The sequence below is a fragment of the Pseudomonas sp. BF-RE-21 genome (assembly GCF_019947305.1).
Classification (GTDB): Bacteria; Pseudomonadota; Gammaproteobacteria; order Pseudomonadales; family Pseudomonadaceae; genus Aquipseudomonas; species Aquipseudomonas migulae.
Genome location: NZ_JAGYGF010000033.1, coordinates 1 through 57,671, shown reverse-complemented (window position 1 = coordinate 57,671; position 57,671 = coordinate 1). Strand labels below are relative to the sequence as shown.

The following is a 57,671-nucleotide window of genomic DNA, read 5'->3' as shown; positions in this document are numbered from 1 at the left end:
TTACTGGGCTATGACTTTCTCGGGCACGACGTGGTGTCGCGCTTGCTCAGTGGCGGCCTCTCGGTGTTGTGGATGTCGGTGGCGGCGGCCTCGATTGCGCTGTTGACCGGTAGCACCCTGGGTTTGCTGGCGGGATTTTCCCGGCGCCGGCTCGACCAGTTGATTACCTGGCTGGCGGACGTGTCGCTGGCCTTTCCCGACCTGATTCTGGTGCTGTTGATCGTCTCCATGCTCGGCCGCGCGCCGTGGTTGATCGTGTTGACCGTGGCCATCGCCTTCACGCCCGGGGTGATCCGCCTGGCCCGTGGCAGTGCGGTGGCGGTGGCGGGGCAGGAGTTCGTCGAGGCCGCGCAGATGATGGGCTACTCGCGGCGGCGGATTCTGTTCAGGGAGATCCTGCCGAACATCCTCACGCCGCTGCTGGTGCATTTCGGCAACATGCTGACCTGGGGCGTCGGCATGCTCTCGGGCCTGAGTTTTCTCGGCTACGGCGTGGCACCGCCGACCGCCGATTGGGGGCTGATGATCAATGAAAACCAGGCCGGTTTGCTGGTGCAGCCGTGGGCGGTGCTGGCCCCGGCGATCCTGATCGGCATTTTCGCCTATGGCACCAATATCCTCGCTGAAGGCATCGGCCGCAGCAGTTCACGGATCGGAGAAAAGCAGCCATGAATGCGATTGCCGGGATCGAGTCCCGTCCGCCGGTGACCACTGCCGGGGTGTTGCAGGTGCGGGATCTGCGGGTCGAGTTGGCGGGACAGATTGACGTGCTGTCCGGGGTTTCGTTCAGCCTTGAGGCGGGCGAGATTCTGGGGTTGGTCGGCGAGTCCGGCTCCGGCAAGACGACCCTGGCCACCGCGTTGCTCGCCCATGCCCGACGCGGGGCGCGGATTGTCGGCGGGCAGGTCGAGGTGTCCGGCCATTCGCTGCTGACCCTGGAGGGCGAAGCGTTGCGCCGGGCCCGTGGCAGCCTGATCGGCTACGTCGCGCAGGACCCGGCGACGGCGCTGAATCCGGCGCTGCGCATCGGCAGTCTGCTGCGCGAAACCCTCGGTGCGCATCAGATTGAACTGGATCGTGCGGCGCAACAGCAGCGCATCGTCGATACCTTGCGTGATGTTGGCTTGCCAGATGATGCAGCGTTTTTGCGGCGCTTCCCCCATCAGCTCTCCGGTGGGCAGCAGCAACGGGTGATGCTGGCGCTGGCGTTTGTCCTGCGTCCGCAGTTGATCGTCCTCGATGAACCGACCACGGCGCTGGACGTCACCACTCAGGCGCACATCCTCGCGACCTTGCGCCGCTTGTGCAAAAGCCTCGGCGTGGCGGCGGTGTATGTGTCCCACGACCTTGCGGTGATCAAGGACCTGGTCGACCGGGTGATGGTGATGTATGCCGGGCGCATTGTTGAAGTCGCTGACCGTGAAGCGTTGTTCACGCGGCCGGCTCATCCGTACACCCGAGGCCTGCTGGCGGCGATTCCCGATGTGGCGCAGCGCCGCGATTTGCAGGCGATCCCGGGGCATGCCCCGGCACCGGGGCAGCGACCGCACGGCTGTGCTTTCGCGCCTCGGTGTTCGCGTCGCGCCGCCGAGTGTTCGCAGGCTGAGCCGGCCTTGCACGACCTGTCTTCAGCGCAGCGAGTGGCGTGTCTCGATCCGCATCTTCAGGCCTTGCAGCTAGTTGCCCAGGCGCCGGTGTCGGCTGTCGATGTGCCGGTGGAGCGGGCGCCGTTGCTGGAGATCAAAGACTTGAACGTGGCCTACGATCGACAGGTGTTGTTCGACGTTTCTCTGCGGGTAGCGGCCGGTGAATGCCTGGCGCTGGTGGGCGAATCCGGTTCAGGCAAGACCAGCCTGGCCAGGGCCATCGCCGGGCTCGGGGAAAACGCCGAGGGCAACTTGCATTATGCGGGTGTGCCGCTGAACTTGTCGGCCCGCCGGCGTGACGGGCGGCAACGGCATCAGATTCAGTACATTTTTCAGAATCCGTACCGGGCGCTGAACCCGCGACAGACCGTTTACCAGACCCTGAGTGCGCCGCTGGAACACTTCTTCGGCATCAAGGGCAACGTTGCGCGCCAGCGCGTGGATGCGGTGCTCAAGCGGGTGTCGCTGCCGGCGTCGGTGGCCGATCTGTATCCGCACAGCCTGTCCGGCGGCGAGCGCCAGCGCGTGGCCATTGCCCGGGCGCTGGTGTGTGAGCCGAAACTGCTGATCTGCGATGAAATTACCTCGGCGCTGGACGTGTCGGTGCAGGCTTCGATCCTGGCGCTGTTGCGGCAATTGCAACTCGAAGGGCTGACCCTGCTGTTCGTCACCCACGACCTCGGCGTGGTTCGCGCGATTGCCGACCGGGTGTTGGTGTTGAAGCTGGGAAGGGTGGTGGAGCAGGGGGCGGTTGATGATGTGCTGGATCAGCCGCAGGCGGCGTATACGCGTACGTTGCTGGAGAATTCGCCGACGTTGGGCGCATAGTCTGCTCACCGGCGATTTGATGGCGAACGTTACGCAGCCATCGCTGGCAAGCCAGCTCCTACAGGGTTATGGGGTGTATGCCGAAATGCGGCTTGGCACAAACCTGTAGGAGCCGGCTTGCCGGCGATGGCGGTCAAACAGACACATTCAGAACTGAACTTTGACAACGACCATCCCACCTGCGCACTAGCCTTGTGTTTCTGCCAAAAAACACAGGAGGGCAATGGAATGCCCGATCTTCCCCATGCCAACCACCTGCGCGCCGGGCGTTATTCTCAAAGCGGCCAAATCTACCTGCTGACGGCCGTCGTCCAGCATCGCGAGCCCTTGTTCAGCGATTGGCGGACCGGACGGTTGTTGGTACGAGAATTTCAACATGCGCACGCGGGGGATCTGGTTGAATCTCTTACCTGGGTCATCATGCCCGACCATTTCCATTGGCTGGTCGAACTCAAACAGTGCACCTTGCCAACATTGATGCGGGGCACCAAATCCCGCAGTGCACGGATGATCAATGCTCACCTCGGACGCTCCGGGCGTTTGTGGCAAAAAAACTTTCACGACCGGGCGATTCGGCGTGAAGAGGATTTACTGGCGGTGGCGCGTTATGTCATCGCCAATCCGATACGTGCTGGCCTTGTCAGGCGTGTGCACGATTACCCGCTGTGGGATGCCAAATGGCTGTAGGCGCACATTTTTCTGGTGATCGTTAAACCGCCATCGCCAGCAAGCCGGCTCCTACAAAGGCATGGTGTGCATGTTGAAACGTGGCACGACACAACCCTGTAGGAGCCGGCTTGCCGGCGATGGCGTCGGTGGAAACTACGCCACCCGCGCCTTGCGCCGCCGTGCTTCCTCGCGCACCGCCGGGATGATCCAGCGGCCGTAATCGACGGTGTCGTACAACGGGTCATAACCACGATTGAGGAAGGTGGTCACGCCCAGGTCGACGTAATCGAGCAACGCCTGGGCCACGGTTTCCGGGGTGCCGACCAGGGCGGTGGTGTCGCCGTAGGCGCCGACGGCGGTGGCGGTGGGCATCCACAGGGCGCGGTCGTGGCGATCACCCTGTGCCGCAGCGGCGAGCAAGCGTTCGGAGCCGGTGCCCTTGATGCGTTTTTGCCAGGGGCTACCGGCGGCGAACTGTGGATTGGCCTTGATCTGTTCCAGAATCTGCTCCGCCCGCTGCCACGCCAATTCTTCAGTCGCCCCCAGAATCAAGCGCACGGACAGGCTCACCCGTGGCGCCTCTACGCCCGCCGCACTTGCCGCCGCGCGCAGTTTGCCGATCTGTTCGGCAACGCCGCTCAGCGGTTCGCCCCACAGCGCATACAGGTCCGCGTGTTTCACCGCGATCTGATAGGCAATGTCCGACGACCCGCCAAAGGAAATCGGAATGTGCGGCTGCTGCAATGGCTTGACCGGCGAGAAGGCGCCCTTGATGTTGAAATACTGCCCCTCGAAGTCGAACGGTTCTTCAGCCGTCCAGGTGCGCCGGACGATCTCCAGGTACTCATCGGTGCGCTTGTAGCGTTCGGTCTTGTCCAGCAGGAAGTCGCCTTCCTGGGGTTCGGCGGTGATGCCGGTAATCGCATGCAGGCGAATCCGCCCGCCGCCGGTGGTGTGATCGAGTGTCGCGAAGGCTCGGGCTGCGGCGGTGGGGGCGTTCAATGCCGGACGATGGGCGATCATGAAACCCAGGCGCTCGGTGTGCGCCGCCGCGTAGGCCGCAATCTGCAAACTGTCCGCGCTGCCCGGGCCGCTGGCGATCAGCACCCGGTCGAAGCCTGCGTGTTCATGGGCGCGGGCGTGGTGGCGGATAAAGTCCAGATCGAAATCCGCGCTGCGAATGCCACGGGTCTCGGACCACTGGCGGGGGAAAATCATGCCGACAAATTCAATGGACATGGAACACTCCTGATAGCGATAGGTGCGGCTGCGTTAAAACTGGTAATCCACCTGGGCCAGCAACGTACGGCCAGGCATGGGCTGCAAAAAGGTGTTGGTCGAACCGGCCAGGCCACTGACGAAGTTCAGCTCGTTGGTCAGGTTGAGCACCCGCAACGTGGTGCTCCATTGCGGCTGGCGGTAATACACCGCGAGGTCGAGGTTGTACTCGTCGGGGATTTTCACGGTCTTGCTCAGGTTCAAATACCAGCTGCTGGTCCACCAGCCGGACAGCTCGGCGCCGAAGCCCGAGTCGAAGCGATAGTCGACATAACCGCTGGCGGTGTACTCGGGAATCTGCACCGCGTCGAAGCGCCCGGACGGCCGCTGATTGAGGCTGTTGTTGTCGCCGAACACCGTGCCGTTGTCGGGCACAAACCCGGCCGAGGCGAAACCGGCCTGGGAGGCAAACTCGTTGTAGGCGCTGAGTTTCGACAGGTTGAGGCCGCTGCGCAGGTGATTGTCCGGCTGGTAGCGAAGGGTCGATTCCACGCCCTTGATCACCAGTCGGGCAATGTTGTTATTGCTGTCGGGCGATTGATCCCGCGCCTGCTTGAACGCGGCCAGGGTCATGAACAGTTCGTTGGGCACCGCTTCGACTTTCAGCCCGACTTCGTGCAACACGCTGAGGCTCTGGAAGGCCAGCGGGTTGAGCTGATTGGCACCGGCGCCGCTGCCCCAGCCGAGGCCGTTGGAGAAGAACCCGGTATTGACCGCCAATGAGCGATCGAAGGTGTAATACAGCGTGCTGTTTTCGGTCGGTTTGACGTACGGGCTGACCTGAAACGCGAACAGCCGATAATTGTCGCTGTCCTTGCGCGGATTGCCGCCGGCCAGCACGAACGGGTTCTCGATTTCAGCGTCGATCCAGCTGCGGCTGGCGCCAATGTTCAGACCGACGCTGTCACCGAATCGCAGGTTGTGCTGGCTGAACAGGGTCTTGGTGGTCCAGGTGCTTTCGGCGGTGTAGGGCGCCACCGACTCGGCGTATAAACCGTGGCCCGCCGGGTACATCGCCGGCAGATTCAGCCAGCCGTAGTAGTTGGAGAATTGCGCCACGCCGGGCTGGCCGATCCAGGCGCCATTGCCGCCGGCGGGGTTGGAGCCGGTCAGGCCCAGCAAAGTGCCGGGATTCTTGCCCGACGGGTCCTGGGTCAAGTCATAGGCGTTGATGGTCGAGCCGAAATTGTTGTTGGCGGCGATCGACTGGTTGAACTCGCGGCGGTAGATCACCCCGGTGTTGCTGTCATCGCGCAGGGTCAAGCCGCCGAGTTGCACCTCGTTGCGCGAGCGGAATTCGAAGCGGTTATCGAACAGATTGTCCTTGGACTGCACCTGGAAAGAACCGACCGCATCGGTCATGTCTTTGGAGCGCTGGTAGAAGGTGCTGTTGGCCAGGGTGATGGTTGGTGTCAGGTCGGCTTCGACCCGCAGCTGTGTGGTGAAGCGCCGCGAGCTGTTTTCATCCTCGTCGCGCTGGCCGGTTTGTGACGACAGGCTGGTCAGGCCATTGCCCGTCAACGTCGGGTCATACACCCAGCCGCGCAAACTGCCGGGGCTGCTTTGGGTGTTGGGCGAGGCCGTCTGGAAGCTGCCGTTGACCACGCTGTATTGACCTTGTGCGTTGCGCTGGCGTTTGACCCAGCCGAGGGTCGACGCATCGGCTGCGCCGGACGCCAGCACCGGTGACCACAGGGTGTTGCCGTTCTGGATGATCGGCGTGGCGCGCCCGGCGTAGTACTTGCCGCTGTCCACCAGTTCCTGGTTGGCGCGGTTCCAGCCGTGGGTGATGTTGTAGTCGTAGTAATTGTCGTAGCTGGCGTTCCAGTCGACCCGCACCGTGTCGTTGCGCCAGGCGAGGGCGCCGTAGAACGCGTCGAAGTTGTTGTCGACGTTGTCGTAGAAGTCTTCCTGGCGCTGCTTGGTGATGCTCAGGCGATAGGCGAGGTTGTCAGTCAGCGGCCCGGTGTTGTCGATGCTGAATTTACTGGAATCGCGGGATTCACCGTCCGGCACCCAGGCGCCCAGTTCGCCGCTGAGTTTGGTTTTGAATTCGTTGAAATTGGGTTTCTTGCTCAGGTAATTGACGTATCCGCCACTGCCCGACACCGAACCGTAGGTCACCGAAGACGGGCCGGCGACGATGTCGGCGCCTTCGTAGGCGTTGAAGTTGGCCGGGTGGCGCACGCCGTATGCGCGTTGCCCGTCCTGGAACACTTCGGAACCCTGGGCGCGGAACTGCGGGGCGAGGCCGGCGTTCTGGCCGCCTCCGCGGGTAATGCCGGGGGCGTATTTCACCAGATCATCGGCGCTGCGGATCGAGTCGCTGGCCAGTTGCTCGGCGTTGATCTGGGTGATGGATCGCGGCGTGTCGAGCACCTTGGTTTCGATGCCGCCGTAGACGGATGTGGGTGGCCGGGTGGGCAGCGCGTCATCGTCGGACTCGCTGGCACTCGCCTGGACGGTGACGGTTTGCAGTTGGGTGTCGGCGGCGAAGGTTAGTGTCGACAGGGTAGAAACCATGACCAACGCCAGGGCGTGGCCAGAAGCGGGACGAACGAAGCCGATAGAGGGCATGAACATGTGCCTCGATAGATAAATTTATGGAATTGCCTAAACACAATTCGACTGACACTCCACACGACTCTGTAGGAGCCAGCTTGCTGGCGATGGCGGCCGTTATGACGCTATCGCCAGCAAGCTGGCTCCTACAGGTCCGTGTGGCATCAGGTGGACCACGCCGCATGATTCGCCGGGGTGTCAGGCAGGCCGTTTCGTGTCAATCGCCAGCGCTGGTGCGGATCAGGCGGTGTCTTTCAACCAGAGCTTTTCAAACCGCCAGGTGCTGAACAGCGACTCTTCCGCCGCCGCGCCGCCTACGCGGTTGGCCACGCTGTCGAGCAGGTCGGCGTAGCCCCAGATCAGCATGCCGCCGCGTTCGTACTGGATCTGTTGAACCTGATGCACCAACGCTTTGCGTTTCTCCAGATCGGGCTGGGCCATGGCCGCCAGAAACAGCTCGCTGAACTGCGCATCCTTGAAGTGCGTCTTGTTGGCCACGGCAAACGGCGCGTCGGTGTGGATCGCACTGGCCAGGAACGGCGCGCCGATGCTGCCGCCGGTGCTCAAGGTCCAGTCGGTGCGCAGCGGTCCCTGGAACGTGGCCAGGTCCACTTGCTTGACCTTGAGCGTGACGCCAATGCGCTTGGCCTGTTCGGCCAGCACCAGCGCCGACGTCAGCCCCGGCCCCGGCGTGGTCACCAGTTCCAGCTCAAGGTTTTCGTAGCCGGCCTCCTTGAGCAATTGCGCCGCGCGCTGCGGATCGTGGGGACGCGGCCCGAGCGTGTGGTTGAAGGTCGGATCGCTCGGCGCATACAGGTCGTTGGCCACGCGGCCCTGACCGTTGAGCGCCCGGCGCACCAGTTCTTCGCGATCCGCCAGCAAGCGAAAGGCCTCGCGCACCCGTGGATCGTTGAACGGTGGCTTGTCGAGGTTCATGTCGAACGACAACCAGTTGCCGGTCACCGATTTCAACACCTTGAGCCGAGGGTCGTGCTGCAGCACTTCCAGCTGTTCGGTGGGCATCACGTTGGCCATGTCGATCTGCCCGGAACGCAGGGCCGCCAAGCGCGAAACCTGATCCTTGAAGTCGATGATTTCCAGTTCGTCGGCGTAGGGTTTGCCGTCCTTGTAGTAGTTCTCGAAGCGGGTGAACAGCGAGCGCTGGCCGGGGGTGAAGCTTTTCAGTTTGTAGGGGCCCGCGCCCACCGGATTGCTCACCGGGTGATAGTCCACCGGCACGATGCCACCGAAGTTGACCCAGGTTTCCGCCAGCGGCATATAGCTGCGGCCTTCACGGAAGTTCAGGCGCACGGTGCGCGAGTCAAGCTTGACCAGATTGTCGCGGTCCACCCAGTGCAACAGCGCGGCATAGGGCGAGGCCAGTTGCGGGTCAGTGAGGCGGCGGATCGAGAAGATCAGGTCATCGGCATCGATGGTCTTGCCATGGTGGAACTCCAGCCCGGGGCGCAGGCGTAACGTCCAGCTGCTGGCGTCGGCATTCGGCTCGGCGAACTCGGCGAGGGCCAGGCGCGGCTGCATCTGCTCGTCCCATTCCCACAGCTTGCTGTACAGCGCAAAGCCGCGAACGATGCCGCTGCCGATGGGTTTGTGCGCATCGAGGTTGCCGCTCTGGTTGCCGTCGAGAATCCCCAGGCGCAGGCGTCCGCCATAACGCGGCTGATCGTCGGCAGTGGCAATCGCCGCCACCGTTTTTTCGCCGCTCGGGCCACACCCGGCGAGCAGGCCGCCACCGAGCAGCAAACCGCCGCCGAGCAGTGCGCTGTGACCGAGAAAATCCCGGCGACTGAACAATGAATGATCCTCGCTCATGGCATCAGGCTCCGGCCGGGCCGTTGGCGGAACGCAGTTCCAGCGGCGCCGGCAGCGGGCGGCTCAGTTCGGCGCGCTCGCCGCGAAAGTGCGGCAGGATGTGCTCGCCCAAGCGATAGGCTTCTTCGAGATGCGGGTAACCGGCGAGGAAGAACAGGTCGATGCCGATGGCGTTGTACTCGCGAATCCGCGCCACGACATTTTCATAACTGCCCACCAGCGCACAGCCCGGCGGAATGCCGATGTAGCCGAAGCCGGTCCATACATTCGGGTGGATGAAAAAGTCATCGAAACTCTGGGTTTCCGTCTTCTGCGCGAACTCGTTTTCATAGCTGAGTTTGCGCGCAGTACGCAGCCCGGCATGCGCGGCCACGGCCTTGACCGCGCCCCTGGCGATGCCTTCATCGAAGAAGCGCCTGGCTTCGGTGCGGGCCAGTTCCTCGGTTTCGCGGGTGATGACGTCAATCGACAGACCGAAGCGAATGTCGCTGCGCCCGTACTTCAGCGCGCGCTCGCGAATGTCGGCGATCAGCGCGGCAATCTCGTTCGGGTGCTCGGCGCGCATCAGGTAGAAGTCAGCGTGTTTGGCAGCGAATTCCCGGGCGGGAATCGACGAGCCGGCGGTGCAGATCAGCGGCAGCTCGGCTTTCTTCAACGGCCCGCGCAGGCCACCACCCTCGGCTTTGTAGAACTTGCCCTCGTAGTGGAAATTCTCGTTGTGCCAGTATCCCTTGACCACGTCCATGAACTCGATGGCGCGCTCATAACGTTCATCGTGATCACTGAAATCGCCGACCTGGCGCTGAATTGCATCCGAACCACCGTTGATGATGTTCCACACCAGCCGGTTGCCGGTCGCCCGTTGATAGGTCGCGGCCTGCTGCACCGCTATCCACGGCGTGTAGTGATAGGGCTGGAACGCGGTGACGAATTTCAGCGTGCGGGTTTCCCGGGCCAGCAGCGAGCAGACCGTCCACGGCTCCTCGCCGGAGGGCGCGTTGACCATCAGCGCACCGCCGAAACCGTTGATCTCGGCAGCCTTGGCGATCTGCCCGAGGTAGTCGATGTAGGTGAAGTGATCGCCGACACTGAACCCCGAGACGGCGCCGGTGCTCGGGCCGCCACGGTGCCAGTCGCCACGGTTGCGCGGGTCGCCGGGGAGGAATTGGGTTTCGCCATGCAGGGGCAGGCGGGTGAAGAATTCAATACTCATGTCGAAGGCTCCGTCTTATTGCACGCTGGGGCTGCAGATCGGGGTGATGGGCTGGTCGTTGATGACCTTGTGCGCGAACGGCACCGAGTCCTTGAGCGAGGCGTTGACCGTTTCGCTGTGGCCCAGCCCTTTGTAGAGATGGCCTTCAACCACCGAGCCGGTCTTGCAGGCGTCCTGCATCAGCGCGACTTGCGTCGAGGCGGCCGGGGTTTTGTCTTCGGCGCCGGTGCCGATGAAGATCGGCTGGGCCAGTTTCAGCGTCGGGTAGGAGACCTGTTTTTGCCACGCGGCGAGCTGGTCGCCCTTGTAGTCTTTCTTGGCATTGGCCGGGGTCAGGCCGACACCGACCACATCGCTGACCAGCGCTGCCAGGCAACTGGTGCGCGCTTGTTCGAACAGCGGCAGGGCCTTGTCGGTGTAGAAATCCTTGGGGTTGATGCTCGGGTCGTATTGCTGGGCCGCGAGCAGGGTGTAGAAGCCGTAGGCGAGGGACGCATCGACTTTGTTGACGTCCTGTTCACCGACGTTTTTCGCGCCGACGGTGTAGATCACGCCGGTGCCGATGCTGCCTTTGACGCCGAGGTCCGGTGCATAGGTCGGTGCATACGCCGCCGAGGCGAAGGCGCCCGCGCCACCCTGGGACTGACCGACGATCAGCACTTTGTTGGCCAGCCCCGGAACACCCGCAACCACGGCTTTTGCCGCGTCGAGAATGCCGTAGGCGGCCATGCGATTGTTCAGCAGCGGGTGACCGCCGGGGACGCCGAGGCCCTGATAGTCGGTGGCGACGATGGCATAACCTTCATCCAGCCAGCGGCTGAGGTATTGCACGTCACGGTAGGAGCGACCTTGCCAGGACGGCGCGCACACATCGGCCACACCGACCGTGCCATGCCCCCAGCTGGCGACCGGCCAACCACCGGCGGGCACCTTGCCTTTGGGCAGGAACAACGTGCCGGAGACCACGATCGGCGTCTTGTTGTCGATGCCGTCGGTGGAGGTGTAGAGAATCCGCTGCGCACTGGCGGCGTTGGGCAGGCTCAGGGTTTTTTCCAGCGGCTCGCTGCGCAGCAGTTTGCCTGGCGTGGCCGGGATCAACTCTTGCCAGGTGTAGAACGCCGAGACGCGGCCATCGCCTTGTTGCGGGTCGGGTTTGGGGGCGTGGGCACCGGCGGCCATGGCACTCATGGACAGCGCCAGGACGCTCAGACCGAAAACGAATTGTTGCGGCAGTTTCATCTGGATTTCCCTATTCATGGATTGTTGCTGACCTGGCCGCGCAGGGCCGGCCAGTAGTCGGTGAGTTTCAGATCGATCAGCGCCTGGTTGGTGAAACCGGTGGCCAGCGAAGGGGTGATGTCGTAGGTGTCGCGGATCAGGTGATTGGCCAGCGCATAGGCGGTCAGCGCCTGATAGTGGGCCTTGAGTTGCTGGTCGCTTTTCGGCGCCCAGCGGTCTTTCCAGGCCACGGGATCGTTCTGGTCGTCGCGGCGCAGCACGCTTTCAGCGGTGCCGGCGCGGGAGGAGAGTTCGTAGTAGGCGTCCTGGTTTTGTTCCTGGGAGATCCACCAGGCGGCTTTGATCCAGGCGGTCGCCAGCAGTTGAGTAATGTCCGGGTGCTGCGCGACAAAACTGTCGGTGCCCCAGAGGTCGGAGACCAGACGCCAGTCGTTGGCGCCTTGCTTGGTCGACCAGATGATCTTGCCGACGCCTTTGTCTTCCAGCGCATAGGCTTCGCTGAGCAATACGGCCGCATCGACTTTGCCAGCGGACACCGCTGCGGCGCCAACTTGCGGATTGAGGTTGGCGATCTTGAAATCGTCGAGCTTCAGGCCCTTGCTGGCGAGGAAGTTGCTGAACGCGAACTCCCACGGACGACCGCGATGCAGGGCCAGGCGTTTACCCTTGAGGTCGTCGATGCTGTTGGCGCTGGAACCGGCGGGCACCACCAGATAGATGTTGTTGCCGCTGCCACCGGGCACGATCAGCTTGCCCGGCACACCGCCAGCCCCGGCAATCACGGAAGGCAGGTCGCCGCGCACGGCAAAGTCGATGCTGTTGTTGCTGAAGCCTTCGTTGATCTGCGGCCCGGCACCGGCGTGGGGCAGGGCGATCCAGTCGAGCTTCACACCGCGCTGCGCCAGCTGCTGTTCCAGCCAACCGTCCTCGATCACCCGCCCGGCGATCCCGCCGAATACCGGTTTGCCACCCTGCGTATACGCGACGATAGCGATCTTCACCGACGCCGGTGCCTGTCCGGCCAGCGCCGTGGCACTGAGCAGAAACCCGGTCAAGGCGACCAGGCTGTTGCGCCAGAAACGTTTCATTGAACTCTCCCTAAATGGCTATTGGCGAAACACGGTCTTTGTAGGAGCCGGCTTGCCGGCGATGGGGCCTTCAAGCCTGGCGGCGTTTCTGCGGACGCCATCGCCGGCAAGCCGGCTCCTACAGGGTTTTGCGGTGTCCGATGCTGCTGCGTTGTGAACACAGTCTTTGTAGGAGCCGGCTTGCTGGCGATGGGGCCTTCAAACCTTGCGGCGTTTCTGAGGACGCCATCGCCGGCAAGCCAGCTCCTACAAAGTTTTGCGCTGCACATGGGAGAGAGCAGATTGCATGCCACTGCGCGAAAAACGCGCTGCAGGCAGCGCAGGGCGTGGGTTTCAGGGCGAGGGGAGGGAGCGGTCGGGAGCGTGGGGTGTTGATGTGCAAGCAGGCCGGTGCGTGCCAATTGCTGCTCCAGCAGCAGGCTGGCAGCAGTTGTGTTGCATATGGTTTTTGGGAATATATAAATACTAATTAAGAATTTTTTAGTCTAAACAACTTCATGCACTATTGAGCACGCGCTTTTACTGCCAGGAATGCACCATGTCGCTGATCACTCATCCAAACGCTCGCGAATTGACCAAGTCGGTGCGAGCCACCGTCCTGGTGTTCAAGGACCCGCGCTCCCAGGAATTGCTCAGCCGCATCGAGCGCCTGGCGCCCAGTGAAGCCAACACATTGATCATTGGCGAGACCGGCACCGGCAAGGAACTGGTCGCTCGGCATATCCACAATTTGAGCCGCCGCGGACGCGAACCCTTCGTGGCGGTGAACTGCGGTGCGTTTGCCGAAACCCTGGTGGAAAGTGAGCTGTTCGGCCACGAAAAAGGCGCCTTCACCGGCGCCACGACCAACAAGGCCGGGTGGTTCGAAGCGGCCAATGGCGGCACGCTGTTTCTCGATGAAATCGGTGATCTGCCGTTGAACATGCAGGTCAAACTGCTGCGGGTCTTGCAGGAGCGCGAAGTGGTGCGCCTGGGCTCGCGCACGCCGATCCCGATCAACGTAAGGCTGGTGGCTGCAACCAACGTCAACCTTGCGGATGCGGTCGTCGCCGGGCATTTTCGCGAGGACCTGTTTTACCGTCTGCACGTCGCGACCATTCGCCTGCCGCCCTTGCGCGAACGACCGGGCGACATCCTGCCGCTGGCCGAGTTTTTCCTTGAAGAACATTGCCAGCGCCTGGGCTACAACCGTGCGTCATTGAGCGTCGAAGCCGAACGCAAGCTGCTGGAGCACAGCTGGCCAGGCAACATCCGCGAGCTGGAGAACTCCATTCACCACGCGTTGCTGGTGTGCCGCAATCAGCGGGTCGCCCCGGCGGATCTGCACCTGGTGGACATGCGTTCCTCCGGCATCCGCCAGGAACAGGCCAGCCAAACCAGCCACGCCGTCGCCGGCCCGGTGGACCTGGAAGCCGCCCTCAACGCGCTGTTCGAACAGAACATCCCGGACCTTTACGAACATATCGAAGAAACCATTTTCCGCGCGGCGTACCGGTTCTGCCACGGCAACCAGTTGCAGACCGGACGCCTGCTGAACATCAGCCGCAACATCGTCCGGGCGCGGCTGGAGAAAATCGGGGAGTTGAACAAGACACTGGCGGTGGAGGAATAGTCCTCGTCGTCGCTTTATTTCTGATTCGTCCACTCACAGCGAGCATTTCATGGCAATTCCCTACAAGCGTTCAGCGTTGACCCTCCTGGCAGCCTCCCTGGCGGCGATGAGTGCGTTACTCAGTCCCGGCGCGCAGGCCGAAGGCAAGATCAGCATCGCCCAGCAATTCGGCATCGGTTACCTGATTCTGGATGTGGTTCGCGACCAGCAACTCATCGAGAAGCACGGCAAGGCCCAGGGCCTCGATATCAAGGTCGACTGGAACAGCATCTCCGGTGCCACGGCGATGAACGAAGCGCTGTTGGCCGGCGCGCTGGATGTGGTGTCGGCGGGCGTGCCACCGATGCTGACGATCTGGGATCGCACCAAGGGCAAACAGAACGTCAAGGCGATTGCTTCGCTGGGCTCGATGCCCAACTACCTGCTGACCAACAACCCGAATGTGAAGAGCCTGAAGGACTTCACCGAGAAGGATCGCATTGCCGTGCCTGCGGCCGGGGTAGGGTTCCAGTCGCGCACCTTGCAGATTGAAACGGCCAGGCAGTTCGGCAATGACCACTACAAGAAATTCGACGACATCTCGATCAGCCTGGCCCACCCGGATGCGACGGCGGCATTGATCGCCGGAGGTTCCGAGATCAACGCGCACTTCTCCAGCCCGCCGTTCCAGTATCAGGAACTGCAGAATCCCAACGTGCACAAGGTGCTGAGTTCCTACGACGTGCTGGGTGGCCAGGCTACGTTCAACGTGCTGTACACCACGGAAAAATTCCACGACGAAAACCCGAAAACCTACAAGGCGTTTTACGACGCATTGGCCGAAGCGGAAAAAATCATCAAGGCCGACAAATCCGCTGCCGCCCAGACCTACATCCGCGTCGAACAATCGAAGCTGGCCCTGCCGCTGGTTGAGAAAATCGTCAACGATCCAGAGATCAACTTCACGGTGGTGCCGCAGCGCACGGCGGTCTACGCCGAGAAACTGCAGGAACTGGGCGTACTGAAGAACAAGGCGGCCAGCTGGAAGGACTACTTCTTCGAAGAAGCACACGGCGACGCCGGCAGCTAAACACACCGCAAAACCACTGTAGGAGCCGGCTTGCTGGCGATGGCGTCCTCAAATCCACCGCAACGTTTGAAGGCCCTATCGCCAGCAAGCCGGCTCCTACAAGACCGTGTTCGCAGCCCCGAAGCATCTGCACACCGCAAATCCCTGTAGGAGCTGGCTTGCCAGCGATGGCGTCCTCAGCAACGCCGCAGGGTTTGAAGGCCTCATCGCCGGCAAGCCGGCTCCTACAGGTCCGTGATCGCAACACCGAAGCATCTGCACACCACAAAACCACTGTAGGAGCCGGCTTGCTGGCGATGGCGTCCTCAGGCACACCGCAGCGCATGAAGGCCTCATCGCCGGCAAGCCGGCTCCTACAAGACCGTGTTCGCAGCTCCGAAGCATCTGCACACCGCAAAGCCCTTGTACGCACGCTGTCGCGGTGGTAAATGCAGGCCATAAAACTGACCTGAATCAACCCGAATGGCACGGCAATACACAGGGGGATGGCCGTTTGTCATGCGTATGGTTATGCTCGCATCGTTTTGCATTTGCCAATCATTAACAACCACAGTGATGTCATGAGCCAATCAGAGACGCGTGCGACTGCCCTTGCGCTGTATCCGGAAGATTCCCGCGAGGCCGCGGCGCTGCTCAAACAAGCCATTCCGCTGATGGTTCGTCACAACATCCCGCCCAATCCGGTGCATTACGCGCTGTGGTACACCTACAGCAAAGGTCTGGACCCCGAACTCAATCGTCACCTGGACCGGGTGGTCAAAGACTTCGATTGCTTCCCGCCGGAATCCGCCACCCGGCTTTTCCGCGACTACATCATTCGCGACGAGCTGGAAGAGGCTCGCGCCGGGCAGCAACAGGCGATCAATCTGGTGGACGACATGCAGCGCGACGTTTCGCGCAGCGTGGAGGGCAATCTCAACTTCCAGAGCAGTCTGGGACGTTGCCTGGAAATGCTCGAGTCGCCCGTCAACGAGCGTTTGCCGGGCATTTTGAGTGAGCTGCAACAAAGCACCCAGCTGATGCACAGTCAGCAGGAACAGTTCCTCACCCAACTGCACTCCGCCCAGAGCGAGATCAAGAGCCTGCGCAGCAAGCTTGAGCGTGCACAACTGGCGGCCACGCTCGATGGCCTGACCGAATTGCTCAACCGCACCGCGTTTACCCGTTTGCTGGAGCAGGCGCTGAGCAATGAATCCCAGGGCGTCGCGCTGGTCATGCTGGATATCGATCACTTCAAGCAATTCAATGATCAGTACGGTCACCCGTTGGGCGACCGAGTGCTGCAGCATGTCGGGCAGGTGTTGCGCAGTTCGCTGCCACCCCACGCCACGGCGGCGCGTTACGGTGGTGAAGAGTTCTGCGTGATTCTGCAACACTGTGCCGACCTGGCGAGTGCCGCTGTTTTCGCTGAGCAACTGCGGGTGAAAATCCAGTCATTGCGGATCAAGGCGCGGGTTGATGGCAAGGTGCTCGATACGATCACGGCATCCTTTGGCGTGGCCTTCGCGCAACCCGGCGAGCACCTGGACAGCCTCCTGACCCGCGCCGATGACGCGCTCTACCAGGCCAAGCGCGCTGGGCGGAACCGGGTGCATCGCTAAGCGCTGAAACGCCTTTCAAGCCGCCGACCCGATCCATTTGGTGACGGTGGGCGCTTGCCACTGTTCGAGCGCGTCGAGCAGTGCCGCCGGGTCGGTATTGAACATCAGCATCTGGCTGTGTTCGGTCTTCATGAAGCCTTCGTTCACCGCATGGTCGAGCAGGCTGCGCACCGGGTCGAAAAAACCGCCGATGTTCAGGCAAGCGACGCCTTTGTGGTGTTCACCCAATTGGGTCAGGGTTGCCGCTTCAAACAACTCCTCAAACGTCCCCAGCCCGCCGGGCAATGCGATGAACGCATCCGCCGATTCGCTCATGCGTGTCTTGCGGCTGCGCATGTCTGGCGTCACTTCGTGTTCGGTCAGACGGTCATGAAGATGCCCAAGGTCGAACAGCAAGCGCGTGATGATGCCGAGCACTTCACCGCCCTCGGCGAGTACGGCATCGGCCATCACGCCCATTAAACCCTTGTCGGTACCGCCATAGACCAGGCGTATGCCGCGTCGGGCGATTTCCCGGCCGAGGGCCTGGGCGCCTGCCACGTAGTCGGGGTTGAAGCCATAGTTGGAGCCGCAGAACACAGCGATGCTGTGGAGTGGGGAAGAGCTGGGCATCGGATTATTCCGGGTGGTGGTCGGTGGCCGATGATGCGGTGAGATGGGTAAGGCGGACAGGTCCATGAGTCAGCCGCTTGATTGGGCCATGACTGGTTTTTTGTGTTGTTCTCAAGGCCGCCTTCGCCAGCAAGCTGGCTCCTACAAGGGTTTTGCGGTGCACGCAAAACCCTTGTAGGAGCCGGCTTGCCGGCGATAGGGCCCTCGAACCTGGCCCCTACATCAACGCCAGAATCCGTTTTCCCAACTGCTCGGCAGTCTCTTGCGAATCAATGTTGGCAAACCCGAGTAACAGCGCGGAATCGGTCTCGTCATGCACACGCCAATCGGTCAACGCTTCAGCGTAGAGACCGGCCGCCAACAAGCGCTCGACCAGCAATCGGTCGGACTGTGCCTCCATCAGCCGCAGAATCAGATGCATGCCACCCGGCTGCGGATCGATGCGGATGCGTTCACCCAGGACTTTCTTCAATCCGCGCGCCGCCGCTTCCCGGCGTTCGCCGTAGAGCTTGCGCATGCGCTGGATATGGCGCGCGAAATGCCCCTCGGTCATAAACGTGGCGACGATGGCTTGGGTCAGTTCCGGACAACCGCCGAGAAAGGTCTCGCTGACGTGTTCGAAGCGTTCGACCTGCGCTGGCGGCACCACCAGGTACGAAAGGCGGATCCCCGGAAACAGCACCTTGCTGAAGGTGCCGGCGTAGAGCACCCGGCCATCACGGTCCAGGCTTTTCAGCGCGGGCAGGGGACGGCTGACGTAGCGGTATTCGCCGTCGTAATCGTCCTCGATAATCCAGGCCTGCTGCCGGCTGGCCCACTCAAGCAATTCCAGTCGGCGCGGCAGTGACAGCGACACGCACAGGGGACTTTGATGTGCCGGTGTGACCACCACCGCTCGTGCGTCCATCGCGCTGCTCACCCCTTGCGCGACCTGCATGCCGTCCTGATCCACCGGCACGGGGGCAACCTTGATCTGAAGATGCGCCAGCAACTGGCGGGTCGGCAGGTAGCCGGGGTCTTCCACGAGCACACGGTCGCCGGGCTTGAGCAGCGTGTGAGCGATCAGTGCCAGTGTGTTGCGGTATCCCGAGGTGATGAACACTTGCGCGGGCGAGCAGGTAATGCCCCGTGAGACTTGCAGGTAAGTGGCAATCGCCGTGCGCAACGATTCCAGCCCCAACACCGACGGATTGGCCATGTCGGGAATGCGCGTGGCGCGCACGCAGCGTGCGCCGATCTGCGACCAGATCTTTCGCGGAAAGGCATCCAGCGCGGGCAAGGCCATTTGAAAGGGCAGGACCGCTGCCTTGTGCCTGATCGAGGCGCTGGCGGTCGCATTAAACGGGTGTTCCGTACGCGCCGAAGGCTTCCTGCCGCTGACCCCCGGCGCCACCACGGTGCCCGCCTGACCCCGCGACAGCAGATAGCCCTCCGCCGTCAGCAGTGAATACGCGGTGTCGATGGTCCCCCGCGCCAGACCAAGCTCTTTTGCCAGTGCCCGGGCCGCAGGAATCCGGTCCCCGGGGGCGAGCAGTCCGTCACTGATCGCGCCGCGGAATCGCCAGTAGATTTGCCGGTAGATCGGCTCCGGCGAGGTCGGATCAAGGGGTGAGAAGTTTTTGATTTGAAGGGTCATTGGCCTCGCCCGTGTCGTGCGCAGAAAAATGCGCTTGTAGTGCCTGGCCCGCCTTGTCCCTGGCGGCGGCGACGGCCTCCGGGCCCATGGCGGTTCCCTCTACGGAGAAAAAATTCACGTCGTGCAGCCCGATCATACCCAGCACGGCGGTCAGGTACGGCGTGAGAAAGTCCGGTTGCCGCGGGGTCATTCCGGAAAACCTGCCGCCAGAGGACACTGCAACATACACCGGGCGGTCCTGCAGCAGGCTGGTTTTGCCTTGCGCACCGACATTGAACGTGCGTCGGACCCGAGCGATGTGATCGATCCAGAGCTTGAGTGTCGAAGGCACGGTGAAGTTATGCATCGGCGTACCAATCACCAGCATATCGGCACTGTGCAGCTCCTCGATCAGCGCTTCGGATCGGGCGATAGAGCCTGTCTCTGTGACATCGGCGGACGCCTGTTGGGAAATCGCGTAAGGCTCGTCGATAGGGGACAGCGCGTCACCACCGACCACCCGCTCGATCACGGTTGCCGCTGGATGGGCCTTCAGCAAAAAGCCAATGATGTTTTTCGACAGCCGATAGCTTTCGGACGCTTCGCCGCGAGGGCTGCAAGTAACGTGGAGGATTTTCATGATTCACCCGGTTTGAACTGTGTGGAGGGAATCATTCTATGAAGCTCATGACCCAGGCCAAAGGTCCATGAATCCGGTTAATCACTGGGCCATGATTGCCGAATCATGGCCCATGACTCAAGGCCGATCATGGACCTTATCAACAAGGCCAAGACACGACACGATGAAGTCCCTCAACCAGCAAACACAAGGACTCATCATGAGTAATCGTCTCGACTACGCCAAGGCTTCACCTGAAGGTTACAAGGCTTTCGGCGGGGTTTATGTCTACCTGCAGAACAGCGGTCTTTCCCACGAGCTGATTGACCTGGTCTACCTGCGGGTGTCGCAAATCAACGGCTGCGCCTTCTGTATAGACATGCATTCCCGGGACCTGCTCAAGCTCGGTGTCAGCGTAGAAAAACTGGTGTTGGTGCCGGTATGGCGTGATGCCGGTTCAGTCTTCAGTGCCCGCGAACGCGTTGCGCTGAGCTGGGCGGAAACGGTGACTCGCGTGGCGGAAACCGGCGTTCCCGATGCCGACTATGCCGCTGCGTCTGCCGAATTCGGCGATAAGGAACTGGCAGACCTGACGTACGCGATCGGCCTGATGAACGCTTTCAACCGGTTCGGCGTGACGTTCCGGGCGAAACCCGCCGCTGCCAACAACGCCTGAACCATCCCCTTGAATCAATAGAACTCGCCGGGTGGTCACGCTCGGCGGGTCAACCAAAGGAGTTAACACCATGGCTTGGTCACTGCTTGGCATCGCCGGCATTCTCGAAATTGCCTTCGCGTTTTTCATGAAGGGCTCAGACGGATTTACCCGATTGACCCCGGGACTGCTGGCAGCCGCGACCGGTTTGTCCAGTGTCTTTCTGCTTTCACTGTCGCTGCGAACCCTGCCCGTCGGCACCGCCTACGCGGTGTGGACCGGAATTGGCGCGGCGGGCACCGCGATACTGGGGATGGCGGTGCTGGGCGACGCCACCACACTGCTGCGGATACTGTGCATCCTGGTCATCCTGGGCGGTGTTATCGGACTCAAGCTGGTCACGGGAAACTGAGAAGCTTTGAAATAAGGCATTTTGCTGGCCCCGAAGCCCGAAAGTTACAGACAGAATCACTTTAATTTCAGGTGGTTAGGGCTGGCTTTAAATGCGCAATGTATGGATTACGCTGATTTCGTTAGGCTTGGCTGGCATCGCCGTCTCCGCCCAGGCCAAAGACCTTCAAGCCAATGACCGGTATATGTGCAGCTGGGGCGCGGGCACTGCAGCCAGAGCCCAGGAACTCAAACTGGCTGGCGTTTCCCTGTACGCCGCTCGCCAGAAATTACAGACCTACAAGTTCAGCAAACCGTGGATGCGCATGACGGCCATGGGTATTACCGAGCAAACCTACGACAGCCCGTCGCGGATCAAACCTGCGGCGCTGCGCCAGAGTTTCTACGAAGATTGCGTGCGCTTTAAGTTGGCGCGCAAATGACCGAGTGACCTACAACCCGTCTTCCATCAGCTTCAGATACTCCGGGCTGTCGGAGATCGAATTGTGCCCCACGCCAGGAATAACCTTCAGGGTCGCCACACCTTTGGCGAAATGCCCGTAGAGTTTTTCCGTGCTGGAGGGCGGGATGACTTCATCCTGCCCGGCCGCCAGTAACAGCGTCGGTATCGAGATGTGCCCGGCGTATTTCCACGATTCGAACTTGTCCTGCAACAGCCATTTCACCGGGAATATCGGGTACTGGCGGACGGCGAGGTCTTCAAGGCTGTTGTAGGGGGTGATCAGGATCAGTCGGGAGGCCGGGCGCTGGCTGGCGAGGCGCACGGCGACGCCCGAGCCCAGGCTGCGGCCGACCACGGCGATGTGGGGATGGGTGTCGTAGACTTTGTCGAACAAGGTCAGGGCATCGCGGGAAATCGCCTCTTCGGAAGGTGAGCCGGTGCTGCCACCGAAGCCCCGATAGTGCAGCAAGTACAGGGCATGGTCGGGGAATGCCTGGGAAAATACGGGCAGGTTGCGCGAAACGTCCTCGGCATTTCCACCAAAATAGATCAGTGCATTTGGCCCGTCGTGCGGTTTGACGGTGACCTGCACCTGTGCGTCCGCCACCGATAGCGTGAGCAGCGTTTCGGGCGTTCCGAGTGCGGCGGGTTGCGGGAAGTAGATGAGGGCACGCTGGAACACGAACAGCGCGATGCAGAGCGCCAGGTACAACGCGGTAACGATGATGATGAGATACATCAGGGTGCGCGACATTCGGTTAGCGTGAGTGGGTGGCATTGACTGCTCTGGGCCTGACAACCGCGACGGCTTGATCGCTTTCAGAGTGTAGTTGAATCATGGCGGGGCCCTTGGTGGTGTGGTTTTTGAGGGGGGCATATCCGTTGCTGTGGTAACGGCTGCGTATGGTTTCGCCCTTACGGCGAGTCACTTTCGAAAAGCGCGAAAGTAACCAAAGCGCTTTTGCCCCTTTCGTTCGGTGGCTCGCTAATGCTCGCCATGCCCTCGCTCCGGTCCTGCTCCGTGGGCCCGCCGCGATCGGCCATCCCTGGCCGTGCGCGGCTAACCCGGCATCCATGCCGGGTTGCCCACTGCGCAGAACCTCCACTCGGCCTCTCGAGGGGGCGACTACCGCCACAGCCGCCGAGGCGGCCTGAAAGCCGACCTGGCTCTTTGGTGCATGCGTTCACTCATTCCGGATATGTACACCGATCCCCCTGTAGGAGCCGGCTTGCTGGCGATGGACGCCAACGATAACGCGGGGTGTCTGAATGAACGCGTTGTCCAATCGCTTTTCGCCAGCAAGCCGGCTCCTACAGTTGATCGTATTTATCCAAATGCATATGCATTTCCCTTGTAGGAGCCAGCTTGCTGGCGATGGACGCCAACGATAACGCGGGTTGTCTGAATGAACACGTTGCCCAGACGCTTTTCGCCGGCAAGCCGGCTCCTACAGTTGATCGTATTTATCCAAATGCATACGCATTACCCCGTAGGAGCCAGCTTGCTGGCGATGGACGTCAGCGATAACGCGGGCTGTCTGAATGAACACGTTGCCCAGACACTTTCCGCCGGCAAGCCGGCTCCTACAGTTGATCGTATTTATCCAAACACATATGCATTTCCCTTGTAGGAGCCAGCTTGCTGGCGATGGACGTCAGCGATAACGCGGGCTGTCTGAATGAACGCGTCGCCTAGACGTTTTTCGCCGGCAAGCCGGCTCCTACAGGGGGATCTGCGTACGCTTTTGCTTTCCACCACTCATCAGGCCGAGCGTTAGCTCGCCTTCAGCTTTTGATCTGAGCGCCCCCTCGAGAGGCCGAGTGGAGGTTCTGCGCAGTGGGCAACCCGGCATGGATGCCGGGTTAGCCGCCCCCGGCCATGGATGGCCGATGGCGGCGGGCCCACGGAGCAGGACCGGAGCGAGGGCATGCCGAGCCTAGGCGAGGCACCGAACGAAAGGGGCAAGAGCCCTTGGTTACTTGGGGCTTTTCCAAGTGACTCGCCGTAAGGGCGAAACCGCCAGCCGCCATCACCAAAATAATGGATATACACCCAAGCAATTGCTGCCGCCCACCAGCACTTGAGACCTCGTTGTATTTCAAGCAAGGACGAATTGCCGCCGGCAGCTATTCTCTTGGCTAGCAGAGGACTCGTGGCGCTGGTGATCGCGCCGTTTGCCGCGCAACAAGCGCAAAAGAGTGGAAGGACACCACCATGAGCCACACTGATGGATACACGCGTCGACGAATACTCACGCTGGCTGCCGGTGCTTCGGCGGTGCTCACTTTCGATCCGGCCTTTGCAGCCACCGCGCCGTCGAAGGAAACAGGAGGCAAGAACATGCTGACCCGCGCCATTCCTTCCAGCAACGAGCCATTGCCCCTTGTCGGCGTGGGCACCTATCGCGGCTTTGATGTCGCACCTGCCGATCCGGCCTACAAAAACCTGCCCGCCGTTCTCAGCGCGTTATTTGAAAAGGGCGGCACGGTGATCGACAGCTCACCCATGTATGGCCGCGCCGAGCAGACCATCGGCGAACTGCTGTCGATCCACAAGCCGCGTTCACCCGCGTTCCTGGCCACCAAGGTGTGGACCCGTGGCCGCGAAGAAGGCATCGCGCAGATGGAGCAATCGTTCAAACTGCTGCAGACCGACCGGATCGACCTGATGCAGATCCATAACCTGCTGGACTGGAAAACCCATTTGCCTACATTGCGCAAATGGAAGGAAGAAGGGCGGATTCGCTACATCGGCATCACCCATTACACCGCGTCGGCATATGAGGAAGTGGAAGCGGTGCTCAAAGCCGAGCCACTGGATTTCTTGCAGATCAACTATGCGCTGGACGATCGCGGGGTCGAGAAACGCATCCTGCCGCTGTGTCGCGAACGCGGCGTGGCGGTGATCTGCAACCGGCCATTTGGCGGCGGTGATTTGCTTGCCCGCTTGAAGGGCAAACCGCTGCCCGGCTGGGCCTCGCAAGTCGGCGTCACCAGTTGGGCACAATTGGCGCTCAAGTATTTGCTGGCGCATTCGGCAGTGACCTGCGTCATCCCCGGCACCGGCAACCCGCGTTACATGGCGGACAATGCCGGTGCCGGTTTCGGCCCGATGCTGACGGGGGCGCAACGCGAGCAGTTGATCGATGTGGTCGGATAACCGCAGGTGCCGTCAGTTTTTTTTCTTGATGAGTTTGTTGAGGTAGTACTTGAGGCTCAAGCGATCCTTGGGCCTTGGTTTGTAGTGGGTTTTGTTTCTTTGCGCAGGATCAGCCACCACGGTTGCTGCGGTGTAGTAGTACAGCGCGATGGACCGGCGTGTAATGTGTTCCGGCGTCGTCAGAGGCTCCGGGTGTCCATGATTGCTGTCCTTGTCGGTGTTGAAAATGACACAGCGGTTGTAGATCGGCAGGACTTTCTTGAGGCACGTCTTCATCCCGACGTCCCATAGCTCCAGGTTGCCGCCGTACGCCTCTTGCCAATCCTGATTCAGGTAAATAATGGCATTCAGTCTGCGCTCGATATTCAACTTTTTGTTGAGCCGGAAGTCCGAGTGCACCCCCAGAAACCCGCCCTTTTTCGTTTCGTGCAGTCCGCCGCCGGTAAAGTAAGGATCGGGAATCAAACCTTCGATACCTGTGAGTTTTTCAAGAAACTGCAACATGGGCGCCGAGTTGAAAGCGTTGAAAACCGTCTTCAAGTAGGGATCGCACTCGTTGGGGCTGACTTGCCGTTTGTGCTGACCCTTATAGCCGCGCTCATAGAGCATTTCGTTGTTGGTTGGCTCGACGGGAAAATGCGCGCAGATGCTCGCAATCAGGTCCTGCGGTAAAAAATCGTCAATGACGATGTGTGGAAAGGGGGTGGCTTGAGCATAAGTACTGGCTAGCGAGTGACCGAAAGTGCTGGCAGCGTTCTGGTCAAAATCCAGCTCCGGGGTGGTGACGATGGGAAGTGTCTGAGTGATCGGTGTCATTACCGCTCCAATAGTCTGTTCATAACAACCTGCGAGTGCTTCCGGCAAGAGGGGCGCGCTACTTGTGACGCGCTGCCGATACCTGGTTGTTGTCACCTTTCAAACGTTTAAGGATGTCGTTGTACATCTTCGTTCGTCTGTGCGTTGTCGCATAACCGCCAGCGGCCGCGACGGTGCCCGCTTGAATATGGTCGAGGTAGCTGAATATCTTGCGCGGGGACAACAGTTCAACAACATAGCCCAACTGGGTCATGCGGTCCTGGAGGGTATAACCGGGTACGCGCTCATCCATCAGGAAATGCATGCCGTGTTGCTTCATCAGCTTGCAGTTCCATAAGGTACAGAAGCTTTTCAAATAAACTTCCCTGTAGGGCTTTGGCTCTCTGGAACGTAGTCCCAAGGACAGTTTCAGGCGTCTGACGTGATGTTTTACCAGTCGTGAGCTAAAGCGCCAAAGGGTTCTGGTGGTGCCGCGGTTAAGTTGTTCTGTGCACCCGACGGCCACGACATTCGGGTTTTTAATGCACTTGTTCAACATCATTGAAAATACATTTTTGTCGAAAATAAACGTATCGGTGTGCAGCAGGAACAGAAAGTCGGTCTCAACCCGTTCCAGCACCAGGTCGAGTGCTTTGCCATGCGCGATATGACCATGCTCCGGCTCGGGAGCTTTTCGCTCGATCAGGTTGATCCAGTCCAGTGTGCGCAGATAGTCGGTGCTTTCATCGGCCGAGTCGTTATCAACCACCCAGACCGGAATGTTGCTGTCGCCCAGGTGCTGATGTAGCAGGTCGAGGCAAATCCGGGTTATTTCGATGGTTTTGTAGTTGACCAGGACAATGCTGAAGGGTGGTTTCTGTTGCGACAGAAAATCATTGTTATTCATGTGTGATGCACTCTTTAAAAACCTGGAAACAGCAATAAAAATTCAAGACCACTTATTGCTTGCGGCGCTAAGACAGGTATCGCCGGAACCAGTTTAGCGTTCTTTCCCAGGCAAGTTTGGCTGCGGCCTCATCGAATCGAGGCGTGGAATCGTTATGGAAACCGTGGTTGGCGCCGGGGTAGATGTAGGCTTCATAGGTTTTGCCGGCTGCTTTTAATGCCTGCTCGTAGGCGGGCCATCCTTCGTTGATGCGTGTGTCCAGTTCGCCAAAGTGAAGCATCACCGGCGCCTTGATCCGGGGGACATCCCTGGCGTCTGGTTGCCGGCCATAGAAGGACACGGCAGCCCCGAGTTCGGGATAGGCCACGGCAGCCGCGTTGGCGACGCCACCGCCATAGCAGAAGCCGGTGATGCCGACTTTTCCGGTGGTCGTATCGTGTTTCATCAGCCACTCGATCGCAGCGAAAAAGTCATTCATGAGCTTTTCAGGATCAACGGTCGCCTGGAGCTCCCGGCCTTTGTCGTCGTTGCCGGGATAGCCGCCCACTGACGTCAGGCCATCGGGGGCGAGGGCGATGAACCCGGCCTTGGCCACGCGTCGGGCAACATCTTCGATGTAGGGGTTGAGCCCGCGGTTTTCATGCACGACGACCACGGCCGCCACTTTGCCGGTGGCTTTTGCCGGACGCACCCGATAGGCCCGAACCTGCCCGTGGCCCTTGGGCGAGGGGTAGGTGATGTACTCGGCGATGATGTCCGGGTCGGTAAACGCCACTTGTTCGGCCAAGGCATAGTCGGGACTCAGGGCGGCGAGGAGCGCACTGGCGGTCAGGCCACCAAGGGTGAATAACGCCGCCCGGTCGAGAAACTCTCGCCGGTTGATCTTGCCGTGGGCGTAGTAGTCGTAGAGTTCGAGCAGCTCAGGGGCAAAGTCTTTCGCAGTAAGACGATTCATCTTTGCGCTTCCTTTGAAGTGGGCGGTTGCTCTGTCAGTTCGAAAAAGCGGCGACAACTATCAATTCTAGCCGCGCATAAAAAAAGAGACGTAAGTCTCTTTTTTGTTTCTTCTGATTACGTTCCTCGAGCACGGTTCACTTCAGGCATTGCGCCCCGGCGCTCGCCACTTGTGCATCCTGCTCGGCTTTTACGCCGGACACGCCAACCGCACCCACCACCTGACCGTCGACGATGATCGGCACACCGCCTTCCAGGGATGTCAGCAAGGGGGCCGACAAAAACGCGAAGCGCCCGCCGTTGACCATTTCTTCATAACCTTTGGACTCGCGCCGGCCCAGCGCCGAGGTGCGTGCCTTTTCGGTGGCGATGTACGCGCTGATGGGCGCGCAGCCGTCGAGGCGTTCGAGGGCGAGGGGGTGGCCGCCGTCGTCGACGATCGCGATGGTCACGGCCCATTGGTTATTTTGTGCTTCGGTGCGTGCGGCCGCGAGGATCCGGCTGACTTCGGTCTGGCTCAGGACGGCTTTGCTTTTCATGGGGAATCTCCGGTGATCGATGAGGGCAGCGCCGCGTCGAGCAGTTCGATCCAGTGCCGGACCGGGGTTCGGCCCGCGCCGTCGAGATGCGACTGACAGCCGATATTGGCGGTAACGATAACTTCAGGATGGCCACTTTCCAGTGCATTCAGTTTGTTGTCGCGCAGTTGCCGGGACAGTTCGGGTTGGGTGATCGAATAAGTGCCCGCCGACCCGCAGCACAAATGGCTGTCGGGCACAGGTGTGAGGTTGAAACCGAGGCGAGCAAGGAGCGCTTCCACCGCGCCGCCGAGCTTTTGCGCGTGCTGCAAAGTGCAGGGGCAATGGAAGGCCAAACGCTGGTCACTGTGGATGCCGAGTGTTTCCAGCGGTTCGTCGCGCAACACTTCCACCAGGTCCCTGGCCAGCGCGCTGACCCTTTTTGCCTTCTCGGCGTAGGCCGGATCGCGTTCGAGTAAATGGCCATAGTCCTTGATGAAGGCGCCACAGCCACTGGCGGTTTGCACGATGGCTTCTGCACCGTTCTCGATACTCGGCCACCACGCATCGATATTGCGACGAGCGCGGTCTAGGCCGGCTGCCTGAGCGTCGAGGTGATAATCCACCGCGCCGCAACACCCGGCTTCGCTGGACGGGGTGACACTGATACCCAGTCGATCCAGCACCCGCGCCGCCGCCGCATTGGTGTTGGGCGACAGGCTCGGCTGTACGCAGCCTTCGAGCATCAGCACCTGACGGGCATGGCGGGTGGTGGGGCGTGGCCGGGGGAGATAAACATGGCGAGGCAACTTTGCCTGCAAGGTGTTGGGCAGCAGTGCCCGAAAAACCTGACCGCTGTTGATCAGTGCTTTGAACAGTCCCGGATTAAGGACGACGCCGCGCAATCCCTCACGCAACAGACGTTGGTCGATGGAGCGCGGCACCGCCGCATCGACCACCGCCCGGCCGATGTCGAGCAAGTTGTGATAATCGACTCCGGAAGGACAGGTGGTTTCGCAATTGCGGCACGACAGGCAGCGGTCCAGATGCTGTTGGGTTTTCTGCGTGACCTCGTTGCCTTCCAGCACCTGTTTGATCAGGTAGATGCGGCCCCGTGGCCCATCGAGTTCATCGCCGAGCAATTGATAGGTCGGGCAGGTGGCATTGCAGAAACCGCAGTGCACGCAGGTGCGCAGGATGCTTTCGGCTTCTTCGGCGCGGGGCAGCTGCCGGGCGGTTTCGCTCAGGGTTGTCTGCATGGTTCAAAGCTCCGCGTACAAGCGTGCCGGGTTGAAAATGCCCCGTGGGTCGAGTTGTTGCTTGAGGCTGCGGTGGTAGCGCATCAACGCGGCAGGCAACGGCTGGAACGGGCTGTCGATCAGGCCATGGCTGTAGCAGGTTACATGGCCGCCGACCTCATCCACGACCTGGCGAATGAACGCCGCTTCGGCGTCAGACTTGAGCCAGCGCTGGGCGCCGCCCCAGTCGAGCAGTTGCCGGCCGGGCAGGGACAACCGCGGCGTGTTGTGCGGCACGGACAGGCGCCACAGTGGCTGGCCCTCGTCGAAGAAACTCAGTCGGTGCTCGTTGAGATCCGCCCAATACGAGGCGTCCAGAAGCTCACCGCCCAAACGGTCATGAGCCGCCGCCACCGAGCCTTCGCCGCCCTCAAGCCGCAAGTGCAGGCGTTGCCCGTCGTGGCACGCGGCACTGATCGGCAACGGCTGCTGGCCCCATTCCGCGAGGCGCAGCAAGGCACGATCGCTATCCATTTCCAGGCTGATGCTCAGGGTTTGCCGTGGTTTGGGCAGGACCTTGAGCGAGACTTCGGTGATCACGCCAAGGGAGCCGAAACTGCCGGCCATCAGGCGCGACAGGTCGTAACCGGCGACGTTTTTCATCACTTCGCCGCCAAAGCGCAAATGCTTGCCGTACCCGGTGATGACCCGTGTGCCGAGGACGAAATCGCGCACCGAGCCTGACCAGGGACGACGCGGTCCCGACAGGCCACTGGCGATCATCCCGCCGACGGTGGCATCGTCGCCAAAGGACGGTGGTTCGCAGGGCAGCATTTGCTGTGCTTCATCCAGCACGTGCGCCAGTTCGGACAAGGGTGTGCCGCAGCGGGCGGTGATCACCAGCTCGGTCGGGTCGTAGCTGACGATGCCTCGGTGGCTGCGCGTGTCGAGTACTTCGCCCGCAACGATGCGCCCCAGAAACGCCTTGCTGTTGGAGCCCTGAATGCGCAGCGGCGTGGCGTTTTCCAGCGCTTGATTGACCTGCTCCAGCAGCACGCCGCTGTCATCGATATCGAGTTCGCTGCGCATCAGAATCGCTCCAGATCAGGGAAGGGCAACTGACCCAGGTGCACGTGCATGGCGCCAAATTCGGCGCAGCGGTGCAGCGTCGGAATGTTCTTGCCGGGGTTGAGCAATCCGCCGGGATCGAACGCGGCTTTGACGGCATGAAACAGCGTCAGCTCATCGGCGTTGAACTGCGCGCACATCTGATTGATCTTCTCGCGGCCCACGCCGTGCTCGCCGGTGATGCTGCCGCCGACCTTCACGCACAATTCGAGGATCTTGCCGCCCAGCGCTTCGGCGCGGTCGAGCTCACCCGGTTGATTGGCGTCGAACAGAATCAACGGGTGCATGTTGCCGTCACCGGCGTGGAAAACGTTGGCGACGCGCAAGCCATACTCGGCGGACAACGCGGCAATGGCGCGCAGCACGCCGGGCAACTCGCGGCGCGGGATCGTTCCGTCCATGCAGTAATAATCCGGCGAGAGCCGACCCACCGCCGGAAAGGCATTCTTGCGTCCGGCCCAGAAACGCACGCGTTCGGCTTCATCCCTGGCCTGGCGCACTTCGGTGGCGCCGGCCTGTTCCAGCACTTGCCGCACGCGGTCGCAGTCATCGTGGACATCGGCTTCGACGCCATCGAGTTCGCACAGCAGGATGGCTTCGGCGTCCACGGGGTAGCCGGCGTGGATAAAGTCTTCAGCGGCACGGATCGCCAGGTTATCCATCATTTCCAGACCGCCCGGAATGATGCCGGCGGCAATGATGTCACCTACTGCTCGCCCAGCTTTCTCGACGGAGTCGAACGCCGCCAGCAGCACCTTGGCGGACTGCGGTTTGGGCAGCAGTTTGACGGTGACCTCGGTGATCACCCCGAGCATGCCTTCGGAACCGGTGAACAGTGCCAGCAGGTCGAAGCCGGGTGAATCGAGGGCATCGGAGCCCAATGTCAGGTGCTCCCCGTCCACGGTCAGGATGTCGACCTTGAGCAGGTTGTGCACGGTCAGGCCGTACTTCAGGCAATGCACGCCGCCAGCGTTTTCGGCGACATTGCCGCCGATGGAACAGGCGATCTGTGAGGAAGGGTCGGGCGCGTAGTACAGGCCGAAGGGGGCTGCTGCCTGGGAAATAGCGAGGTTGCGTACGCCGGGCTGGACCCGTGCGGTGCGAGCGGCCGGGTCGATGTGCAGGATGTTGTTGAAGCGAGCCATGACCAGCAGCACGCCTTTTTCCAGCGGTAACGCGCCGCCGGACAAACCGGTGCCGGCACCGCGGGCTACCACCGGCACGTGCATTTCATGGCAGAGCCGGAGCACGCCTTGTACTTCGTCGAGATGGCGTGGCAGGACCACCAGCAGGGGCGTGGTGCGATAGGCCGAGAGTCCGTCGCATTCGTATGGCTTGAGTTCTTCTTGCTGATGCAGCACTTCCAGGGCCGGCAAACGGGTTTGCAGGGCTTGCAACAGTGCTGACTTGTTGACGTCGGGCAGCGCTCCGTCAACGCGTTCATCGTAGAGAATGTTCATGGTCGTTTTACGATACTCCGTTCGTGTGCGGCCGGGCAGCGGTCTGTTTACTTAGGTTTTGTGTGTGTATCCGTTATTTTGGTGATGGCTGATATTGGTTTCGCCCTTACGGCGAGTCACTTGGAGAAGCGCCAAGTAACCAAGCGCTTTTGCCCCTGTCGTTCGGTGCCTCGCCTAGGCTCGGCATGCCCTCGTTCCGGTCCTGCTCCGTGGGCCCGCCGCCATCGGCCATCCATGGCCGGGGGCGGCTAACCCGGCATCCATGCCGGGTTGCCCACTGCGCAGAACCTCCACTCGGCCTCTCGAGGGGGCGTGTACCGCAAAAGCAAAAACGAGGCGGCCTGCCAGCCGACCTGGCTCTTCGGTCGTGTGCACACTCCCACATTGTGGTGGCTGCACTAATTTTGGATGTTTGCACATTCCCCCTGTAGGAGCCGGCTTGCTGGCGATGGCGTCCGTCCAGCCAATACATACGTTGACTGACTCACCGCTATCGTCGGAACGCCGCCCGCAGCAAGCCGGCTCCTACAGTTGATCGTATTTATCCAAATGCATATGCATTTCCCTTGTAGGAGCCAGCTTGCTGGCGATGGACGTCAACGATAACGCGGGGTGTCTGAATGAACGCGTCGCCTAGACGTTTTTCGCGGGCAAGCCTCGCTCCTACAGGGAATCGCGTTTGCTTTTGATTTTCACCACTCATCAGGCCGAGCGTTAGCTCGCCTTCCGCTTTTGATCTGGCTTTTGAGGTACACGCCCCCTCGAGAGGCCGAGTGGAGGTTCTGCGCAGTGGGCACCGCGGCAAGGATGCCGCGGTAGCCGCCCCCGGCCATGGATGGCCGATGGCGGCGGGCCCACGGAGCAGGACCGGAGCGAGGGCATGGCGAGCATTAGCGAGCCACCGAACGAAAGGGGCAAGAGCCCTTGGTTACTTGGGGCTTTTCCAAGTGACTCGCTGTAAGAGCGAAACCGCCAGCAGCCATCACCGCAGAAACGGATATGCCCCCAGCGCTCAATGCCCACCCACCACCATATGACTAAACGGTGCCACATAAGCCTGCAACGTCACCAACCCCCCCACCAGAATCGCCAGAATGACGGAATGGAAGAACACATAACGCAGAATTTCCCCCTCATGCCCATACCAACGCGTAGCAGTGGAAGCCACCACGATCGACTGCGCATCGACCATCTTGCCCATGACCCCACCGGAACTGTTGGCAGCAGCCATCAACACCGGACTCAGCCCCAGTTGCTCAGCCGTCACCCGCTGCAGCCCGCCGAACAGCACATTGGACGCCGTGTCCGACCCAGTCAGCGCCACGCCGAGCCAGCCGAGCAAGGTGCCAAACATCGGGTAAAAGATGCCCGTCGCAGCGAACGCCAGGCCCATGGTCGCGTCCAGCCCCGAATAACGGGTGAGGAAGCCGAGCGCGAGCATCGCGACGATGGTAATCAGCGAGTAACGCACGACCCAGATCGTGCGCAGATAGTGTTTGACCAACTGCGGGATGGAATAACCCATCAACAGTCCGCCAAAGATCGCCGCCAGCAAAATGCCGCTGCCGGTGCTGGTCAGCCAGGTGAACTTGTAGACCGCGTCCTCGGTTTTAGGCGCAGGCACCACCGGCGGGACCTTTTCGATTTGCTGGTGGATCGTGCCGAAGGTGACGACCGGCGCAAAGATCGGGTTCGCTTCGCGCAGCGGTTTGCCTTGGGGGTCGAGTTTGGCCGAGTGGGTCACGGGATCAATCGCCGGGCGGGTATCGAACAGGTTTTTGAAGCCTTGGGTGCCCCAGGCGAACACGAACACCGTGAGGATGATCCACGGCATCCACGCGCGCATGACCGCAGGCTTGGCATCGCTGGCGAAGGTCGCGCTGGCGATGGGTTTCTCGTCATGCTCTTCGGCTATTTTGGAGTTGTCGACGCGCCCGGACAGCGCGGCGGAGGTGTGCACGGTCGCGGGTTTCCACACCTTGAGAAAACCGGTGAGGCAGGCCATGGAAATCAGCGCGGCGATCACGTCGACCAGCATCGGCCCGTGATAGTTGGAGACCAGGAACTGCGGCACGGCGAAACTGACCCCGGCGACCAGGATGGCCGGCCAGATTTCCAGCATCTTGCGCCACCCGGCAAAGGCCCAGATCAACCAGAACGGCACGATCACCGAGAAAAACGGCAATTGCCGGCCGACCATCATCGACAGTTCCATTTCGTCCAGGCCGGTCACTTTGGCCAGGGTAATGATCGGCGTGCCGAGGGCGCCGAACGCCACGGGCGCGGTGTTGGCGATCAACGCCAGGCCCGACGCCGCCAGCGGCGAGAAGCCCAGGCCAATCAGAATCGCGCCGGTCACCGCCACGGGTGTGCCGAAACCGGCAGCCCCTTCGAAGAAGGCGCCGAAGCAGAAGGCAATCAGCAGCAGTTGCAGGCGGCGATCGTCGGTAATGCGCGCCAGCGAGTCCTGCAACACTTTGAATGAGCCGTTCTCGGTAGTCAGCCGGTGCAGGAAGATGATGTTCAGCACAATCCAGCCGATCGGCAGCAAGCCGTTGGCGGCGCCGTAAAGGGCGGCCGAGCCTGCCATGTTCGCCGGCATGCCGAAGGCGAAAATCGCGATGACCAGCGCCGAGGCGAGGGCGAGCAAGGCCGCCAGATGGGCCTTGATGTGGAAAAAGGCCAGGGCTGCGAGCATCACCACGACCGGCACAGCGGCCATGATGGTTGAAATGACCGGGTTGCCGAACGGATCGTAGATTTGCTGCCAGACCATGTTCCACCTCTGCTTTTTATTGTTGGGATTGCAGACCCCGAGGGGGCGGTGGCTTGTAGTATAGGTGGCATTACGCCGCTGTCTTGTGCCCCATAAATCACGCCTTTTGGCGGATGGGTCGAACTTGAAACAGGGACTGCAGATCGCCTTTACTGGATTCAATCACCCGGAGGAACGCGATGATGACTGAGCGCCACATGGTTCATACGGAAACGCTGTCGAACGATTGCAGCATCAAGGTCAAGGCCGAGATCCTGCGAGACGGTTCGTTGGGAATGTTCATCGGGGTATACCGACCCGATGGCTCGGCCATTGAGGAGAATGATCACCCGGCGTTGCATTTTCTCGACATGGAGGCCGCGATGGAGTGGGGGATCGAGAAAGCCAAGGATATCGGCAATGGCCAGCGGACGTTGTAGGGCCTGACTCTGGATGTGCGGTATGCCGGGCCCCGTGATAAAGGGGGGGAGCTGACTGGCGGGCCTTGCCATAAAAAAGCCAAAAGAGTACAAATGTACTCCATGACGACTTTAACTCCCCGCCGTACCGCCATCCTGACGTTTATCCGTGATCGAATCGCGGAGCACGGTCAGTCCCCGAGCCTCGCTGAAATCAGCGAGGCCTTTGGTTTCGCCTCCCGCAGCGTGGCGCGCAAGCATGTGCTGGCGCTGACCGAAGCCGGTTTTATCGAGGTCAATCCGCATCAGGCCCGAGGCATTCGTTTGCTCGGGCAACCGGCGCGCCCCGAGCTGCTGGACATTCCGGTCCTCGGCCGGGTGGCGGCGGGGGCGCCGATCGGTGCCGATGCCGAGGTGCACAGCCGCTTGCTGCTCGACCCGTCGATCTTCTCCCGGGTGCCGGATTACATGCTGCGGGTCCAGGGTGATTCGATGATCGAGGACGGCATCCTCGATGGCGACCTGGTGGGCGTGCATCGCAACCCCGAAGCGCTCAATGGCCAGATCGTCGTGGCGCGGCTTGATGGCGAAGTCACCATCAAGCGGTTCGAGCGGGTCGGCGATGCGGTGCGCCTGTTGCCGCGCAACCCGGCCTATAAGCCGATCATCGTCGAGGCCGATCAGGACCTGGCCATCGAAGGGGTGTTCTGCGGTCTGGTGAGGCAAGGGTGATGGGCGCCGTCGTTGCGCTGGACACGCTGTTCAATGGCGGCCAGGTCTGGAAGGGCCGGCCTGCGCCACCGACGGTCAGCCCGCAACCCACCGGGCATGCGGCGCTGGATGCGGCGTTGCCCACTGGCGGCTGGCCGGAAGCGGCGCTGACCGAAATCCTCCTGGCCGGGCAGGGCGTCGGCGAGTTGCAACTGGTGTGGCCGGCGCTGGCGCGGTTGTCGGCGGCGGGTGAGCGCATCGTGCTGGTGGCGCCACCCTACGTGCCGTATCCGCAAGCCTGGCAGAACGCCGGGGTTGATCTGCGCCAGTTGTCGATCATCCAGGCCAGCGAGCGTGATGCGCTGTGGGCGGCGGAACAATGCCTGCGTTCGGGCAGTTGCGGCGCAGTGCTGTGCTGGCCGCACAAGGCGGATGACCGCGCCTTGCGGCGCTTGCAGGTGGCGGCGGAAACCGGCTCGACCCTGGCATTCGCCTACCGCTCGATCCATGAAGCGATCAACCCGTCACCGGCCGCGCTGCGCATCGCCATCGATGCCAGGCCTGCGCAATTGCGCGTGCTCAAGTGCCGGGGCGGGTTGGCCCGCTCGGCGCCGATTGCCTTCCCTGTGGGGCATTGAGGTTGCCATGCGCTGGGTGTGCATTCTCTTCCCGCAATTGGCGCTGGACGCGGTACTGCGTCAGCGCCCCGATCCCGATGAGCCGCTGGCGCTGCTGACCGGTCCGGCGCAGCGTCGGGTGTTGCAGGCGGTCAACGCTTCGGCGCGGGCGCTGGGCTTGCGCCCCGGCATGTCGATGACCGCCGCGCAGGCCTTGAGCAAAGACTTTGTCACGGCGGAGTACGACGCCGCCGAGATCGAGCACTGGCAGCAGTTTCTCGCGGCTTGGGCCTACCGCTTCAGCTCCCAGGTCAGCGTGCATTACCCACGTGCGGTGGTGTTTGAAATCGAGTCCAGCCTGGGATTGTTTGGCGACTGGCCGCAATTCGAAGCGCGCTTGCGCACCGAACTCGGCGAACTGGGCTTTCGTCATCGGATTGTTGCCGCGCCGAACCCGGTGGCGGCGCGGGTATTGGCCAATGCGTATGACGGTCTGGTGGTGCCGGACGCTCAAGCCTTGCAGCATCATCTGGGGCAATTGCCTGTCGACCGGATCGCTCTGGAGCCAGCGGTGGCCACGGCGTTGTCGCGCATGGGGTTGCGCACCTTGAGCCAGGTGCAGGCGTTACCGCGACAGAGTCTGGCGCGGCGTTTCGAGGCCCAGGTGCTCAAGCATCTGGACGCGCTGTCTGGCGAACGACGGCTGGCGCTGGCGTTCTACCTGCCGCCGGACCGCTTCGATGTGCGCATCGAACTCAATTTCGACGTGCAATCCCATCAGGCGCTGCTGTTTCCGTTACGCCGGCTGACCGGCGATCTGTCGGCGTTCCTGTGCGGCCGCGACAGCGGTGTGCAGCGTTTTGACCTGCACCTGGAACATGCCGGCTTGCCGGACAGCGTGATCAAGGTCGGCCTGCTCAGCGCCGAGCGCGATCCGGCGATGCTCTTCGAACTGGCCCGAGGGCGGCTGGAACAGGTTCAGGTCGAGGCGCCGGTGCGCGGTTTTCGTTTGCGCGCCGAAGACTTGCCGGCCTTCGTTCCGCAGTACCAGGAACTGTTCGATGATCGCCCGCAGCAGTCCTTGCCCTGGGAGCAACTGCGCGAACGCTTGCGCGCGCGGCTGGGGGATGACGCGGTGCAGGGCTTGCGGTTCCAGGCCGATCACCGGCCGGAGTGCGCGTGGCAGGCCAGTGCCGAGAGCCAGCGCTGCGCGGTGATGCCTGGCGTGCAGCGTCCGGGCTGGTTGCTGACGGAGCCGCAAGCGGTACACGAAGGTTCGACGCGCATCCTCATGGGGCCGGAGCGCATCGAGTCCGGTTGGTGGGACGGCGCCGACGTGCGCCGCGACTACTACTTGGTCGAAACCCGTTCCGGCCAACAGGGCTGGGCCTATCGTACGGTCGGTGAGGGCGGCCCGTTGTGGTTGCAGGGGTGGTTCGCATGAGCATTGATTATGCCGAGCTGCACTGCCTGTCGAACTTCAGTTTCCAGCGTGGCGCCTCCAGTGCCCTCGAACTTTTTCAGCGGGCGAAAAAACTGGGCTATCAGGCGCTGTCGATCACCGACGAATGCACGCTGGCGGGCATTGTCCGCGCCTGGCAAGCGGCCAAATCCGTGGAGCTGCCACTGATCATCGGCAGCGAAGTGCGCATCGAGAACGGTCCGAAACTGGTGCTGCTGGTGGAGAGCCTTGAGGGCTACCAAAACCTGTGCCGGCTGATTACCCGGGCGCGGCGTCGCTCGCAGAAAGGCCGGTATCAGGTGTTGCGGGAGGATTTCAGCGCGCCTTTGCCGGGGCTGTTGGCGTTGTGGGTGCCGGATGCGCCGGATGATTTTCAAACCGGTCACTGGCTGAAGCAAGCCTTCGCCGAGCGCCTGTGGCTGGCGGTCCAGTTACATCGCGGCCAGGACGATATCCGGCGATTGAGTGCGTTGATGACGTTGGCAAGGGAGCTGCGAATCCCGGCAGTGGCCAGCGGCGATGTGCACATGCACACGCGTGGGCGGCGCGCCTTGCAGGACACCATGACCGCAATCCGTCATCACCTGCCGGTGGCCGAGGCCGGGTTGCGCCTGCACCCCAACGGCGAACGGCATCTGCGCAGCCTCGACATGTTGCAATCGATCTACCCGCAAGCATTGCTCGATGAAACCTTGACCATCGCCCGGCGTTGCACCTTTGACCTTGGCCAGTTGCGATATCAGTATCCCCGCGAACTGGTGCCCGAAGGCCAGACGGCCTCGTCCTGGTTGCGTCATTTGACCGAAGAGGGGATCACATGGCGCTGGCCAAAAGGCCCGCAAGCCAAGGTGCTCAAACAGATCGACAAGGAACTGGAGCTGATTGCCGAACTGGGCTACGAAAGTTACTTCCTGACGGTTCACGACATCGTCCGGTTTGCTCGTGAGCAAAAAATTCTCTGTCAGGGCCGTGGTTCAGCCGCCAACTCGGCGGTGTGTTATGCCTTGGGAATCACGGAAATCGATCCGGATCGCACCACGCTGTTGTTCGAGCGCTTTCTCTCCAAAGAGCGCAACGAGCCGCCGGACATCGACGTCGATTTCGAGCACGAGCGACGCGAAGAAGTCTTGCAGTACGTGTTCCAGCGTTATGGCCGGACCCGTGCGGCGTTGACGGCGGTGGTCAGCACCTACCACGCGGCCGGCGCGGTACGCGATGTGGCCAAGGCGTTGGGTTTGCCGCCGGACCAGATCAATGCCCTGGCCGATTGCTGCGGCCACTGGAGTGATGAAACACCACCGGTGGAGCGCCTGCGTGAAGGCGGTTTCGATCCCGAGAGCCCGGTGTTGCGCCGGGTGCTGAGCCTGACCGGGCAACTGATCGGTTTTCCCCGGCACCTGTCCCAGCACCCGGGCGGTTTCGTCATTTCCGAACAGCCGCTGGACAGTCTGGTGCCGGTGGAAAACGCCGCCATGGCCGAGCGCACCATCATCCAGTGGGACAAGGACGATCTGGACGCGGTCGGTTTGCTCAAGGTCGATATTCTTGCGTTGGGCATGCTCAGCGCCATCCGCCGCTGCTTTGATCTGCTGCGACGGCACCGCAACCTTGATTTAAGCCTGGCGACGATCCCGTCCGAAGACCCGCAAACCTACGACATGATTGGTCATGCGGACACCATTGGCGTGTTCCAGATCGAGTCCCGGGCGCAGATGTCGATGCTGCCGAGGCTTAAACCCCGGAAGTTTTATGACCTGGTGATCGAAGTGGCGATCGTCAGGCCGGGGCCGATCCAGGGTGGCATGGTGCATCCGTACCTGCGACGGCGGAACAAACAGGAGCCCGAGACTTACCCGTCTCCAGAACTGGAAGCGGTACTCAAGCGCACGCTCGGCGTACCGCTGTTCCAGGAGCAGGTGATGCAGATCGCCATCGTTGCTGCCGACTACAGCCCCGGTGAAGCCGATCAATTGCGCCGTTCCATGGCCGCCTGGAAACGCCATGGCGGACTGGAACCACACAAGGATCGCCTGGCCGCCGGAATGAAGAAAAACGGCTACACACCCGAATTCGCCGCGCAGATTTTCGAGCAGATCAAAGGCTTCGGCAGCTACGGATTCCCCGAGTCCCACGCCGCCAGTTTTGCCTTGCTGACCTATGCCAGTTGCTGGTTGAAATGCCACGAACCGGCGGCCTTCGCCTGTGCGCTGATCAACAGCTGGCCCATGGGTTTCTACAGCCCGGACCAGATTCTGCAGGATGCGCGCCGGCATCATTTGCAGATCCGCCCGGTGGACGTGCGCGCCAGCGACTGGGATTGCAGCCTCGAACCCGTCATCGGTGCGCAGCCGGCGATTCGCATGGGGCTGCGGATGATCAAGGGTTTTCGCGAAGACGATGCGCGGCGTATCGAAGCCGCGAGGTCCAAGGGGGCGTTTATCGACATCGCCGACCTCGGCGAACGGGCGCGGCTCGATGCCCGTGCGCAGGAGCAACTGGCCGATGCCGGCGCGTTGCGTGGGCTGGCCGGTGATCGTCATCGAGCACGCTGGGAAGTGGCGGGGGTGCAGAAGCAATTGGGCTTGTTCGCCGGTTTGCCGAGCCAGGAAGAGGACGCGGTGGCATTGCCCAAACCCACGGTGGGCGAAGACCTGCTGGCGGATTACAACAGTCTCGGCACCACCCTCGGCCCGCATCCACTGGCCTTGTTGCGGGGTGAGTTGAAAGCCCGGCGCTGTCGCAGTTCGCGGGAGTTGCTGGACGTCGAGCATGGCCGCCCGGTCAGCGTCGCCGGGCTGGTGACCGGTCGGCAGCGTCCGGGCACCGCCAGTGGCGTGACTTTCGTCACCCTCGAAGACGAGTTCGGCAACGTCAACGTGGTGGTCTGGCGCGACCTGGCCGACCGGCAACGGCAGGTGTTGGTCGGCTCGCAGTTGCTCAAGGTCGACGGGCGCTGGGAGAAGGAAGGCGAGGTGCGGCATTTGATTGCCGGACGCTTGAGCGACCTGAGTCCGCTACTGGATGGCATCAACGTACGCAGCCGGGATTTCCACTGAAGTAATCACACCTGTAGGAGCCGGCTTGCCGGCGATGGCGTCATCACGGCCACCACCGCTTCGCCAGCAAGCTGGCTCCTACATGATTGTGGGTATGCCGTTAATATTTCGCACAACACCGAACCTGTAGGAGCCGGCTTGCCGGCGATGGCGTCATTACTGCCACCACCGCTTCGCCAGCAAGCCGGCTCCTACAGGTTGTGGTGACTTTCTGATTATTTAGCCTCTGGCCAAAACCGCTCGCCACCACCCGGCGCATCCGTCCACGCCTGCAACGACCGGGTCGGCAAATCGAAATAATCCCGCGTACGCGCATACCCATGCCCACCCATTCGCCCGATCGCATCAAGCCCGAGCTGATCGATGTACAGGGTTTTCGGGTCGATCAGTTCATCCCGCACATGCGCCATCAGCACTTCGCCGAAGATGATCTCCCGCGACTGCCCGATGGACAGTGCCATCATCCGTCGGCATTCCAGCGCCACGGGCGCCTCGCCGATCCGCGGGCATTTGACCGTGGTGCCGGGAATCGCAGTGAGTCCGGCGGCGGTCAGTTCGTCGAACCCGGGAGCGAAAGGCACGGCGCAGACATTCATCGCTTCCACCAGCGCATCACTGACGATATTGACGGTGAATTCCTGATTGAGCTGGATATTGCGCGTGGTGTCCTTGGGGCTCTGGTCCCCATAGTTTTCCACGCCCAGTGCGAGGATCGGCGGGTCGGCGGACAGCGCATTGAAGAAGCTGAACGGCGCGGCGTTGATCCGTCCTTCGCCATCAATCGTGGTGACCAGCGCGATGGGCCGAGGCACTACGCTGCCGATCAGAATCTTGTATTTGTCCCGCGCACTGAGGGTGCTGAAGTCGAAGCTTTGCATGGGCAGAAATCTCTAAGGAAGGGGATCAATCGCACTCAGCGGTGCCTGTGCGCTGTAGTCATCGGCGAACGGGATGGCCGGTTTGAACAGGCTTTTCCAGTCCGGTCGGCCGAAGGCCCGGTCGCTGTGGCTGCGCATCAGTGTTTCGAATTGTCGTTGGGCTTGGCGTTGCAGGGCGGGGTAGTCGACACCTTGAACCTGTCCGTCCTGCATCACGCAGCGGCCATCGATGTAGCTGGCGATGCAGTCGTCACCGCGTCCGGCCAGCACCAGGTTTTTCAAGGGGTCGAACAGCGGCCCGAGGTGCAGGCCGCGAAGGCTGAATACCGTGATGTCGGCCTTGGCTCCCGGTGCCAGACGACCGATGTCGTCACGCCCCAATGCCTTGGCGCCCCCGAGCGTGGCCGCGTTGTAAAAATCCAGGGCACTGGTCAGTGAACTGCCGCCCTCCATCAAGCGAGCGATGTTCAACCCCTGACGCATGTTCTCCAGCAGGTCCGCCGGCCAGGTGTCGGTGCCCAGCGCAAAGTTGATGCCCTTGGCCCGATAGCGTCCGAACGAGTTCAGCGCTTCGCCGTCCCGGGCAAACACCACCGGGCAATGCACCAGGTTCGCGCCGCCATCCACCAGCCGTTGCAGGTCTGCATCACCCTGGGTGTAAATGCCGTGGGGCAGCAGGCTGCGCGGGGTCAGCAGGTTCAACTGCTCCAGCCAGGCCAGCGGCGAAACGCCCCGCAACTGCTCGACCATCGCCACTTCGCCGAGCCCCTGACAGCAATGCAAGCGCATCGGCGCATTCAGCTCGCGACTCAGTGCGGCAGTGCGTTGCAACAGCGCCGGGGTGCAGGTCTGGATGCGATCCGGCAGCAGCGCGCCGCGAATCAAACCGTCATGTGCACCGTCGAAATCCTGGAAAAAACGGGCCGCAGAGTCGAGCCCGGCCAGGCCCCGCGCTTCATCCCAGTGATGCCCGAGGCGGCCATCGGCGCGCCAATAACTCATGCCACTCATGTAGCAGGGCCCGAGGTAAGTCCGCAGTCCCAGCTCGGCCGCCACGCCGGCCACCGCAGCAAATTCGTCGTAGGTCTCGGCCCACTCGCGGTAATACATTGAGGTGATCGGCATGGCGGTGGTGATGCCATTACGGATCAGTTGCGTGAAGGCGTAGCGGTATTTGAAAACCTCTTCATCCGCGCTGTAACTCTCCCGCGGACCTGCCGCCAGATAGTCCTCGGACCACATCCGCCCCATGTCGCGTTCATCGCCGTTGTCCAGCGTCAGCACCGTGGAATCGAGGTCACCGAGTGCATCCAGATCGATGAAGCCGGGACCGATCAGCGCGTTGCCGTAATCGACCCATTGATCCACCGGCCCCGAATAACCACGCCCGACAAACACAATGCGCGAGCCCTCGAACACCACTTCGCCGTCGCGCCACAGCACATGCTGCGTGCCGTCGAAGCCGACCACGCAGCTGCTTTTCAGGGCGATGCGCTTCACAACCGGCTTTCCAGCAGTCGACCACCCGCGGCAATCAGCTCGCCGCGCCGATAGACCTGTCGCAGCGGCCGCGACACCACGGCTTCACCCAGCGTCTGCACCGGCATCAACAGGAAGTCCGCCGGTTGACCGAGCTCCACGCCATAATCCTCGCAGCCCAACGCCAGCGCACCATTCACCGTCGCCGCTGCAAACGCCGCCGCCAGTTCCTCGTCCTTGTTCAAGTCGAAACGGAACGCCAGCAGCATCGCCCGTTCCAGCATGTCGCCGTTACCCATGGGCGACCAGGCGTCGCGGATGCCGTCCGAACCCAGGCACACGTTCACCCCGGCCTCGCGCAACGCCAGGAACGGCGGCACCGCACAATCGGCCGGTGCCGAACTCATCAACGAAATGCCCAACGCCGCCAAGCGCTCGGCCACGGGTTTGACCTGGCTCCAGGGCAACATCCCGAGGCAATAGGCGTGGCTGATCATCACTCGGCCATGGCGCCCGAAATGCTCGGTGTAATCGGCGATCAGCGCGATTTGCCACAGGCCCAGTTCACCTTTGTCGTGCAGGTGAATATCGACACCACGGTCGAATTCGCTGGCCAGTTTGAACACGAAATCCAGTTGGGCGACGGGGTCGTTGTCGATGCCGCACGGGTCGAGCCCCCCGACGTTTTCCACGCCCAGGGCCATGGCCTCGCGCATCAGCTCGGCGGTGCCCGGGCGGCTGATCAGGCCGGTTTGCGGGAATACCACCAGTTGCAGGTCGATCAGGTCGCGGTAGCGTTCGCGCAGTTGTTGCATGGCTTCGACATGACGCAGGCCGAAATCCGGGTCGATGTCGACGTGGCAACGCATGGTCAGCGAACCACGGGCGATGCAGTTTTCCAGCAGGGCGCCGGCACGTTCGGCGATGGGGCTCTGAACTTCACGCAGCACGCGGCGCTCGTTGGCGATGTAGTCCTTGAGCGTCGGCCCGGCGCTGTTCGGGCGCCAGGGTTGGCCCCAGAGGGTTTTGTCGAGGTGGACGTGGCTTTCCACCAGGGCCGGGCTGAGGAGCTGGTTCTGGCCGTCGATGTCGGTGGCGGTCAGTGGTGCGGACGATGCCGGGCGACGTTGTTTGAACAGGCCGTTTTCGATCAGCAGGTCTTCGGCGGTGGAACCGTAGGGCCGCACGTTGCGCAGCCAGCGGGGGTGATTCATTTCAAACCTCGAGTTTTGTGGTTTTTGGGCGGGCCTCTTCGCGGGCAAGCCTCGCTCCTACAGGTCCTGCGCTGCTCTTGTAGGAGCGAGGCTTGCCCGCGAAGGCCGCAACTCGGTCTCAAGCCGAGCAATCAGCCCTTGAGCTTCGACCAGATCCGGTCCTGCAGCTCACGCGCCTTGTTGCTGCACTCTTTCTCAGGGCGCAGGCGCGAGGCGAACTCGTCGGGCATGTTGATCGCATCCATCACCCGCCACTTGGCGTCGATCAGCTTGTCGCTCTGAATGCCGTTGGCGTAAGCGATCGCATTGGACACGGCGGCGGCGTTTTCCGGTTTCATCATCCAGTCGATGAAGATCTTCGCGTTGCCGGGGTGCGGGGCGCTTTTCGGTACGGCGAAGTTGTCCTGGAACATCGCCAGGCCTTCACGCGGATACACGTACTTGATGCTGCTCTTCTGCAACGTGGCCCGGGCGGTGGAGCCGTTCCAGTTCTGCATCATGATCACTTCACCAGAGGCCATGCGGTCGACGGTGTTGTCCGAGCTGTACATCTTCAGGAACGGTTTCTGCTTTTGCAGCAGTTCCAGAATGCGCTTGGCGTCCTGCGGGTTTTCGCTGCATTCGTCGACGTTGAGATAATGGCTGGCGGCGTTGATCACGCTGCTGGAGGTGTCGAGCGCGGCGAGTTGGCCTTGCAGTTCCTTGCGTGGCTCGAAGAACTCCTTCCACGAATCGTCCAGTTTGCCGCCCGGCACGCGTGCGCTGTCATAGGAGAACCCGGTGGTGCCCCACAGGTACGGCGCCGAGAACTTGCGACCGGGGTCGAAGCTCGGGTCGCGGAACGCCGGTTTGACGTGCTGGAAATTGGGCAGGGTCGATGCGTCGATTTCCAGCAGCAGGTTCTGATTGATCAGCGTGCGCATGATCGACTGCGACGGCACGATCACGTCATACGCTGCACCACCGGCCTGCAACTTGGCGAGCAGGGTTTCGTTGCTGTCGTAGCCGTCCATGGTGACCTTGATGCCGGTCTCCTTTTCGAATTTGGCCAGCAGGTCCACCGGGTAGTAATCGGTCCAGTTGTAGAAGAACAACTCCTTGGGCTCGGCGGCCTGTGCGCCGAACGCCGTGAAGCAACTCAGGGCCAGACCGGTGACGGCGAAACACAGTTTTTTCATTTTCATGTTTTTGTGCGCTCCAGGATTTATTGGTTTTTGCCGCGCTGTCCCAGCCAGAAGGCCAGCACCACCAGCACGATGGAAATCACCAGCATCAGGGTCGAGATCGCGTTGATCTCCGGCGTCACGCCGGCCTTGATCGCCGAGAAGATGTACACCGGCAAGGTCGTCGAACCCGGCCCGGCGACAAAGAACGTCATGATGAAATCGTCGAGGCTGACCACGAACGCCAGCACCGAACCGGACAAAACCGCCGGCCACAACAGCGGTAACGTCACCCGGCGAAACACCTGCCACGGGTTGGCGTACAAATCGTTCGCCGCCTCCAGCAGGCTTTTGTCGAGATCATTGAGCCGCGCGCGAATCGGCAGGTACGCGAAGGGAATGCAGAAGCCGACGTGCGCGACAATCACCGTCAGCAAACCGAGCTTGATCCCCAGCGCCATGAACAGCAGCAGGGTGGCAACAGCGGTGACGATCTCCGGCAGGATCAGCGGCAGGTTGATCCCGCCCTCGACCATTTTCTGCCCGTAGAACGGCCGGTAAGTCGCCAGCGCCGCGAGCAGCGCAATGGCCGTGGCGCAGACCGTGGCGATGCTGGCGACGATGATCGAGTTCAGCGCTGCGGTCTGGATCGACGGGTTGGCCAGAATCCGCCCGTACCAGGCGAACGAAAACTCGGTCCACACCGTCGCCGAGCGGTTGGCGTTGAAGCTGTAGGCGATCAGCACGAAGATCGGTACGTACAGGTACGCGAGGATCAGCAGGCTGACTTCGCGGGTCAGCGGCAGTTTTTTCAGGTGCAGGGCGATCATGCGGTGGCTCCCCGACGTAGAGTTTTGGCGGCGCTGCGGCTATAGAGGGCGTAACCCACCAGCGACAGCAGCAGAATCCCCAGCAACAGGAACGACAGCGAACTGCCCAGCGGCCAGTTGCGCGCGGTGCCGAACTGTTGCTGGATCAGGTTGCCGATCATCAGCGTCTTGCCGCCGCCGAGAATCGCCGGGGTGATGAAGGCGCCGAGGCTCGGCACGAACACCAGCAGCGCGCCGGCAATCACGCCGGGCATCGACAGCGGCAGGATGATTCGCTTCAACGCGTGCCAGCGGTTGGCGCCCAGGTCGTAGGCCGCTTCCACCAGGCGCCAGTCGAGTTTTTCCAGGGTCGAATAGATCGGCAAAATCATGAACGGCAGGAAGCTATAAACCAGCCCGACGCTGACGGCGAAGTCGTTGTAGAGCAGGGTGATGCCGCCCGCCTGCGGGAACAGCGTGTTGAGGCTCTGCGCGACCCAACCGTGTTCACGCAGGATGATCAGCCACGCGTAGTTGCGGATCAGCAGGTTGGTCCAGAACGGAATGGTGATCAGCAAGACCATGAGGTTGCGCCGGCGCGGGGTCAGGCTCGACATCCACAACGCCACCGGGAAGCCGAACAGGAAACACAACAACGTCGTGCCGCCGGCCTGGAACACCGAGCGCAACAAGGCTTGGGCATAGACCCAGTTCAGCTCCAGTTCACCGTCGAATCCTTCCTGGAAAAACAGCTGCACGTAGCTTTGCAATTGCCAGTTGGCTTGCCAGTCGACGCCGCCGTAGACGTTGCGCGGCAACAGGCTGATGTAGCCCATGATGCCCAGCGGAATTGCGATCAGTGCCAGCAAAGTCAGAACCACCGGGCTGAGCAACAGCGCGCGGTTGAGAGCGGGGGAAGTGCTGCTGACGCTCATCTCAGGCCTCCATCAGCAGGCAGGCGTGGGGCGGCAGATTGACCGCGACACGATCACCGACCATTCGGCCACGGTTCAGGCCTTCGTTGTTCTCGCGCAACATGACCTTGATGTCGTTGTTCAAGCGGCACTGATAAAGCGTCGCGGTGCCGACATACAACACCGCTTCGATCACGCCGCGCAGGTGATGAGGCTGCCCGACGTCGACCAGTTGCGAGCGCTCCGGGCGGAACGCCAGTTGCACGTTGTTGCCGTCGAAACCCTGGGCCGGGCAGGGGATCTCCACCGGCATGCCGCTGGGCACGAAGAGCTTTTCGTTCTGTTGGCCGCGTTTGAGATGACCGGGCAGGAAATTGATGTCGCCGATGAACTGGGCGACGAACTGATGCTGCGGCCGTTCGTAAATATCGTTGGGGGTGCCTATCTGCAGGATCTTGCCGGCGGACATCACGGCAATGCGGTCAGACAGGGTCAGGGCTTCTTCCTGATCGTGGGTGACGAAAATGAAGGTGATCCCGGCTTCCTTCTGCACGCGCTTGAGTTCGACCTGCATCTCTTTACGCAGCTTGAGGTCGAGCGCCGACAGGGGTTCGTCGAGCAACAACACTTTCGGTTTTGGCGCCAGGGCGCGCGCCAGAGCCACGCGTTGTTGCTGGCCACCGGACAACTCGGCGGGTTTGCGCCTGGCCAGGTGTTGCATTTGCACCAGCGCCAGCATTTCATCGACGCGCCGAGGAATAACCTTGTGATCAAGGCCCTGCATCTCGAGCCCGAAGGCGATATTCTGCGCGACGCTCATGTGTGGAAACAGCGCATAGCTCTGGAAGACGGTATTGACCCGGCGCTTGAACGGCGGCAGGTCGTTGACCGGTTCGCCGGCGAGACGGATCTCGCCATCGCTGACGTGTTCGAAACCGGCGATGGTGCGCAGCAGGGTGGTTTTGCCACAGCCGGACGGGCCGAGCAGGGTGAAGAATTCGTTGTCGGCAATGTCGACTGACACGTTGTCGAGGGCTGGAGCCAGCCCCGGATCGTCGGAATACCGCTTGGAGACGTTACGCACTTCGATAGCTATTGGTTGACCCATAATGGTGCAATCCTCTAATTATTGTATGCAATATCTGGATGCAATCTACAAATAACCGGATTAATCTGCTCGTGCAACCCCCTTTTTCAAAGGCTGCTCATCGCCTGGGGCCGGTTGTTTAGCGCTAAAGGAGTGTTGAGATGACCGAGAAGAAACTCGAGACCACGGTCGACCGCGTCTACCAAGGGGTTTACGAGGCGATCAGCAAGCGTTCGTTGCGTCCTGGCATGAAGCTTGGGGAGACTTCGCTGGCCGAACTTTTTAATGTCAGCCGAACGTCGGTTCGTGCCGCGCTCAAGCAATTGGAGGCGGATGGATTGGTGACGACCGAGCCCAATAAGGGTGCATCGGTGTCGTTGCCCAGCGATGAAGAGATCCGTTCGCTGTTTGAAACGCGACGCCTGATCGAGATCGGCATCGTCACCGAGCTCTGCCGGCGTCGTGACACCGCCGTGACCCGGGACCTGCGCGATCACCTGTTGCTCGAGGATGAAGCGCACCGCAACGGCGACCATGAACGGCTGATCCATCTGCTCGGCGAGTTCCACATCAAACTCGCGCAAAGCCTGAACAACCCGGTGTTGCTGGACTGGTTCCGCAAACTGATATCCCGCGCCTCGCTGTACGCCGCCGCGCTGGACGACGACAGCCACGAAGCCTGCCGCGACGATGAGCACCTGCGCCTGATCGAGTACATCGAGGCCGGCAACCAGAGCGCCGCCATCGAACTGACCTGCATCCATTTGAACGGCATCGAGAAGGCGATCCTGGACGTCGCCGCCACGTTGAAGACCGGATACCACCCGCTCAAACACCTGATTGAGGTTTGATCACAAAACTCAAACCTGACTTGGTCCCTGTGGGAGCGAGCCTGCTCGCGATGACGGCATAACATGCAACGAGGATGCTGACTGTTATGGCCTCATCGCGAGCAGGCTCGCTCCCACAGGGATTTGTAGCAGCCGCAGATTCCCGGTCCCTGAGGGGACCGCGAGAATCAGCTAACCTCTATGAAACCATTGGCATCCGCAGTGCTCGAAACAAACGGGCGCCAATCACAGGACACAGAGCCAGTCGATGCAGTTTCTAGACGATAGCCACGGGTGTGCTGGATGGAACGGTGAAATGGCCGGACGCATCCGTGCGTTCGACTGGAGTCGCACCGAACTGGGAAGCCTGGAGACCTGGCCCGCCAGCCTGTGCAGCGCGGTGCAATTGCTGCTCGCGTCGCCGCTGCCGATGGTGATGCTCTGGGGCCGCCCCGGCTACATGATCTATAACGATGCGTACTCGTCGTTCGCCGGTGGCCGACATCCTTATCTGTTGGGCTCTCCGGTGGAGCTGGGCTGGCCGGAAGTCGCCGAATTCAATCGTCACGTAGTCGACACTTGCCTGGCGGGCGGCACGTTGTCCTATCGCAACAAAGAGCTGGTGCTGTTGCGCGACGGCGTCCCCGAAAACGTCTGGCTGGACCTCTATTACAGCCCGGTGGCGAATGACGAGGGGACGCCGGCCGGGGTCATGGCGATGGTGGTCGAAACCACGGAGCATGTGATCTCCGAACGCCGGCGCCAGGAGGCCGAAGACGCCTATCACGCCGACAATGAACGGGTGCGCCTGGCGTTGAACGCCGGTGCCTTGCTCGGCTCGTTCGTCTGGGACATCAAAGGCAATCGGCTCTCCGGCGATGAACGCTTTGCCCGAACCTTTTCCTTCCCGGCCGAGCATGACCTGGGCAACCTGCCAACGGAATTCGCCGAAGCGCGGATTCATCCCGACGACCGCAGTTGGGTCAATGAGCAAGTCAATCAATCCATCACCACCGGTGAACCTTTCAACGCCGAATATCGGGTCCTGCGTCCCGACGGCAGTTACCTGTGGGTGCAGGCCAGCGGTTGCTGCGAATTCGATGAGCAGGGTGAGCCGTTCCGCTTTCCCGGCGTATTGATCGACATCCACGAACGCAAGACCGCCGAAGAGTCCCTGCTCAAATTCACCCGAAACCTGGAACAGCGTGTCGCCGACGAAGTCGAAGCGCGGCTGGCGGCGGAAGAGCAACTGCGTCAGTCGCAGAAGCTCGAAGCCATCGGCGGTCTCACGGGGGGCGTGGCCCATGACTTCAATAACCTGCTGCAAGTGATCGCCGGCAACCTGCACCTGCTGGCGCGGCATGAACCGGACAATGCCAACGTGCAGCGTCGAGTCTCTGCGTCGATTGCGGCGGTGGAGCGGGGCGCGAAACTGTCTTCGCAATTGCTCGCTTTCGCCCGTCGTCAGCCGCTGTCGCCGGCGGTCTGCGACCCACGACAGATCTTCGAAGGCCTGGGCGAGCTGCTGCAACGGGCGTTGGGCGAAACCATCCAGATCGATGTGCGGCTGCCTCAAGCGTCCTGGCACATCAACGTTGATCGCAACCAGCTGGAAAACGCCATTCTCAATCTCGCGATCAATGCCCGTGACGCCATGGCGGGCGAAGGCACCATCGAGTTGAGCGCCGAGAACGTTACCCTCGACCGCAAGTTTTGCGCGGGCAAAGGTATTTCGCCTGGCGATTACGTGCGCGTCGCCGTCGCGGATACCGGCCTTGGTATGCCACCGCAAGTGCTCGCGCAAGCGTTTGAACCGTTTTTCACCACCAAGGCCGATGGTCAGGGTACGGGGTTGGGGTTGAGCATGGTGTTCGGTTTCGTCAAACAGAGTGACGGGCACATCGAGATGTCCAGCGTCGAGGGGCAGGGCACGCGCGTGCAGTTGTATTTTCCGCGCAGCCTGCGCCCGTTGCTCAGTGAAACAGCGACCCATGACACGCAGCAACGCGGTGGGCATGAAACCATTTTGGTGGTCGAGGACAATGAAGCGGTGCGCGCGTCGGCGGTGGAATTATTGAGCGAGGAGGGCTATCAGGTCCTGACCGCCGCCAACGGTGATGCCGCCATGCAGATGTTGCTCGATGGCGTGGTGGTTCAGCTGATTTTCACCGACGTGGTCATGCCCGGCCTGATCAAAAGCTCGGACCTTGCCGCCTGGGCCAAAGTGCAAACGCCACCGGTGGCCGTACTGTTCACGTCCGGCCACACTCGTGACATTATTTCGCGCAATCACCAGCTCAGCCCCGATACCTTTTTGCTGAGCAAACCCTATGGTCCCGAGGCACTGACCCGAATGGTCCGCACAGTATTAAACGGTTGAACACATTCCCTGTGGGAGCGAGCCTGCTCGCGATTGCGATCTGACATTCAACATTTATGTTGACTGACCCGGCGCAATCGCGAGCAGGCTCGCTCCCACAGGGGTTGAGTGTTGTTCTGCAATTTTTTTTAAGGCCACCTGATGACCTCCAAACGCACCTCCAATCCTCCTTCCGGCATGGTCAGGGTACGCGGGGCCCGTGAACACAACCTCAAGAACATCGACGTCGATATCCCCCGTGATGCGCTGGTGGTGTTCACCGGCGTCTCCGGTTCCGGGAAGTCATCCCTGGCGTTTTCGACCCTGTACGCCGAAGCGCAACGCCGTTATTTCGAATCCGTGGCGCCGTATGCGCGGCGTCTGATCGACCAGGTCGGTGTGCCGGATGTCGACTCCATCGAAGGCCTGCCGCCAGCGGTCGCCTTGCAACAACAACGGGGCACGCCGAGCACGCGGTCTTCGGTGGGCAGCGTGACCACGTTGTCGAGCCTGATCCGCATGCTGTATTCGCGCGCCGGCAGCTATCCGCCGGGGCAACCGATGCTCTACGCCGAGGACTTTTCACCGAACACGCCCCAGGGCGCCTGCCCTGAATGTCATGGTTTGGGCCGGGTCTATGAAGTCACCGAAGCGCTGATGGTCCCGGACCCGAGCCTGACCATTCGCCAGCGCGCGGTCGCTTCCTGGCCCACGGCGTGGCAAGGACAGAACCTGCGGGACATCCTCGTGACCATGGGCTACGACGTCGATAAACCCTGGCGCGACCTGCCGAAAAAGCTCCGCGACTGGATTCTTTTCACCGAAGAAACCCCGACCGTTCCGGTGTATGCCGGGCTCACACCCGAAGAAACCAAAGTCGCGCTCAAGCGCAACATGGAGCCAAGTTACCAGGGCACCTTCACCGGTGCCCGGCGCTACATCCTGCACACGTTCACCCATTCGCAAAGTGCACTGATGAAGAAGCGCGTCTCGCAATTCATGCTCGGCAGCCCTTGCCCGCTGTGCGACGGCAAACGCCTGAAACGCGAGGCGTTGTCGGTGACCTTTGCCGGCTACGACATCGGCGAGTTGGCGCAAATGCCGTTGCTGCAAGTGGCCGACGTATTGAAACCCGTGGCGGCGCACAGTTACCTCGACCAGGCCGATGAGGCAGGCGAGGTCTTGACCCACGAGCAGACCCGCGAAGCCCGTGAGCAGCGAGTGGCCCACGGCGCCAGTGGTCACGCCCATGCGCCGGATGTGCGCCACACGCCGAACCTGTCGGTGGAAAAACGCCTGGCCGCGCAACGCATCGCCCAGGATTTGCTGGAGCGGGTCAGCACGTTGACGGACCTGGGGCTCGGTTACCTGGCACTGGAGCGCAGCACGCCGACGTTGTCGTCCGGCGAGTTGCAGCGCCTGCGTCTGGCGACGCAATTGGGTTCGCAGTTGTTCGGGGTGATTTACGTGCTGGACGAACCGTCGGCCGGTCTGCACCCGGCGGATGGCGAGGCGCTGTTCGAAGCCCTGCAACGTTTGAAAACTGCGGGCAACACGCTGTTTGTGGTCGAGCATGATCTGGAAACCATGCGCCGCGCCGACTGGCTGATCGATGTCGGGCCGGCGGCGGGCGAGCATGGCGGCCGGATTCTGTACAGCGGCCCACCGCAGGGCCTGGCCGACGTGACGCACTCGCAGACCCGCGCCTACCTGTTCGCCGATCAGGTCAGGCTGCCGCGAGCCAGCCGCAAGCCGGCCGATTGGCTACGGCTGGAAGGCATCACTCGCAACAACCTGAATAACCTCAGTGTCGAGTTTCCGCTGGGTTGTTTCACCTCGGTGACCGGCGTCTCGGGTTCCGGTAAATCAAGCCTGGTCAGTCAGGCGTTGCTGGAACTGGTGGGCGCGCATCTCGGGCGCGCCGCCAGTGACAGCGAGGCAGAAGAGTTGAGCCTTGAGGACGATGCACCGCAAGTCAGTGGCGGTCAGGTCAGCGCAGGGCTGGAGTCGATCAAGCGGCTGGTGCAAGTCGATCAGAAACCCATCGGCCGCACGCCGCGCTCTAACCTGGCGACTTACACCGGGCTGTTCGACAACGTGCGCAAACTCTACGCCGCCACGCCCGAGGCGCAAGCCAAGGGCTACGACGCCGGTCAGTTCTCCTTCAACGTCGCCAAGGGTCGCTGCCCGACCTGCGAAGGCGAGGGTTTTGTCAGCGTCGAATTGCTGTTCATGCCCAGCGTCTACGCACCATGCCCGACTTGCCACGGCGCCCGTTACAACCCCGAGACGCTGGCGATTACCTGGCAGGGTTTGAGCATTGCGCAGGTATTGCAATTGACGGTGGATGAAGCGGTCGAAGTGTTTGCCGAGCAATCGGGTATTCGCCGCTCACTGGAAGTGCTGCGCGATATCGGCCTGGGTTACCTGCGGCTCGGCCAACCGGCGACCGAGTTGTCGGGCGGCGAAGCCCAGCGCATCAAACTGGCCACCGAACTGCAACGCAACCAGCGCGGGGCAACGCTTTACGTGCTTGACGAACCCACCACCGGGTTGCACCCGCGGGATGTCGATCGCTTGCTCGAACAGTTGAACACGCTGGTGACGGCGGGGCACACGGTGATCGTCGTCGAACATGAAATGCGCGTGGTAGCCCAAAGTGACTGGGTGATCGACATCGGGCCGGGGGCCGGGGATCAGGGTGGCAAGATTGTGGTGGCGGGCGCGCCGCAGAAAGTCGCCAGCAGCAAAAAAAGCCGGACCGCGCCGTTCCTCGCCAGAACCCTCAATACGTAGCGCCAGGACGACGAACGGACACCGCTGGTCTGATAGGCGGTCGACAGAACCCGCCAACCGAGGCCATTCTGATAGTTGGTGAACGCAATCGATCGCGTTTGCTGCCGATCAACAAACGGAGGTGTTCCATGCCGGTGCCACACGACCTTTATCAGGATTTGAAACTTTCAAAGGAAGATATCCAGCAAAAACGCACCAAGGATCCGTTACTGGATTCACTGATCAACAAGTATTCGCAGGCGGATGCCGAAGTGGTGAAGGCAGAGCAGGCCAAGTCCAGCGATGACTCAGTGAAGAAGCTCAAGGAGAAGCGCTTTCAGGTCAAGGAGAAGATCGTCCAACAGCTTCAGGTCCCGTCCTGACGTGTCGCTCCCGAAAGGAAACCGACAACGCAGAACCCCATAGCGAAATGGATCCCCGTTAACTTTTGAACGACACCGAACCTGTAGGAGCCAGCTTGCTGGCGATAGCGGTGTGTCATCCACCAATAGCGTTCGATGACACACCGCTATCGTCGGAGCGCCGCCCGCAGCAAGCCGGCTCCTACAGGTTAATTGGGTGCTTGGGGCAACGCGGTGGCGAGCGGCAATCGCACCATGTGTCTGGCCTTCAACGAGCCGAAATACAACCACTCCCCATATTCACGCGCCGTGGTGATCGGTGAGTAGTTGCCGCTGCTGCCATCCTGCAGATTGGCGATCACCTTTCCCTCCAGATCCAGTCCCAGGACAAACCCGCGTTTCTCTATGGGTTTGGGCAGGACCGTCATCGCCCGCACAATCATCTTGCGCACGAAGGGATGCGGCGCCGTGGCATCGAGCAGGGCGTTGCGCGGTGCATACAGCGCCACCCAGAAACGGTCCCGGCCATTGAACGCCAGGTTGTCCGGCAAGCCCGGCAAGTTGTCGATAAACAGATCGTGGGTGCCAGCCTTGGGGCCGCTCAGCCAGTAACGGCTGATGCGATAGGCGCCGGTCTCGTTCACCAGCACAAAGGCATCGTCCGGGCCCAGCGTCACGCCGTTGGCAAACTCCAGCTTATCCAGCAGGACCGTGGTTTTACCGGTCTGGAAGTCATAACGCAGCAAGCGACCGTCGCCGCCATGCTCGATGATCGCGTCGCCATCGCTGCCATAGCCGAAGCGGCTGGAAGCATCGCTGAAATAGGCGTAGTGCCCCGACTTGTCGATGACCACGTCATCAGTGAAGCCGAAGGGCACGCTGTTGGCCTCTGTGGTCAATGGAATCAAGCGACCCTGGGCGTCCAGCGACAGCAAGCCCTTGATCCCGTCGGCGATCACCAGCAAACCATTGGGGTGACGCGCCAGGCCCAGCGGTCGGCCGCCGGTATCGGCCAGCACCTTGGTGGCTTCGCCGTCGAGGCTGGTGCGGATCAGACGGCCGTCATGCAGGCCCGTAATGAGCGCATTGTTCTCCAGCAGCAACGCTTCCGGCCCGTCGATATCCGCCGCGCCGACACGCTCCACACCTTTGAGGCGTTGATTGTCGGCGTAGGGGCCGCTGGTGAGGGACGGTGCCGGCGGCGGAGTCCAGGCCACCGGTTGCACCTTGGTCGGCATCAGCAGCAGAAAGGCTGCGATGGCCACGATCACCAGCAACACGACATGGCGAAACTTGACGGTTCGACTCACGCGTTGGCTCCTGCGGTGGCCAGGTGTTTGTGAGCCATTTCGCGCAAGGCTTGCATCGATGCCGCCGACTCATGGTCAATGCGCCGTTTGAGCAACAGTCGATTGGCGATGCGCATTGCCAGGCCGCTGAACTGATAGTCCAGGGTACGGACAAACCGTGTGCCATCGCCCTCGGCCGTGCATTCGTAAGTCACCACCAGCGACAGTCCGTTGTCACCATGAGCCCGCGCGATCCAGCGGCGACCGGGCAGGTACTCGTCGACCACCCAGCTCAGATGCCCCTCGCGCCCGCCGGCGCGGATGTCTTCCTCGAACCGCGTCCCGGCATGCAGCGAGCCGCCCGGACCATCGACCTTGAGCGACGACGGGTGCCATTCGGGCCAACGGGTCACGGTGCTGGCGTAGGCGAGCACGTCAATCGGGTTGCCGGCAATGTTGATCTGATGCTGCATGCTGGTCATGGGCGCTCTCGTCAGGTAGGTCGGCTCGGGCTCCCAATAGAGCGTGCCGAACAGGTAGTCCATCAGCGGAAAAACGATGTTGAAGTTGCGTTCCTGCATCAACTCGCGACGGTGATGCAGCTCATGCAGACGGCGCATCTGGCGGATCCACGGCAAGCGTGTGACCGGGTTCTCGGGCGGCAGGTGCTCGCAGGCATGAAACACTTCATAAGTCAGGTAACCAAGGACCAGGCAGCCACCGAAAAGCCCGGCGACGTTGGCATCGAACTGCTCAAGCAGCCACCAGACGGGCAGGGTAATGACGAGCGTGTGCAGCACGATCAGCCACGCCGGAAACAGGATTACCCGCCAGTCACGGGCACTGTCGTAGGTCATGTGCCCGGGCGCAAAGAAGCTGTGATGGTCACCGGCGTGACGGGCATAGAACATCCGCGCGAAGCTCTTTTTGTGATGCCCCAGGTGGCGATGCACCATGTACACGCCAAAGTTGAAGAACAATAACGTCAGCGGCACCGCCAGCCATTCCAGCGGTTGCACCTGGTGCACGGTGCTCCAGAACAATCCGATGGCCAGCAAACCGAACAGCAGCACAAAGGCACCGTGCAACCAGGGGTTGTAGAGGGGATGAATGTCAGCGCGATAGCGGTTGCGAAAAGCCTCGGTGGTCTGCCTCACTGCGGTCACCTGTGGTTATTGTTGTCCCAGCAGATTAGACGATCCCGCCGTGCAAGGCGGACCGAAGCTTGAGGACACAAACGCCATGATCCGGTGTAAAGCGGACTCAGGTCAGCGGGTTCCAGCGCTGCGACCAGTCTTCATCGGACTGGATGACTTGACGCAGCAGGTCGAAGGCCCGTTGCAGGGTCGCCGAGTCGCGGTCGCGGGAATAGACCAGATAAGTCGGGTAGCTGAATTCCGGGGCCTTGGGCACCTGTTCCAGTACGCCGCTTTCCAGATAACTCTGCACCACGCGGGTACGGAAATAGCCACTGCCGCCGTTTTCAAGGATGTATTGCAAGCCCAGCGGGCCGAGGTTGAAGCTCAGGGCCGCCTTGGCTTTTTCCGGTAGAGCCGCATCGTGCTGGCGACGGAAATCCGGGCCCCAGTCGATGTAGACATAGGGATCGGGTTTACCGGGAAACCGCACGAGGACCAGTTTTTCCTCCAGCACCTGTTCGACTTGCAGGCGTGGCCAGTACTCCGGCTGGTAGACCAGCGCCGCGTCCAACACCCCCAGTTCCAGTTGGCGCAGCAGGTTTTCGCCGTCGCGGATCTCCATGCGCAGCGCGTGGCTGGGAATCTTCTCCCGCAGCTCACCGGCCCAGCTGAGCATCAGCGGGTTGCACAGGCTGACTTCGCCACCGATGTGCAATACGTCGTGGTAACCCTCAGGCAGTGGCAAGTCCCGTCGCGCGGCGTCCCAGGTTTCGACCAGTTGATTGGCGTACACCACAAATGCTTCGCCGTTCGGAGTCAGACGGGCACCGGCGCGGTTGCGCACGAACAGTGTGCTGCCCAGTTGGCTTTCGAGTTTCTGCACGCGTGCGGTGATCGCGGTCTGGGTGACGTGGAGTTTTTCAGCGGCCGCGGCGAGGCTGCCGTGGCGGACGATTTCCAGAAAGGTGCGGGCGAGGTCGATGTCCATGGGGCGGCCGGTGCGGGAGGTGTGGGCATTGTAAACGGATACTGTGGGGGGCTCATTTTTTGATTGGGTGTATATCCGTTGTTGGGGTAACGGCGGCTATTGGTTTCGCCCTTACGGCGAGTCACTTTGGAAAAGCCCCAAAGTAACCAAAGGGCTCTTGCCCCTTTCGTTCGGTGCCTCGCCTAGGCTCGGCATGCCCTCGCTCCGGTCCTGCTC

General features: G+C 61.6%; 47 protein-coding genes (1 of these 47 running past the window's edge). 19 read left to right on the top strand and 28 right to left on the bottom strand.

Annotation, left to right across the window (positions count from 1 at the left end):
• From KGB25_RS20000 to KGB25_RS19990, 3 genes are all read left to right on the top strand, one after another.
• On the top strand, positions 1–672 hold the 3' portion of the coding sequence (locus KGB25_RS20000; RefSeq protein WP_192229264.1) for an ABC transporter permease. The gene continues 174 nt to the left of window position 1, outside the view; 672 of the gene's 846 nt are visible here — the last part of the coding sequence; its start codon lies off the left edge, out of view; the stop codon is at positions 670–672.
• A complete protein-coding gene (locus KGB25_RS19995; protein ID WP_223436382.1) occupies positions 669–2,474 on the top strand; it encodes a dipeptide ABC transporter ATP-binding protein in 1,806 nt (601 codons plus the stop codon). Before KGB25_RS20000 ends, KGB25_RS19995 begins: the two co-directional genes overlap by 4 nt.
• Positions 2,475–2,702: 228 nt before the next feature.
• Positions 2,703–3,161: an REP-associated tyrosine transposase gene (locus tag KGB25_RS19990; protein ID WP_223436380.1), complete on the top strand. Its 459-nt coding sequence runs from the start codon at positions 2,703–2,705 to the stop codon at positions 3,159–3,161.
• A 135-nt stretch (positions 3,162–3,296) separates the two neighbouring features.
• Here KGB25_RS19990 and KGB25_RS19985 read toward each other — a convergent pair whose 3' ends face one another.
• The 6 genes from KGB25_RS19985 to KGB25_RS19960 all read right to left on the bottom strand — a co-directional run bounded on the left by KGB25_RS19985 (position 3,297) and on the right by KGB25_RS19960 (position 12,353).
• The gene (locus KGB25_RS19985) at positions 3,297–4,382 is read right to left on the bottom strand and encodes an LLM class flavin-dependent oxidoreductase (RefSeq protein ID WP_192417609.1); all 1,086 of its coding nucleotides are present in this window, start codon (positions 4,380–4,382) and stop codon (positions 3,297–3,299) included.
• Between the two features lie 33 nt (positions 4,383–4,415).
• Positions 4,416–6,998, bottom strand: a complete 2,583-nt coding sequence (locus KGB25_RS19980) for a TonB-dependent receptor plug domain-containing protein (protein ID WP_317850758.1) — start codon at positions 6,996–6,998, stop codon at positions 4,416–4,418.
• A 225-nt stretch (positions 6,999–7,223) separates the two neighbouring features.
• Positions 7,224–8,813, bottom strand: a complete 1,590-nt coding sequence (locus KGB25_RS19975) for an ABC transporter substrate-binding protein (protein WP_223436376.1) — start codon at positions 8,811–8,813, stop codon at positions 7,224–7,226.
• A gap of 4 nt (positions 8,814–8,817) precedes the next feature.
• Positions 8,818–10,026 carry an LLM class flavin-dependent oxidoreductase gene (locus KGB25_RS19970; RefSeq protein ID WP_223436374.1) on the bottom strand — a complete coding sequence of 403 codons (1,209 nt, stop codon included), beginning with the start codon at positions 10,024–10,026 and terminating at the stop codon, positions 8,818–8,820.
• Between the two features lie 15 nt (positions 10,027–10,041).
• Complete coding sequence (locus tag KGB25_RS19965) at positions 10,042–11,265, bottom strand: lipase family protein (protein WP_223436372.1); 1,224 nt, start codon at positions 11,263–11,265, stop codon at positions 10,042–10,044.
• Between the two features lie 14 nt (positions 11,266–11,279).
• Complete coding sequence (locus KGB25_RS19960) at positions 11,280–12,353, bottom strand: ABC transporter substrate-binding protein (protein WP_008028127.1); 1,074 nt, start codon at positions 12,351–12,353, stop codon at positions 11,280–11,282.
• A gap of 538 nt (positions 12,354–12,891) precedes the next feature.
• On the opposite strand from KGB25_RS19960, the gene KGB25_RS19955 reads away from it, so the two are divergent.
• The 3 genes from KGB25_RS19955 to KGB25_RS19945 all read left to right on the top strand — a co-directional run bounded on the left by KGB25_RS19955 (position 12,892) and on the right by KGB25_RS19945 (position 16,635).
• The gene (locus tag KGB25_RS19955) at positions 12,892–13,965 is read left to right on the top strand and encodes a sigma-54 interaction domain-containing protein (RefSeq protein ID WP_008028129.1); all 1,074 of its coding nucleotides are present in this window, start codon (positions 12,892–12,894) and stop codon (positions 13,963–13,965) included.
• 49 nt (positions 13,966–14,014) lie between these two features.
• Positions 14,015–15,034, top strand: a complete 1,020-nt coding sequence (locus KGB25_RS19950) for an ABC transporter substrate-binding protein (protein WP_008041137.1) — start codon at positions 14,015–14,017, stop codon at positions 15,032–15,034.
• 560 nt (positions 15,035–15,594) lie between these two features.
• The gene (locus KGB25_RS19945; RefSeq protein ID WP_223436370.1) at positions 15,595–16,635 is read left to right on the top strand and encodes a GGDEF domain-containing protein; all 1,041 of its coding nucleotides are present in this window, start codon (positions 15,595–15,597) and stop codon (positions 16,633–16,635) included.
• 15 nt (positions 16,636–16,650) lie between these two features.
• Here KGB25_RS19945 and KGB25_RS19940 read toward each other — a convergent pair whose 3' ends face one another.
• The 3 genes from KGB25_RS19940 to KGB25_RS19930 form a co-directional block, all read right to left on the bottom strand.
• Complete coding sequence (locus KGB25_RS19940; RefSeq protein ID WP_008041144.1) at positions 16,651–17,247, bottom strand: TIGR00730 family Rossman fold protein; 597 nt, start codon at positions 17,245–17,247, stop codon at positions 16,651–16,653.
• Between the two features lie 217 nt (positions 17,248–17,464).
• Positions 17,465–18,883: a PLP-dependent aminotransferase family protein gene (locus KGB25_RS19935; protein ID WP_223436368.1), complete on the bottom strand. Its 1,419-nt coding sequence runs from the start codon at positions 18,881–18,883 to the stop codon at positions 17,465–17,467.
• Positions 18,849–19,502, bottom strand: coding sequence for an FMN-dependent NADH-azoreductase (locus tag KGB25_RS19930; protein WP_223436366.1), 654 nt, complete (start codon positions 19,500–19,502; stop codon positions 18,849–18,851). Before KGB25_RS19930 ends, KGB25_RS19935 begins: the two co-directional genes overlap by 35 nt.
• A 199-nt stretch (positions 19,503–19,701) precedes the next feature.
• On the opposite strand from KGB25_RS19930, the gene KGB25_RS19925 reads away from it, so the two are divergent.
• The 3 genes from KGB25_RS19925 (at position 19,702) to KGB25_RS19915 (ending at position 20,969) form a co-directional block, all read left to right on the top strand.
• Complete coding sequence (locus KGB25_RS19925) at positions 19,702–20,157, top strand: carboxymuconolactone decarboxylase family protein (RefSeq protein WP_008041147.1); 456 nt, start codon at positions 19,702–19,704, stop codon at positions 20,155–20,157.
• A gap of 70 nt (positions 20,158–20,227) precedes the next feature.
• Positions 20,228–20,548, top strand: coding sequence for a DMT family transporter (locus tag KGB25_RS19920; RefSeq protein WP_008041149.1), 321 nt, complete (start codon positions 20,228–20,230; stop codon positions 20,546–20,548).
• A gap of 91 nt (positions 20,549–20,639) precedes the next feature.
• Positions 20,640–20,969 carry a hypothetical protein gene (locus KGB25_RS19915; protein WP_008041150.1) on the top strand — a complete coding sequence of 110 codons (330 nt, stop codon included), beginning with the start codon at positions 20,640–20,642 and terminating at the stop codon, positions 20,967–20,969.
• 9 nt (positions 20,970–20,978) lie between these two features.
• On the opposite strand, the gene KGB25_RS19910 is transcribed toward KGB25_RS19915, so the two are convergent.
• Positions 20,979–21,767, bottom strand: coding sequence for an alpha/beta hydrolase (locus tag KGB25_RS19910; RefSeq protein WP_223436364.1), 789 nt, complete (start codon positions 21,765–21,767; stop codon positions 20,979–20,981).
• Positions 21,768–23,204: 1,437 nt separating this feature from the next.
• Between KGB25_RS19910 and KGB25_RS19905 the strand changes: the two genes are divergently transcribed.
• The gene (locus KGB25_RS19905; RefSeq protein WP_008043900.1) at positions 23,205–24,149 is read left to right on the top strand and encodes an aldo/keto reductase; all 945 of its coding nucleotides are present in this window, start codon (positions 23,205–23,207) and stop codon (positions 24,147–24,149) included.
• Between the two features lie 12 nt (positions 24,150–24,161).
• On the opposite strand, the gene KGB25_RS19900 is transcribed toward KGB25_RS19905, so the two are convergent.
• The 8 genes from KGB25_RS19900 to KGB25_RS19865 all read right to left on the bottom strand — a co-directional run bounded on the left by KGB25_RS19900 (position 24,162) and on the right by KGB25_RS19865 (position 33,925).
• A complete protein-coding gene (locus tag KGB25_RS19900) occupies positions 24,162–24,965 on the bottom strand; it encodes a 2OG-Fe(II) oxygenase (protein ID WP_008043901.1) in 804 nt (267 codons plus the stop codon).
• A 58-nt stretch (positions 24,966–25,023) separates the two neighbouring features.
• Complete coding sequence (locus KGB25_RS19895; RefSeq protein WP_008034047.1) at positions 25,024–25,851, bottom strand: glycosyltransferase; 828 nt, start codon at positions 25,849–25,851, stop codon at positions 25,024–25,026.
• 67 nt (positions 25,852–25,918) lie between these two features.
• Positions 25,919–26,806: a YghX family hydrolase gene (gene yghX, locus KGB25_RS19890; RefSeq protein WP_008043907.1), complete on the bottom strand. Its 888-nt coding sequence runs from the start codon at positions 26,804–26,806 to the stop codon at positions 25,919–25,921.
• 136 nt (positions 26,807–26,942) lie between these two features.
• Complete coding sequence (locus KGB25_RS19885; RefSeq protein WP_207286609.1) at positions 26,943–27,344, bottom strand: heme-binding protein; 402 nt, start codon at positions 27,342–27,344, stop codon at positions 26,943–26,945.
• Positions 27,341–28,582, bottom strand: a complete 1,242-nt coding sequence (gene glcF, locus KGB25_RS19880) for a glycolate oxidase subunit GlcF (protein ID WP_223436362.1) — start codon at positions 28,580–28,582, stop codon at positions 27,341–27,343. Before glcF ends, KGB25_RS19885 begins: the two co-directional genes overlap by 4 nt.
• A gap of 3 nt (positions 28,583–28,585) precedes the next feature.
• Positions 28,586–29,650 carry a glycolate oxidase subunit GlcE gene (glcE, locus tag KGB25_RS19875; protein WP_008043912.1) on the bottom strand — a complete coding sequence of 355 codons (1,065 nt, stop codon included), beginning with the start codon at positions 29,648–29,650 and terminating at the stop codon, positions 28,586–28,588.
• Positions 29,650–31,149 carry a glycolate oxidase subunit GlcD gene (gene glcD, locus KGB25_RS19870; protein ID WP_008043914.1) on the bottom strand — a complete coding sequence of 500 codons (1,500 nt, stop codon included), beginning with the start codon at positions 31,147–31,149 and terminating at the stop codon, positions 29,650–29,652. The genes glcE and glcD overlap by 1 nt, the downstream gene beginning before the upstream one ends.
• A gap of 1,012 nt (positions 31,150–32,161) precedes the next feature.
• Complete coding sequence (locus KGB25_RS19865; protein ID WP_008042563.1) at positions 32,162–33,925, bottom strand: L-lactate permease; 1,764 nt, start codon at positions 33,923–33,925, stop codon at positions 32,162–32,164.
• 182 nt (positions 33,926–34,107) lie between these two features.
• On the opposite strand from KGB25_RS19865, the gene KGB25_RS19860 reads away from it, so the two are divergent.
• The 5 genes from KGB25_RS19860 (at position 34,108) to KGB25_RS19840 (ending at position 40,169) form a co-directional block, all read left to right on the top strand.
• Entirely contained in the window at positions 34,108–34,344 is a 237-nt protein-coding gene (locus tag KGB25_RS19860) for a hypothetical protein (RefSeq protein WP_032832733.1), read from the top strand.
• A 93-nt stretch (positions 34,345–34,437) separates the two neighbouring features.
• A complete protein-coding gene (gene lexA, locus KGB25_RS19855; protein WP_008034491.1) occupies positions 34,438–35,055 on the top strand; it encodes a transcriptional repressor LexA in 618 nt (205 codons plus the stop codon).
• Positions 35,055–35,672: a translesion DNA synthesis-associated protein ImuA gene (gene imuA / locus KGB25_RS19850; RefSeq protein ID WP_008034486.1), complete on the top strand. Its 618-nt coding sequence runs from the start codon at positions 35,055–35,057 to the stop codon at positions 35,670–35,672. Before lexA ends, imuA begins: the two co-directional genes overlap by 1 nt.
• Before the next feature lie 7 nt (positions 35,673–35,679).
• Complete coding sequence (locus tag KGB25_RS19845) at positions 35,680–37,095, top strand: Y-family DNA polymerase (RefSeq protein WP_223436360.1); 1,416 nt, start codon at positions 35,680–35,682, stop codon at positions 37,093–37,095.
• The gene (locus KGB25_RS19840; RefSeq protein WP_223436358.1) at positions 37,071–40,169 is read left to right on the top strand and encodes an error-prone DNA polymerase; all 3,099 of its coding nucleotides are present in this window, start codon (positions 37,071–37,073) and stop codon (positions 40,167–40,169) included. Before KGB25_RS19845 ends, KGB25_RS19840 begins: the two co-directional genes overlap by 25 nt.
• 215 nt (positions 40,170–40,384) lie before the next feature.
• Here KGB25_RS19840 and KGB25_RS19835 read toward each other — a convergent pair whose 3' ends face one another.
• The 7 genes from KGB25_RS19835 to KGB25_RS19805 all read right to left on the bottom strand — a co-directional run bounded on the left by KGB25_RS19835 (position 40,385) and on the right by KGB25_RS19805 (position 47,734).
• Positions 40,385–41,047, bottom strand: coding sequence for a flavin reductase family protein (locus KGB25_RS19835; protein WP_008031517.1), 663 nt, complete (start codon positions 41,045–41,047; stop codon positions 40,385–40,387).
• A 12-nt stretch (positions 41,048–41,059) separates the two neighbouring features.
• The gene (locus KGB25_RS19830) at positions 41,060–42,547 is read right to left on the bottom strand and encodes an amidohydrolase family protein (RefSeq protein ID WP_207286602.1); all 1,488 of its coding nucleotides are present in this window, start codon (positions 42,545–42,547) and stop codon (positions 41,060–41,062) included.
• Entirely contained in the window at positions 42,544–43,740 is a 1,197-nt protein-coding gene (locus tag KGB25_RS19825; protein WP_223436356.1) for an amidohydrolase family protein, read from the bottom strand. Before KGB25_RS19825 ends, KGB25_RS19830 begins: the two co-directional genes overlap by 4 nt.
• 131 nt (positions 43,741–43,871) lie before the next feature.
• Positions 43,872–44,924, bottom strand: a complete 1,053-nt coding sequence (locus tag KGB25_RS19820) for an extracellular solute-binding protein (protein WP_223436354.1) — start codon at positions 44,922–44,924, stop codon at positions 43,872–43,874.
• Between the two features lie 20 nt (positions 44,925–44,944).
• On the bottom strand, positions 44,945–45,733 hold the full coding sequence (locus tag KGB25_RS19815; RefSeq protein ID WP_008031524.1) for an ABC transporter permease: 789 nt from the start codon (positions 45,731–45,733) through the stop codon (positions 44,945–44,947).
• Positions 45,730–46,647 (bottom strand): ABC transporter permease, encoded by a 918-nt coding sequence (locus KGB25_RS19810; protein WP_008042584.1) that lies wholly within the window; start codon positions 46,645–46,647, stop codon positions 45,730–45,732. The genes KGB25_RS19815 and KGB25_RS19810 overlap by 4 nt, the downstream gene beginning before the upstream one ends.
• Position 46,648: 1 nt before the next feature.
• Positions 46,649–47,734 (bottom strand): ABC transporter ATP-binding protein, encoded by a 1,086-nt coding sequence (locus tag KGB25_RS19805; protein ID WP_223436352.1) that lies wholly within the window; start codon positions 47,732–47,734, stop codon positions 46,649–46,651.
• A gap of 140 nt (positions 47,735–47,874) precedes the next feature.
• Here KGB25_RS19805 and KGB25_RS19800 point away from each other — a divergent pair, with 140 nt between their 5' ends.
• The 4 genes from KGB25_RS19800 (at position 47,875) to KGB25_RS19785 (ending at position 54,060) form a co-directional block, all read left to right on the top strand.
• On the top strand, positions 47,875–48,564 hold the full coding sequence (locus tag KGB25_RS19800; protein ID WP_008031530.1) for a GntR family transcriptional regulator: 690 nt from the start codon (positions 47,875–47,877) through the stop codon (positions 48,562–48,564).
• 295 nt (positions 48,565–48,859) lie between these two features.
• Positions 48,860–50,923 (top strand): PAS domain-containing sensor histidine kinase, encoded by a 2,064-nt coding sequence (locus KGB25_RS19795; RefSeq protein WP_223436350.1) that lies wholly within the window; start codon positions 48,860–48,862, stop codon positions 50,921–50,923.
• A gap of 141 nt (positions 50,924–51,064) precedes the next feature.
• Positions 51,065–53,698, top strand: a complete 2,634-nt coding sequence (locus KGB25_RS19790; protein ID WP_223436348.1) for an excinuclease ABC subunit UvrA — start codon at positions 51,065–51,067, stop codon at positions 53,696–53,698.
• A 128-nt stretch (positions 53,699–53,826) separates the two neighbouring features.
• Positions 53,827–54,060, top strand: coding sequence for a hypothetical protein (locus tag KGB25_RS19785; RefSeq protein ID WP_008031536.1), 234 nt, complete (start codon positions 53,827–53,829; stop codon positions 54,058–54,060).
• A gap of 188 nt (positions 54,061–54,248) precedes the next feature.
• On the opposite strand, the gene KGB25_RS19780 is transcribed toward KGB25_RS19785, so the two are convergent.
• The 3 genes from KGB25_RS19780 to KGB25_RS19770 form a co-directional block, all read right to left on the bottom strand.
• Positions 54,249–55,349, bottom strand: a complete 1,101-nt coding sequence (locus KGB25_RS19780) for an SMP-30/gluconolactonase/LRE family protein (RefSeq protein ID WP_223436347.1) — start codon at positions 55,347–55,349, stop codon at positions 54,249–54,251.
• Positions 55,346–56,485 carry an SRPBCC family protein gene (locus KGB25_RS19775; RefSeq protein WP_223436344.1) on the bottom strand — a complete coding sequence of 380 codons (1,140 nt, stop codon included), beginning with the start codon at positions 56,483–56,485 and terminating at the stop codon, positions 55,346–55,348. The genes KGB25_RS19780 and KGB25_RS19775 overlap by 4 nt, the downstream gene beginning before the upstream one ends.
• 106 nt (positions 56,486–56,591) lie before the next feature.
• Positions 56,592–57,455: a LysR family transcriptional regulator gene (locus KGB25_RS19770; protein ID WP_008031541.1), complete on the bottom strand. Its 864-nt coding sequence runs from the start codon at positions 57,453–57,455 to the stop codon at positions 56,592–56,594.
• Positions 57,456–57,671 lie beyond the last annotated feature (216 nt).

What these genes read in the sequence shown, in the direction of transcription:
- KGB25_RS19995 (WP_223436382.1), top strand. Translation starts at nt 669, where the DNA reads ATGAATGCGATTGCCGGGATCGAGTCCCGTCCGCCGGTGACCACTGCC.
- KGB25_RS19990 (WP_223436380.1), top strand. Translation starts at nt 2,703, where the DNA reads ATGCCCGATCTTCCCCATGCCAACCACCTGCGCGCCGGGCGTTATTCT.
- KGB25_RS19985 (WP_192417609.1), bottom strand. Translation starts at nt 4,382, where the DNA reads ATGTCCATTGAATTTGTCGGCATGATTTTCCCCCGCCAGTGGTCCGAG.
- KGB25_RS19980 (WP_317850758.1), bottom strand. Translation starts at nt 6,998, where the DNA reads ATGCCCTCTATCGGCTTCGTTCGTCCCGCTTCTGGCCACGCCCTGGCG.
- KGB25_RS19975 (WP_223436376.1), bottom strand. Translation starts at nt 8,813, where the DNA reads ATGAGCGAGGATCATTCATTGTTCAGTCGCCGGGATTTTCTCGGTCAC.
- KGB25_RS19970 (WP_223436374.1), bottom strand. Translation starts at nt 10,026, where the DNA reads ATGAGTATTGAATTCTTCACCCGCCTGCCCCTGCATGGCGAAACCCAA.
- KGB25_RS19965 (WP_223436372.1), bottom strand. Translation starts at nt 11,265, where the DNA reads ATGAAACTGCCGCAACAATTCGTTTTCGGTCTGAGCGTCCTGGCGCTG.
- KGB25_RS19960 (WP_008028127.1), bottom strand. Translation starts at nt 12,353, where the DNA reads ATGAAACGTTTCTGGCGCAACAGCCTGGTCGCCTTGACCGGGTTTCTG.
- KGB25_RS19955 (WP_008028129.1), top strand. Translation starts at nt 12,892, where the DNA reads ATGTCGCTGATCACTCATCCAAACGCTCGCGAATTGACCAAGTCGGTG.
- KGB25_RS19950 (WP_008041137.1), top strand. Translation starts at nt 14,015, where the DNA reads ATGGCAATTCCCTACAAGCGTTCAGCGTTGACCCTCCTGGCAGCCTCC.
- KGB25_RS19945 (WP_223436370.1), top strand. Translation starts at nt 15,595, where the DNA reads ATGAGCCAATCAGAGACGCGTGCGACTGCCCTTGCGCTGTATCCGGAA.
- KGB25_RS19940 (WP_008041144.1), bottom strand. Translation starts at nt 17,247, where the DNA reads ATGCCCAGCTCTTCCCCACTCCACAGCATCGCTGTGTTCTGCGGCTCC.
- KGB25_RS19935 (WP_223436368.1), bottom strand. Translation starts at nt 18,883, where the DNA reads ATGACCCTTCAAATCAAAAACTTCTCACCCCTTGATCCGACCTCGCCG.
- KGB25_RS19930 (WP_223436366.1), bottom strand. Translation starts at nt 19,502, where the DNA reads ATGAAAATCCTCCACGTTACTTGCAGCCCTCGCGGCGAAGCGTCCGAA.
- KGB25_RS19925 (WP_008041147.1), top strand. Translation starts at nt 19,702, where the DNA reads ATGAGTAATCGTCTCGACTACGCCAAGGCTTCACCTGAAGGTTACAAG.
- KGB25_RS19920 (WP_008041149.1), top strand. Translation starts at nt 20,228, where the DNA reads ATGGCTTGGTCACTGCTTGGCATCGCCGGCATTCTCGAAATTGCCTTC.
- KGB25_RS19915 (WP_008041150.1), top strand. Translation starts at nt 20,640, where the DNA reads ATGCGCAATGTATGGATTACGCTGATTTCGTTAGGCTTGGCTGGCATC.
- KGB25_RS19910 (WP_223436364.1), bottom strand. Translation starts at nt 21,767, where the DNA reads ATGCCACCCACTCACGCTAACCGAATGTCGCGCACCCTGATGTATCTC.
- KGB25_RS19905 (WP_008043900.1), top strand. Translation starts at nt 23,205, where the DNA reads ATGAGCCACACTGATGGATACACGCGTCGACGAATACTCACGCTGGCT.
- KGB25_RS19900 (WP_008043901.1), bottom strand. Translation starts at nt 24,965, where the DNA reads ATGACACCGATCACTCAGACACTTCCCATCGTCACCACCCCGGAGCTG.
- KGB25_RS19895 (WP_008034047.1), bottom strand. Translation starts at nt 25,851, where the DNA reads ATGAATAACAATGATTTTCTGTCGCAACAGAAACCACCCTTCAGCATT.
- yghX (WP_008043907.1), bottom strand. Translation starts at nt 26,806, where the DNA reads ATGAATCGTCTTACTGCGAAAGACTTTGCCCCTGAGCTGCTCGAACTC.
- KGB25_RS19885 (WP_207286609.1), bottom strand. Translation starts at nt 27,344, where the DNA reads ATGAAAAGCAAAGCCGTCCTGAGCCAGACCGAAGTCAGCCGGATCCTC.
- glcF (WP_223436362.1), bottom strand. Translation starts at nt 28,582, where the DNA reads ATGCAGACAACCCTGAGCGAAACCGCCCGGCAGCTGCCCCGCGCCGAA.
- glcE (WP_008043912.1), bottom strand. Translation starts at nt 29,650, where the DNA reads ATGCGCAGCGAACTCGATATCGATGACAGCGGCGTGCTGCTGGAGCAG.
- glcD (WP_008043914.1), bottom strand. Translation starts at nt 31,149, where the DNA reads ATGAACATTCTCTACGATGAACGCGTTGACGGAGCGCTGCCCGACGTC.
- KGB25_RS19865 (WP_008042563.1), bottom strand. Translation starts at nt 33,925, where the DNA reads ATGGTCTGGCAGCAAATCTACGATCCGTTCGGCAACCCGGTCATTTCA.
- KGB25_RS19860 (WP_032832733.1), top strand. Translation starts at nt 34,108, where the DNA reads ATGACTGAGCGCCACATGGTTCATACGGAAACGCTGTCGAACGATTGC.
- lexA (WP_008034491.1), top strand. Translation starts at nt 34,438, where the DNA reads ATGTACTCCATGACGACTTTAACTCCCCGCCGTACCGCCATCCTGACG.
- imuA (WP_008034486.1), top strand. Translation starts at nt 35,055, where the DNA reads ATGGGCGCCGTCGTTGCGCTGGACACGCTGTTCAATGGCGGCCAGGTC.
- KGB25_RS19845 (WP_223436360.1), top strand. Translation starts at nt 35,680, where the DNA reads ATGCGCTGGGTGTGCATTCTCTTCCCGCAATTGGCGCTGGACGCGGTA.
- KGB25_RS19835 (WP_008031517.1), bottom strand. Translation starts at nt 41,047, where the DNA reads ATGCAAAGCTTCGACTTCAGCACCCTCAGTGCGCGGGACAAATACAAG.
- KGB25_RS19825 (WP_223436356.1), bottom strand. Translation starts at nt 43,740, where the DNA reads ATGAATCACCCCCGCTGGCTGCGCAACGTGCGGCCCTACGGTTCCACC.
- KGB25_RS19820 (WP_223436354.1), bottom strand. Translation starts at nt 44,924, where the DNA reads ATGAAAATGAAAAAACTGTGTTTCGCCGTCACCGGTCTGGCCCTGAGT.
- KGB25_RS19815 (WP_008031524.1), bottom strand. Translation starts at nt 45,733, where the DNA reads ATGATCGCCCTGCACCTGAAAAAACTGCCGCTGACCCGCGAAGTCAGC.
- KGB25_RS19810 (WP_008042584.1), bottom strand. Translation starts at nt 46,647, where the DNA reads ATGAGCGTCAGCAGCACTTCCCCCGCTCTCAACCGCGCGCTGTTGCTC.
- KGB25_RS19805 (WP_223436352.1), bottom strand. Translation starts at nt 47,734, where the DNA reads ATGGGTCAACCAATAGCTATCGAAGTGCGTAACGTCTCCAAGCGGTAT.
- KGB25_RS19800 (WP_008031530.1), top strand. Translation starts at nt 47,875, where the DNA reads ATGACCGAGAAGAAACTCGAGACCACGGTCGACCGCGTCTACCAAGGG.
- KGB25_RS19795 (WP_223436350.1), top strand. Translation starts at nt 48,860, where the DNA reads ATGGCCGGACGCATCCGTGCGTTCGACTGGAGTCGCACCGAACTGGGA.
- KGB25_RS19790 (WP_223436348.1), top strand. Translation starts at nt 51,065, where the DNA reads ATGACCTCCAAACGCACCTCCAATCCTCCTTCCGGCATGGTCAGGGTA.
- KGB25_RS19785 (WP_008031536.1), top strand. Translation starts at nt 53,827, where the DNA reads ATGCCGGTGCCACACGACCTTTATCAGGATTTGAAACTTTCAAAGGAA.
- KGB25_RS19770 (WP_008031541.1), bottom strand. Translation starts at nt 57,455, where the DNA reads ATGGACATCGACCTCGCCCGCACCTTTCTGGAAATCGTCCGCCACGGC.